The following is a 55,441-nucleotide window of genomic DNA, read 5'->3' on the forward strand; positions in this document are numbered from 1 at the left end:
TTGCAGGGGACTGCCGGGTTCAGCCATCCGCTGCAGCTCGTTGATTTTCTGGATGAAGTACAGCTCCTGGCCAAGTGACAGGTTGCCGGCAAGCTCGTTGCGGCGGTCCAGAATGTCGCTGATAATCATCGGCTCGGTGGAGCGGCGCATGGGATTGAGCTGGATCACCCAGATCTCGTCGGGCTTTTCCGGGATGTCGGTGAACTCGCGAACCGGCGGGTTGGTGCTGAAGAGCCCGTCCCAGTAAAGGTTGCCGTTGGGGTGCGCCACGGCCCGGAACAGTGGAGGGACGGCCGCCGAGGCGATGAGGTCATCGTACCGCAACGTCTCGCCGTGAAACACCGCTCGGGTGCCGTTGAGAACATCGGTGGCGCCGATGAGGAGCTTCGGGTGGGCACGCAGGGCGGGATCGTTCGGCAAGGTGGTCAACGGCAGGTGCTTTGCCAACAACGCGCGGAGCCGTGGCTCGGCTTGCGGCTGGTAGGTGTAGGGGCTGATCTCAGCTGTCACCGGCAGCCGGGCGAGGGCGACGGCCCACCAGTTCACCATCGCATCCAGCAGGTCGCGGGCTTCCAGGTCGTCCCAAAACGCGTCGAGGCGAGCACTGGCGAGGTCGGGCTTTCCGCTGATGAGCCCCGACCAGGCGAGCGCCGCGCACATCGCGCCACCGGAGGTGCCGCTAAGCGCCACCAAGTCGAATTTGTCGCGGTTGGTCTCGCTGAGCAGTTCCGTGAGCACGCCAGCGGTGAACGCAGCGTGGCTACCGCCGCCCTGACACGCAATCGCGACTTTGTTCGCCATCGAGCCGTCCTCGCCTGTTGTGCTCGTTGCATGATTGCTTTGTTTCGGCGAACTGGCGATGTCCTTTTTGCGCGGCGCGTTCCCTACTTCGTTGTCGGGGCATCGGCCCGCGCAAGCGTGGTCGGGAGAACGGTAGCGATGGAGCACCCTGCCGTGCCAGTCCCTCGACAGGCCCTTTGCAGGCCGACGCCTGAAGCGGACGGGATGGGCGGGATGCTCCGTTCCGGAGCTTCCAACCGCCGGGTGTGGCGCGTTCCGCACCGGTCTGCCGTGCTTAAAAATTGAGCAAACCAAGTCATACACAGGCCGGGGCGCTGACCTTACGGGTCAGGACGATTCTGCTCAGCGACGGCCCACAGATCTATCCACAGAAACTGTGGAAAGAACACCGCTGAGCCTGGTTATCCACAATCATTCACACACAATAATCCCCAGAAAAATGATGATCTGTCGTCCGGTGTCCTTGTCAAACGACGGCATTCGCGAATAAGCATGGGTGTGCATGATTGCGTGACTGATGGTGAGGCTCGCATGAACGGGAGCAATGGCCGATCGAGAAAGGCGACCATTACATTGCGGATCGACGATCGGATCAAAAACGCTGCGAAGTATTATGCCCGCCAGCGAGAGATGCCGCTCGCTGAGGTGGTCAGGGACCTGCTGACCGAGTACGTCGAGGCGTGTGCCCACGAGAACGCTCAGGCGTCACCGGACTTGCTCGGCGCCCGGCCGGCGCAGTTCGCCGGCATCCGGTTTCCGCGGGACGGCGAGCCGCGGGCGATGGGCACGACGAGGAGAGTGGATCGGTAGGTTTGGCGCTGTTGCTGCTGAGCAAATCTTTTTGAACGTCCACCTCGTGATCAAAAGGCGGCGGTGTGCCGACCGGGCGTCGGTCATGGTAAAACGCGGTGTGCGTGCCGGACGAGGCAGCCCACACCCGGGATCGTCCGGGCGGCCAGCCCCCCTTGGGTAGTCGAGAGTTTCAGCCAAAGAAAAAGCCGCCTGGAGGCGGCTGAGGTTTCGCTCTTCGTGGATCCGCGATGTATCCGATCACAGGGTTCCAAAGCACTCTTCGTGTGTACAGTCTGATCTGCCGTCAGTGAGATTGGACACCGGACAGCCCATATGGGAGTCCGATGACCGAGTCACATTTGAACCAGACGTTGTCCTCTGAAACCACACCGGCAGTCGCTGACAAGCCGGTGCAGCGGTGGAGTGCCGTGCGTAAACGCGAGGTGGTCCTGCGGCTGCTGCGCGGTGAGTCGCTGGAGGCCGTTTCCCGCGAGATCGGGGTTGAGACCTATCGCCTGGAGCGATGGCGTGAACGCGCCCTGGCGGGCCTGGATGCCAGTCTGAAAGAACGCCCGGAGGGCGATCCCGTGCAGGCCGGGCTGGACGCTGCGTACAAGCGGGTCGGCGAACTCAGCATGGAAGTCGAATTGCTGCGCGAGAAGATCGCCCGCCTGGAGGGCGGCGGGTCTTTTCCAAGGGCGAGGTCGCGTCGATGAGCGCGGCGATCTCGCCCGCCACGGGGCGGCTCTACGGCGTGCAGCGGGTCTGCCGCGTCTGGGCCGTGGCGCGCTCGTCCGTCTCAGCCGCGGCCAACCGGCCCGCCGCGACGGCTCCGCCCGTGCGACGCGGGCCAGTGCCGCCGGTCGCGGAGGCCAGCTTGCTCGCCGCCATCCAAGCTGACCTCGCGGCCTCGCCGTTCCAGGGCGAGGGACACCGTAAGGTGTGGGCCCGCTTGCGTTACGGGCTTGGCCTGCCGGTCGGCCGCAACCGCGTCCTGCGCGTGATGCGGGAGAATCATCTGCTGTCACCCCACCGCCGTCCGCCGCGCCCGGCCAACGATCACGACGGCACCATCCTCACCGACGCTCCCAACGTGCTGTGGGGCACCGATGCCACCATGGTGCAGACGGTCGAGGATGGCCGGGTATGGATCTTCGCCGCGCTCGACCATTTCAACTCCGAGGTGATCGGCCATTACGTCTCGACCGACGGCTCACGCTTCTCCGCCCTGGAGCCGCTCAGCCAGGCGGTGACCGCGCGCTTCGGCGGGGTCGGCGCCGACGCCGCCCGTGGCGTCAGCGTGCGCGCCGACAACGGGCCGCAATACATTGCCCGCCACTTCACCCAGCAGGTCAAGCACTGGGGCCTGACCATGAGCTACGCCTACCCGTACCAGCCGGAGTGCAACGGCATCGCCGAGCGCTGGTTCAGGACCCTCAAGGAGCAGACCATCTTCGGGCGGGTCTTCCGCACCGTCGCCGAAGTGGGCGCCGCGGTGGCGGCGTTCGTGGAGCGCAATAACGCGCTGTGGCCTTTAGAGCGGCTCGGCTACCGAAGCCCTCTCGATGTCCGGGCCCGCTACGAGGCCCAGCCGAGGGCCGCCGCATGAGTGATCCTGTTGTTCGATCAAAAATGACCGATCCTGCCGTCCCGACCAAGCCCCCGCTCAGCCGTCGGGCGCCGGTGCGGTCAAGCACGGCCGAAGGCCGCCGCGCCAGCGGCTGGTGCTTGACGGCACCGAGCCCGATGGCATTCTGGTCCCAATCGGGAGATGCTGCTCTGAGTTGCAGGCCCTAATCACTCCCCGGTGTCCAGACTATTGGCGGCGGTACATCGTGTGTACAGTCGGACGAACGGCCTACGCCAGCCACACTCCCCACACCCAGAGCTGTGCCTCGGCCTTGGACTCATTTCCAAGGGCCTCAGTGCACGGTTCGCTCGATGCTTGATACTCCGGAGAAGGCTGCTCACTCTGGTCCGTTCCAGGGCTGTCCACGATGGCTTCAGATCAGGCCACCTCCAAGCTGGCCGGCATGCCGTCACCAAGGCCGTGCTCCAGCGCCCAGATGGCGGCCTGGGTCCGATTGGAGACGTTGATCTTGCGCAATACGCTCTTGAGGTGAACCTTCACCGTCGCCTCGGTGATGCCAAGGCCGAGGGCGATCTCTTTGTTGCTGCCGCCGTTCAGCAGGCCTTGCAGAATTTGGAGTTCACGCTCGGACAGGGCTTTCCCCAACTTTGGCGCGTCCAGTTTGACGCCGCTCAACACCCGGCCGCCCAACAGAAGCGCGGGGAGATGGCTCGGGAAGACCTTTTCGCCCATCATCACGAGGCGCAAGGACTGGAGCAGAGCGTCGGATGACATGTCCTTTATCAGTATGCCGTCAGCATCCGCCGCGATGGCGCTGGCCATCCCCGGGCAATCGATCTGCGTTGTGAGCAGCACGACCTGCGTGCCCGGACATGTTTCCTTGATTGCGGCAAGGTCCTTTGCGTCAGACGTGTCAATGAGGATCAGCGCTGGTGGCGTCTCCGCCGCGAGGAATAAGCGCGCCTTTTCAACAGACAAGGCCTCGCTTGCAATGTGAAATTCACTGTTCCTCAGCAACGCTTTTATAGCTTCGCGGAACAGCCTACTTTCGTCAATCAATGCTACGCTTACGGTTTTCATTGTTTCCCCCGTTCGATGACGCCTCGCGCAAGGTTACGATGAAAATCGAACCATTTTCATCTGCCCGGTGGCGTATCGAAGAGTAGAAAATGTGATTGATATTTCTGCCCAGCGCAATATGACTTGTCGTGCGCCGCCTGGAGCTTCGCAACGGCGCACGGTTGTGAACGAGGTCATGGCGATGTGATCGGACCGAACATGGCGCTTCTCCCAGTCCGGGTTACGGCAGCTACTCGGGCGGGCGATGTCGATGGACCGCATCGTCCCTCCCCGACAGTAGGGTGTCACTCGCCGCACATCCACATTGTGAGAAATGAAGCTTTGCCGCTGTGCGGCGCCCTGCTCCATGGCGAAAGGCTCGAACTGTGCAGGATCATGGAGTGGTGAGAAGCCGGCTGAGGGCTTCGGCGAGTTGCCGTGGCGTCACCGGCTTGTGGATGAGGCCCAAGCTGTGCGATGTCGCGTCGCGCTGGACCTCCGTCCCGGTCTCGCCGGTCAAAATGATTCCAGGCATCGTGGTGCCGTACACCGCGCGAACCCGAAGGATGGCTTCGATCCCACTCCGCCCCTCCCGCAACCGATAATCCGCCACCACGAGCGCCGGCCGTTGCCCGCGTTCCTTCAGGCCCGCCAACGCCTGATCCGCGGACCCAGCGGCCAGCACTGAGTAGCCCCAGGCCTCAAAGATCGCGTGCAGCCCAAGCAGCACGATCGGGTCGTCATCCACCAGCACCGCGAGCCGCCCGTTGCCCATGATCTCGGTCGCGTTCCGTGGCGTCAGGACCGATGCCGCCTCGCCGCGTGGCACCGCGATGCTGAACACAGAGCCGTCCCCCAGCGTGGAGCGAACCTGGACGGGATGGTCGAGCAAAATGGACAGACGTTGGACGATGGACAAGCCCAACCCCAGCCCCCGGTTCCGATCGCGCTCCGGATTGCCCACTTGGTGGAATTCCTCCCAGATGCGGTCCAGGTGCTCCGGCGGAATGCCGATGCCCGTGTCGTGCACCCCGACACGCAGGTGGTCGTCGGCGTCATGACATTCGATGGTGATCCGCCCAGCCTCGGTGTAGCGCAACGCGTTCTCGATCAGGTTGCGCAGCATGCGGCCCAGCAGCGTGCGGTCGCTGCGCACCACGGCCGGGCAGACGTCCACCTGGAGCTTCAGCCCCTTGGCCGCGGCGATCGGGCCATAGGCGGCACCGGCCTGCTCGATCACTTCACGAATGGGGAAATCCTCAATGGTTGTCTGCACGATGCCAGCATCGAGACGAGAGATGTCGAGCAGGCTGTCCAGCAGATCCCGTAAGGCATCCAGGCCTCGGCCGAGGTGCTTCAGCGCCTCCTGCCCCTTGGGTGCGACATGCGGCTTGAGGACCTCCAGGAACAGCAGAAGCGACTGCATGGGCTGGCGCAGGTCATGCGACGCCGCGGCCAGGAACTTGGACTTCGAGGCGTTGGCCTGCTCCGCCTCCCGCTTGGCGCGGCGCAGCGCTTTCTCGGCGTGCTTGCGCTCGGAGATGTCGCGGAAGTAGACCGACAGCCCGGTTGCGCTCGGGTAAATGCTGATCTCCACCCAATGCCCGAGGACCGGCGACAGCGCCTCGATCTGCATTGGGCGCCGCTCCTGGGCGGCCTGGAGGTACGCCTTGTAGGGTTCGCCTCCGACGGCCTGCGGGAACACCTCCCAGAACACCTTGCCGAGCAGGTCCTCGCGCCGGCGCCCCGCCAGCCGCTCCGCCTGGCGATTGATGTAGGTGAAGCGCCAGTCGTGATCGACGGCGTAGAAGGCGTCGCTGATGCTCTCCAGGATCTCGACCGTGCGCTCGTGCGAGGCTCTCAGCTCATCCTCGGCGCGTTTGCGAGCCGTGATGTCGCGATAGAACACGCCCAGCCCTTCTGGGGTTGGATGGATGTGGAACTCAAGCCAGGCATCCACTCGGTCGTCTTGGTATCGATGCTCCAATTGCACGGAGACGCGATCGTCCATCGCGCGCCGGACGGCCGCCTCGATCGGGGTGCCCACGGAAGTCGGCCACGCTTCCCAGGCCGTTTTCCCGAGAACGGCGTATGTTGGGACGCCCTTGATGCGCTCGGCCTGGCGGTTCTGATGGGTGACCCGGTAGTCGCGGTCGAGGGCAACGAAGGCATCGGTGATGCAGTCCAAAATGTCGGTCGCGCGCCGGTTGGCCAGCTGCACGCCTTCCGTGGCCGCCCGTTCATCCGTGCGATCGCGCAGGATCAGGAGCAAGCCTTGTGGGACGCCGTCGCCGAGCGGCATCACCTCGCCACGCACCCAGCAACGGTTGCCGTTCTTGCGCAGGTGCCAGCGTTCGTCATCGGCCCGGCCCTCGTGCCGCGCGATTGACACCATCCGCTCCCACGCGCGGTGCTCACGATCCTCCGGCGTGAAGAGGATGGTCAGGTCGCGGCCGATGACCTCCTCGTCCGTCCAGCCAAAAATGTTCTGCGCACCAACGCTCCACCCGGAAATTTGGCCCTGCGGATCGGTGGTGATGATGGCGTACTCGGTGGCGCTCTCCAGAATCGTACGCAACCGATCCTCGCTGGCCTGCAGCTTGGCGCGGCTCGCCTCCAATTCCGCGTTGGCCCGCCGGAGATCCTCGTTGAGCAACGCTATGGTTTGTAGGTCGGCGCTGCTTGCCTCCAAGTGCGCATGGCGCGCCGCGTCAACCTGAGTCATTTGTTCCGGCGAAGGCATGTCCTCGGCGACGTGTCGGATTGCCGCATCTTTGAGAGCGACGCGTCCCTCCAGCGTCTTCCCTTGTCCCTTCTGCATGGGTCCGATGCCTTTCCTCAGGTGCCAACCCGATCATGCCGTAACTGCTCCAGTGTGCCTCCGCGCGCGACGGCAGCGCAAGACGTGGCAGATCTGCTTCTCGCCATAAGCCGTAATTCCGGTGTAACGAAACGAAAAACTCCCAACAACGCGGCAGTCTGTCGGACAGAAATGGCGTAAGATGAGAGCGGGGACACAGACGGAGGAACGCCCGGTGTGATTAGGCTCTTCCCTCGCAATGATGCGAGCGGTTCTGGAGGGTCCAATCATGCGTGTTTGGCCGATGGCCTTCAGCGTTGGCATCCTGTTAAGCTCCTTGGTTCCAATTCCGAGCCCCGCTGCGGAGAAGGTCGTGTCCGACCGGGAAAGTGGCTGCCGCATCCGGGACCAAAATCCGGATGCTCGGAAAGCATTCCGGTGGACTGGCCCATGCCGCAATGGATTTGCCCACGGGGCCGGCGTGCTGGAGTGGACCTTGAACGGTCGCCCGGATGGCTGGATCGAGGGCACTTTCGTGGACGGTCGATTGGACGGAAAGGCCCGCGTCGAGTGGGAGGACGGGCGGACGTTCACCGGCACCTACGAACACGGGCGCGCCTCCGGGCATGGGACCATGACCTATCCAAACGGCCATTGCTATGTCGGCTCCTTTGAGCGTGACCGGCCGACCGGGGACGGAGAATTCATCTCCTCAACAGGCATCCGCTACACCGCGCGGATCGACGGCAACGGCAGTGTGTGGCCTGGAGCGATGCTCGGCCCCGACGCGCCGGTGTCGGCTCGGTCCGCGCAAAGGCCGTCAGCGTTGGCTAAGCTCGTACCGCGCGACAAGGTCGCAAGCGTCGTCCAACGCGCTGAAAAGCGCGCGTCGCGAAAGATGGAGCCGGTTCCCAATCCGCGGCTGCCGGAGGCTGTGCAGTCAGAAGAGGATCCGCCCAGGTCCGGAGAAGCGGCGCCGGGGAGCTTGGAGGAATGGCTTCGGCAGCCCCTTCCGGTGGCCAAGCCGGGAGCTGACCTGAGGCCCACCGCTAACTACTGAAGACGAAAGGCCCAGGACCTCGCCCCGGGGCCTTCAACATCCAGTCGAACTGATATCGGTGTGGCGAAAGCGGCCACTTCTGACGCTGCGGAAAGGCACACTGAGCACCTTGTATGATTTGAGCCTCCATTGCTTTCCGACAGGGAATAGGAAATTAGCCGGCCGTGCGGCGGAATGCGCCGTCGCCCGGGTGCTGTTCGTTAGGCGGATCGAGCGTCCAGCGGATCGTTTGCACGGCCGTAATTTTATTGCGCGCCTGCTCTGAGGTCTTTGCGTATCTGGTATTTGGTATACCAGAATATCGTCCCTCCATCGGATCACTGGAGGACACGCCATGACGACCACGACCTTCTCCCACCCCGGTGCCGCTCACACCGCGCCGACCGCCGTGCAGGCCATCCGCGAGTTCCTGGTCTCCTGGTTCAAGGCAACGCCGGTCTACGTCGTTTACAGCGCCCTGACCAAGTAAGTGTACCATTTGGAACGTGCCACCATCGCTTTGACGCTGCCGTCCCGCTGATGGCCTGCCGAGATGGAAAACCGAAAAACGGGCGGCGCTCGGCGCGGCCCGTTTTCGTTTGTGCATAAACTCTCAGCATTATCCGTCATCGACCAGAAGCGAAGAAGCCTGCTGGCTCGTCCTCATCCTCTCTCGTATCCGAGCCTGGGCCTCTTGGGTCCAAAGCCACGTCTCCTGAACGGGGACGGCTCTCCTCCTCGCTCAGGCTTTCGGCCGGCGTCTTGCCGTGATCGTCATCTCTTCCTGAAAGCATAGCGCCCTTTGTCAGATAAACAACGCCAATATCAAACAATTCAGGTACGTGGGGCTACGCGGCCAGCTGTCGTAAAACGCCGGAAAAAGGGTGCGGTGTGTTCGTCATCAATGTCGTGATCCACGTCCAGTGCAATTTGTAAGCTGGGACACCGCTTATCCAGGCCTTGCGGTTGCTTGGCGTTAACGACAAGCGTCTGCTGAATCTACTGGATCTAATACGGGCCGACGACGGAACGGTTGCCGCGACGATGGAGCAGTTTTCGATCCACGTCGATCTCAAAACGCGCAAGGTCGTTCCGTTCGGCCCGGCAACGCCAAAGCGGTTGGCCGCCTTGGCGGATGTCCACGCCAGGTTTCCCTTGCCGCCCGGCCACCAGCGTCGGCACCACTGTGGCGCGTAGCAGGGGCGGGTCGTGGAGTGAAGCGGCAATCGGACCCGTGCCCCCGGTTCGCCAATTTGCCGCAATCGAGTTTTACCCGGACGCTGGTCTCAAGAGGTTCGGTATGGGCGTTGTTAACTTGCCCCTCGTTTCTAAGAATTTGTTTGTAACGGAGGCGTTCCGAGCCGCGCCAGACGGGATGCTACTTTAAGCTGAATAACGGTGTTGCGCCGGGGGCGCGATCTGGTAGGGCTATCGCCCTCGTCAACAGCCATCAGGTCAACATTTTATGGGCACTGCCGTTCATCCCGCAAGCACCACGCCGGCCTCGTGGGATGCGTTCTCGGACGTCGATGCCTTCGTGGAGGAAGTGCTGAGCGAATTGACGGCGATGGCGGCGGACGGCACGCGGGCAACCCGCTCGGGACCGAAGCCGGCGCTGACCGGTGCGCCCTTGCGCAAAGCGATCATGGCCATTTGGTGTGTCGGTTACTGTGGCATGCAGTGGCGGGCCATCGGCCAGCTCTCCGGCATCCCCTTCGGCACGCTCTTTGCGCTGTTCGCCCGCTGGACCCGGCTCGGACTGTGGCGCCGGCTGCTCGACCGGCTGCGGCGGACGTGGCGGCTGGCCTGCGGCGACACGCCGGACCCGAGCACCGTCGTGATCGACAGCCGCACCTGTCGCTCCGCTCCGAGTTGTTTTGCCCGGGGCGTTGATGGCGGCAAGAAGATGCGCGGCGTGAAGGTTCACATCACCGTCGAGAAATACGGCCTCCCGCTGGCGATTGACGCCTCACCAGCCAACGTGCACGACACCAAAGGCATCGTGCCAGTCCTGCACCAGCTCGCTGGGCGCGGCTTCCAAGGGCCTGCCATCGGCGACCTCGGCTATCGCGGCAAGCGTCTGGCCAAGACCGGTGAGGACCTCGGCATCCCCATCCAGCCGATCGCGCGAGGCCGCGACGGGGTGTTCCTCCCCACCGAGATTGCGTGGGTCGTGGAAGTAGTCTTTACGCAATTGACAAAACCGGACGTGCTCGCTTTCCGTGCTGGTGGGCAGCACGTAGCGGATCTCAACATCAGCATCGGTAACGACGACACGGTCGATGAGCAGCAATACGAGTTGCCGACGCTGCTCGAAGGTCGCGGCGGCAAGCCCGTGCTGGACACGCGTGCGGAACGCCTCCAGTGACGCTGCCACGCCGGCCAGATGCTGCTGGCGCGCGGCATCATTGCGCAGCAGCTCCTCCTGGCTAGCCAGGGCCTGTATCTGCTGCTCCCGGTCACGCCGGCGTCGCTCATACTCATCGAGCGGAATGACCGCCCGTAGATAGGCGTCGGTGAGCCGCTCGAGCTGCTGGCCGAGGTGGGCCTGGGCGCGGTGCAGCGTCTCGCGACGCGCGAGCAATTCCTGCGGCAGCCACGCCCCGCCATGGGCGCGTGCCACCGCGGCGGCGAGCGGTTCCGGTTCCCTCAGCAAGGCGCAGAGATCGTTCCAGACCACCTCGTCGAGCTGGTCAGCCGGGATAGAGCGAGCGGGGCAGCATGCCGCGCGGGACGCGCTGCTCCTTCGCCCCTTCCCGGTGCACAAATAGTAGGAGGTCCGGCCATTGGCCACCCGCGCCGTGCAGGCCATGCCGCAGCACCCGCAGCTCACCAGCACGCGCAAGAGGTACGGGTGGGCGGTGTTGTTCCGCCGCGCGAAGGAGCGGTTGGTGGCCAGCTTCGCCTGGACCTCGTCGAAGTGCGCTTGGCTGACCACGGCGGGGACCGGTCCGACCGGGACCCAGGTGTCGGCGGGTTGCGGCACCGCCGTGTCGTGTGACCGGCCGATGGGGTGCGTCGCCGAGCGCCGGTGCGTGGGTGGGCGGCAGCGCGTGCGTTGCGCATAAACCTGCCCGGTGTAAGTCGGGTTGCACAAAATCCCCCGGATCGTCGGGCCGGACCAGCACGGTTTGCCCGAGGGGGTGGGTACGCCGCGCGCATCGAGATGGCGGGCGAGGTCCATCAGCGAGGTGCCCGGCTCGCGGTATAGGGCAAACAGCTCGGCCACGACGGCGGCCTCGGCCGGCTCGAGGGTAACACCACGCGGGTCGCGCGGCCGGTCCGGGTGCAGGCGATAGCCGTAGGGCGGATACGTCCATGGCAGCAGCAGACCGGCGCGCAGCTTGGCCAGCCGGCCGCGGCGCATGCGTTCGGCAATCAGCGTCCGCTCGTACTCCGCCACCGCCCCGCGGATCTGCAGCAGCAGATGGTCATGAGGGTCATCGCTCATCGGCCGGTCCAGAAACTCGGCGATGCAGCCAAACCGGGCCCATTCCTCCAGCAACACCATCTGGTGCACGTCGTTGCGCGCCAGACGGTCCGGCGCGGTGACGAGCACGCGGTCACACTCGCGGCTCTTCACGGCGTCACGCAGGCGGTCGAGCCCCGGGCGCGCCAACGTGGCGCCGCTGTAGCCATCGTCGCGGAAGACATGGCCCGCACCCAGCCTTCGGCCGTGTGTGCGTGCACATGCGCGGTCAGGCGCTCGAATTGCTGCTCAATGGTCTGGTGGTCGACTTGGTGGCTGGTCGAGACGCGACCATAGATCGCTACGCGCATGACACACCTCCGGCCGGATCGGGGGCGCCCACGTCGGGGTTGGCGCCGGTGCGGTCATCGCCCACTGCAGAAGGAGTTGATCGGCCCGGTCCCAACGCTGCTGACTGGTTGGCGTCGACACACCGGTGCGCCGAACGCGCCAAGGACACCGCTTTTGCCGCCGCATCCTTCCCTCCTTGGTGAGTGACCTCACCGCAGAGGTAGGACACAACCGCCTCCCACCCGCCGCCCCGCACGTATGACAAGCTCAGCTGAAGATGCCCTGTGCGCGTCAGGCAGAACTTGTCATTTGTGATTAGACCATTGAGCGCTCCTTCAGCTGGATCACGCGCTACCGTCGATTGAACACTATTGTGGAGCGGACGAAGGAGCACCTCGTCACGTTCGTCGAGATCGTCTTCATCTCGATCCTCTCCAGGCGCCTGAAGCGGCTCGTTCCCCAGGAGGTCAGCGCGTGACTGCTACGAACAGCTTCTGAGTCACGCCAACCCGCAGGCTGTGCCCGGAGAACCGGTGGAGGATGCCGGCCTGAGCGGTGCGGTCGTTCAGGGTCGCTACGGCCGCGACGGTGGAGATGGGCGACACGCCTCGGCGATGGATGCCGACGAACAGCGTGTCGGCTGCTTCGGTGACGACCCGATGGCACTCCGGCTGTGTCGCATGGAGTGAAGTGGGCACGGACGAGCCATTGAATGGGGCTTTCCCTACGCGCGCCTACCTGTCTTTGCCAAGCTTGCGGACGGATCGCTCCGGCTCTGGTAAAAATTGGTTTTGCAATCGCAGCCCCGTGAATGAGGATGGGAAATGCTGAAGACGCTTGTGGTTGCCTTGCTGTTCGGCTTTACGCCGATGGCCGCCCACGCTGCCGCAACCGCCTGCCCGGAGCATTTTCTCGACGGCGAGCCGCCGCGCCTGGTGAACGAGAAGTTGGCCGCCAAGACGCGCGAGCTGTGCAACAGAGGGTTCGCGGAACTGCACTCTGGGATCACGCGCACCGCCCTGTGGTCGGCGGAACACCTGACCAAGGAGCGTCTGGAGCAGCAACGCGGTCTGGAGCGCAAGAACACCTTCCATGCCGACCCGCGCCTGCCGCCGGATGAACGCGCCGAACTGGCCGACTACATCCGCTCCGGCTACGACCGCGGCCACATGGCGCCGTCCGGGGACATGCCGGACGCCCAGTCGCAGGACGAGTCGTTCTCCCTGGCCAACATGGTCCCGCAGAACTCAAACAACAATCGTAACCTCTGGGAGGGCATCGAATCGGCCGTGCGCGACCTGACCCGCAAGGATGGCGAGGTCTATGTCGTCACGGGGCCGATCTTCCAGGGGCAGAACCTGCAGCGCATCGGTGGCCGCGTGCTGGTCCCGACCCACCTCTACAAGGCGATCTACGACAGCAAGCGGCGCCAAGCGGGGGCTTACCTGGTGACCAACGCCGAGGGCAACGAGTACCAGCGCGTCTCCATTGCTGACCTGGAAGAGGTCGCGGGCATCGATCCGTTTCCAAGTCTGCCACGCGCGGTCAAGTCGATGGCGATGGACCTGCCGCAGCCGCGGCCGCATGGCCGCTCCGGCGGCAAGAAGCAGACGGCCGAAGCGGAGCAGCCTTTCCAAGAAAAGGCTGTTCTTGAGTTCCTGAAGAAACTTCTGCATTGAGAGGGCAGCATGGCAAGCATCGATCCTTACCGCAATGACGCCGACGCCCTGGAGATTGGCGACTTGAAGGTTGAGAACGGGACCGACAAGGTCGCGATCTATGGCTCGGTGGACCTGACCCGAGACCGGCAGGGGCTCGCCCAGGCCAAAGCTCTGAAAGCCGTGCTGGACAAGGTCGTGAAGGTCCTGGAAGCTGATAAGAACCTTCCCGAGCGGATCGAGCCACCGAAGGCCCCGGACCAGGTAAAAAACCCGTTTTCCTGATTTTCTCAGGAGGCGCGAGGAAGCCATTGAGGCGTTCACCTTTGGGAATGCATCCGGGGCTACGTGGTGACGCGCTCAACAATCGGCCCTCGCTTGGAGGGCTGGAACTGGCGGCATGTGCGGCCATTCGGACCGCGTCCCCTCAATCGGCACCAGCGCCAACGCGTCCAACGCCAAGCCGCTGGTCGGCGGCCATCTGTCGCCGTCAACGCACGGCCCGTGTCGTGGAGGGGCAAGACTGCCCGATGGACGAGCGACTGCAGCGTGCGGCACACTGTGCGCCCATAGGAAAGCCTGGGAGAGGGTGAATTGGCCGATCGTTTGGATGCCGAGGCCCAGCGGAATGCGAAACGCTTGCTCAAGCCTCTTCTGGTGCAGGCGCAGGTCAAGGTGCGTTCCGGAGAACCTCCGGCGGCGGCTTTCGGTCCGGGTGCGGTTCCGGCTGCGATGTGGCCTTCCTTGAAGCGGTCGAACCTCGCGGGCGTCCACATCTACCACACTGGCACCGGATGGCAGGCGGACATCCTGCTCAAGACCTCGGCGCCCGGGGACGAAGCCATCATCGGCACCGACGCCGTCCAGGGGTGCTCGACGCGGGAGGAAGCCGTCGAGGCCGCGATCGACATGCTCGCCACCGTGATCCTGATCGAGACCGGCCAAGCGGCGCCCACAACCGAAGCTCAATCCGCGGAGGACCATCTCACCTTCGAACTGGAAGGGCTTCCGATTACGCTGGAGCCAAACTTCCATGAGGCGGTGCCGCAGACCGTGCGCGACATCCCGACCAGCGACGTCAAGCAGACCCTGATCCGGTATCTGTCCGCTGATTTTCCGAATGGCGTGACACGGGACGCCTTCGCCGCGCTGCCCTCAGAACGACGAGGCAGCTATGTGGGATTGGCGGCGGCCCTGCTGCAACGCGGCGTACTCGAATTTAGGCGCGAGCATGGCGCAACCGCCAAGTAGCCGGTGTGCTGACTTCACCTTCAACATATGGACCGGAGACCGCGGCCCGCCGTTCCGTTTTAGGCCTCGCTGTGGCTCATCCTGCACGATGTTGCTGGTTATGATCGCTGAACACGCGAGGGCTCGCCGCTCATTTTCCGAGCCCTATGGCAACCAGCAAGGAGGAACCCAAGTGTCCTTTTCCACGTCGGGCAGCATCCCCGTCGATCCCAAGCTGGAGGCCCGCCGCCGCTTGACCGACGCCATCGCCATGTACCTGCAGGTGTGTACGGAGTTGGCCGCCGCGACGGAACGCGCCACCGCAACGAGTGGCAGCATTGACACCGCAGCGCGGCGGAAGGCCTACCAGACGCTCAGCGAACTCGGCGACCAAGTCCGGTTGGCGCAGCGCCGACTGGTGACCGTGTCTCGGCAGGTCCGCCGCATCATGCCGGCCGTCGATATCGAGGATGTGGCGAAGAAGCTCGACAAGAGAGACACCCCCGAGAGTGCCGCTGTTCTCGTGAAGGCCGCCCTCGCCGGCTGATGCGAGCGGTGCTTGAACGAAGACGATTGTCCCAGGCGGCGAGAGGCCGCCCCGAGGTGGCCCATCCGTGAGTGCCGGGTGAACCCGGCACTCGCCGCTTCCCAAGCAAGCCGACCCTGGCCCGGTCGGGACTGGGGCACAGTCCCGTGACGTGGCCTATGGTCTCACCACTGGCGTGGTCCGCACCGGGCGTCCCTCGATGGGGTAGGCAGGGTCGTTGTAGCCTGGAGACGAAGGATGTCCGGGCGTCACCAGCCGGTCGATCAAGGCCTCGTCCTCGGCGGTGAAGGCGTAATCCAGCGCGCCGAGGTAAGCGCGCCATTGCTCGTCCGTGCGCGGCCCGGCGATCGGCGCGGTCACAAGGCGGTTGTTGAGCACCCAGGCAACAGCGAACTGTCCCGCTGTGATGCCGCGCGCGTCGGCATGGCTCTTGATTTCCTGGGCGATCTCCAGACTTTCCGGGCGCCATTCCGTGTTCATCATGCGCTGGTCCTTGCGGCCGGCGCGAGTATCGGGGGGCGGTTCGTCGCTGGGACGATACTTCGCGGTGAGCACGCCGCGGGCAAGGGGACTGTAGGGGACCACGCCCAAACCGAAGTGGCCACAGGCGGGCAGGATCTCGACCTCCGGCATGCGGTTGAGGGCGTTGTAATAGGGCTGGCAGGCCACCGGCCGGTCAACACCCAGACCGTCGCACAGACGGCAGATCTCGGCGATGCGCCAGGACCGGAAGTTGGACACGCCGAAGGCGCGGATCTTGCCGCTGCGGATCAGGTCGCCCAGCGCGGCAACGGTTTCCTCCAGCGGCGTGTCGGGGTCTTCGCGGTGCAGATAGTACAGGTCGATCCAATCCGTGCCAAAGCGCCGAAGGCTCGCGGCGCATGCCACGTTCAGCCGGCGCCGCGAGAGGCCGCGCTGGTTCGGGTCCGGTCCCGTCGGATTGCCGACCTTGGTTGCCACCACCCAGCGTTCACGATCGCCCTTCACGGCGCGGCCGACGATTTCCTCCGACCGGCCGTCGTTGTAGACGTCGGCGGTGTCGATGAAGTTGATGCCGGCCTCCGCGGCCTGCGCGATGATCCGCGCAGCCGTCGGCTCGTCGGTGGGGCCACCGAACATCATGGCGCCGAGGCACAGCGGCGACACCTTCACGCCACTGCGGCCGAGTTTGCGGTAGTCCATCCTTTTCACCCTCCCGTTCCGCTTTTTTGGGCGGCTCAGCCCGTCAGTTTGGCTGTGCGCGTGCGGAGATGATCATGGACATCCCGGACAGCATGTTGAATATGGTTTTCACGCGCGCAACCGGGTGCTGATGGTATCGGCATCGCTATGGACGTGACGGTCGTGCGTTGCTCTGGACCGAGGACCGCCCGGTGGCGCAGCAACCTATTCTCCATTTGCCTATCGGTTCTATCATTGGCCAAAGCAATTTGCTCGGAATGGCATTCTTTCGCCATGGGGTTTGGCGGAAGGGGATTTGTGTGAACGGGGACAGGAACAGCCTGTTGGGCATGGCATGAGCATGGGTGTCTGGGATTTCGGCGCGGCCGATGACGATTCGGTCGGGCGATTGGTGGATGGGCTTGGGCTGGCTTCCGGTGAGCGATCAGGCCAGGAGCGAGTTGTGCTTGAGCGTGTGATGGCTGAAGTCCGGCGACCGGGCGCGGACGGGCTGGTCTGGGCGGCGGTGGCACTGCGCCTGCTCGCCGGTGGCGCCGAGCCTTCGGCGATCGGAGACGTGGTGACCTGGAGGCGGGTGGTGGCGACCCTCGACCGGGCCGCGTGGTTTGCCGCGGCCGGCCCCGATGCGAAAGCGCTCTACGACGCGGTGATCGAACAGGTGTTAGCGGAACACGCCTGCACGGGCCTGCGGCCGACCATGAGCGAGGTCCTGGGCCGGATCGCCGCTCTGCCGGCACCCGTCATCGTCGCGGGGGTGCTGGAATTCACGTCGGGCTTTTTCGACAACGAGGAGAGCGCGGTGCTCGCCCCGGCTTTCGTGGAGGTGGTGGAGGCGCAAGCGGCAGCGCGGATGGGGGTAGGGGGCTCGCTGCGCTGAACTTTACTGTCTCCCGTTTCATCAGGCGTAGGGCGTCGTGCATAAGGACGGCGCGCATGTCTTACGAGAGAAGCCGCACTTTTCCGTGTTGCTGACTTGAGAGAATAATCGGGAACTCGACAACTTTCTCTTCGTTCGGTTAGCAGATCATTTTCCCTTGGAGATCGTTAATGCAAGGCAGTCGCGAGGACCGCATCCGGCATCGCGCCCATGAGATCTGGGAGCGTGAAGGACGTCCGGAGGGGCGGCACGAGGTTCATTGGGCGCAGGCCTGCGCGGAGATCGAGGCCGAGGAGCGCATGGCCGAAGCCGAGGTGGAAACGGTTGCGCTGGTGACCGCACCGGAGGCGCCCCGGCACCGTCGAGCCCGTGCAACCGAACCTGTCACCGGTGCCAAGCGCGGGAGTCGGGCGAAACCGGCGACGCAAGTGGCCGAAGCCGGCCCTGGCGAGGAGGCCTCGGTCAATGCTGTACCCGCGGCGGAAAAGCCAAAGGCCACACGTGTCCGTGCCCCGCAGAGAAAGCCGGTCAGGGAGGCGTCGATGACCGTCACGACTTCCAAGAAGAGGTCGAAAGCCGTCTGGACCCCGGCGGACATCAAGCCGGACAAGGCAGCATCCTCGACCAAGACACGCAAGGCGGCCACCCAGTTTGCCGGGGAGAATGGCGGCGATCAGCGCCAAGCCACCAAGGAAGGTGCCAAGCCCCAACGCACGCCCGCGGTTTGATGACGGTGGGGTAGGGTGATCCACCATCCGGTGGCCATTGAGGGCGCCCCTGGCCCGTGCCCGGTCAGTAGCGGGGTCGCGTTAGATCAGGCGAGTCTGTTCGAGTGGGTCGAGGAGATCGGGGCGGTCATTGCGCACATTGCCGACGTCGCGTGACACCGGCCACATGCGCATCTCCGGTGCCGGGTAGGGGCGCAGCAGAGACCTCAATGTTTCGTCCGATACCGGCTCCTCGCCGAGCCAAGCCGGCCATTGCGCGGATGGGAGGATCACCGGCATGCGGTCGTGCAACTCCGACAGTAGCGCATTGGCCGTGGTTGTGATGATGGTGAAGGTGCGCTCCCAAAGTCCGTCGGGGTTCTTCCAGGCTTCCCACAGCCCGGCCATGGCGAAGGGGCCGTTGTCAGTCGTCGTGATAGCGTATGGCTGCTTAACGTTTCCGGCTTGCTTCCATTCGTAGAAGGCGTCCGCGGGCACCAGGCAACGGCGCTTGTGGAACGCCGTCCGGAACGAAGCCTTTTCCGTCAGCGTCTCGCATCGGGCGTTGATCAGTTTGCTGCCGATCGTCGCGTCCTTGGCCCACACCGGCACCAAGCCCCAGCGCAGCAGATGCAGGTTGCGCTCACCAGTGTCCGGATTGAGGCGCACCACCGGCAAGTCCTGCAGCGGGGCCGCGTTGAAGCGGGCTGTGAGATTCGGCAAAGGACCAGCGACGCCGAAACGTTCGGCGATCAGGGATGGAGGGCTCTTGAGGGCAAAGCGTCCACACATGGGCGCATTGTAACCGCGATCCGTGGCCCGGCAAGAGCTGACGGAACCAACGTTGGGGGACCAGTACGAAGGGGAGCAGTGCCGACGGCGATGGAAAGCGAGCCGGCGACGGTTGGGGAAGGGACAAGCGTGCAGGAGCGTTTTGTGGACGGGCCGGCGCGGTATGGTGCGGGCGGCGGTGGGGCCGCCGCCCACGGGCTCCGCAAGCTGAGAGGGGGATCAACGCAGCTTTTGGTCCGGGTTTCCATATGGCCACCGAAGGAAGAGAAAGACAGCCCCGATCGTTGCCGATCCGCTCCCATCAACGCTGATCACGAGCACAGTGTCATGTCGCTTGCTGGACATGGCCCAGCGCCCAGAGGCTCTTGCGCACAGAGTCGGTGGCAGGTTAACTCGGAGGCTACAGGAACCCCTTTGGGGAACGCTGGGGTTCCGCCACGACTGGGGAAACTGGAAATGACCAAGTCCGATCTCATCGACGCCATCGCTGCCAAGCTGGGCGGCAGCAAGGCGGATGCCGGCAAGGCGCTGGACGCCGTGATCGACAGCCTGCAGGAAGCGCTCGTCAAGGGCGAAACGGTCAAGCTGCCCGGCTTCGGGCAGTTCGAGATTGCTGAGCGCGGTGCGCGCACCGGCCGCAACCCGCAGACTGGCGCCGAGATCAAGATCGCGGCCTCCAAGGCGCCGAAGTTCTCCGCCGGCAAGGCCCTCAAGGACGCCATCAACAACGGCAAGGCCGCGTAAGCCCAAAGCGTTCTGAATTGGCCGTGCCGGAGGAGGCAGAGATGCTCACTTCCGGCATGGTCCGGCGCCCACCCGCGGGGCACGAGGCCACAGGGGCATCGCTCCCTGACCTCCTTGGCGTCGGTCAGGGAGCGAAACGCTCATGCAGCTCCGGCGGCAGCGCTCCAAGGCTGAGCAGACGGCTCACGCGTAGAATGAGCATGGCGCTGACCATGTCCGTCAGCTCCCCCCGATCCACCATGCCGACCACCTCGGCGAAGGACAGGCGGCGCACGGCCAAGTCTTCCTGAGCGTCCGGTTCGGCACCATCATCGCAGTCCAGGCCTCACGCCACAAAGGGCGTCACGCGTTCGTCCGACAGCGCCACCGAGGTTTCCATCGGCGGCAGCGCAAGCCAACGGCGGGCGGCCAGCCGCGTTTCTTCGGCCAGTTCGCGGCGCGCTGCGGCCTCCGGCTCTTCGCCGGGCTCTCCGTTCCCTTTCGGAATTTCCCAAAGATAGCGGCGGAGAGGATAGCGGAACTGGCCGACCAAGCGCGTCCAACCGCGCCGGTCGATGGGCAGCACCGCCACGCCGTGATGCTTGACCCGCACCACGCCGTAGGTGGTCCGTTGCCCACCGGGATCGATGACCTCGTCCTCGACAACGCGCATCCAGCCGTTCTCAAAGGCGGTGCGTGAGCCCAGCGTTCGCCAGGGACTGCGCTCCTCGTGTTCGGACATGGCCTGCTCTCCTGCTGACGGCCGGAAGAATGTAGAGCGGCTGCGGCATGTCCCCACCGGACAGATGGTTCAGGCACGTGGGGCCTTTCGACCACCCCCAGGGTCAAGCCCCTCGCGTTGGAGGAACGACTGGGGCGTCAGAACGTCGAAGCTGAAGACCTCCTTGTGAGCCAGCAGATCGCCATCGCTGCTGACGGCCGGGCATCCGGTTGCCGCCCCCAGGGCCGCAAACTTCCGGTCATTGGGATCCGTATTGTACGCGAATGCGTCCGGCGCCACGGCGCGGGTGAACGCGCCCGCGTCGGCGAAGAGGTCGGACACGTCCGTCCAGTGCAGGCGCGGAATTCGGCCGAGCACGGCTTCTGCTTCGCGCCGCGTGGCCTCGGTCCAGATCAGTCGATACCGACCGTTTCGCACCGCCTCGACCACGCGGCCCGACGCGCTTTGTGGCCGGAAGCCGGCCGCCACAAAGACGTTTGTGTCCAGGATGACACCCTTCATGGCGGCGCCTGTGTCGCGAGACAACCGAACGTCGGAGGCAGCTTCGGCCGGTTCATGCACGGACTCCGTTTCCATCACCTTTGTGCCGTTGCCGTCCACCACCGTTGGGCTCCATTTGACCGGATCATCAGGGATGGTCATTCCTGCGATCACTGGCGTCCATGCGCGCGGCGTCCAGGATCGCCCTGGCCAGCGTGCGGGCGATGCAGTCATAGCCGAAGTCGGTCTGGTGCACACGGTCCGACCCGACCAGGTCGGACATGGAAACCTGCCGCTGCTGAAGCAATTCGTGCATCATGGCAAAGCGGCGAAACAGACCAACACCCTCATCGGCTGCGACCCGCGCGAGGCGCTGTTCCATCTCCTCGTAATGCGCCCTCTCCAGGATCGCCGGGGTGTATTGCAGGTCCATCAGGACGACGTCCATCCCGGCCGCCTTGAGCCTCTGCACGCCGCGGCGAATCACCACCTCGTTGACAGAGAGATCGATGTCGCGCAGCACGGCATTCGCGCCCACCTGCCAGATGACCAGATCGGGTTTCTCATCCAGAACGTCGCGCTGAAAGCGCTCCACCATGTCCGACGCGATCTGCCCGTTGATGCCTTTGTTGAGCACGGCGATGGGCGAAGTCTGCAAGCGTTGGTGCAGGTAGCCGGCGAGACGAGCGGGGTAGGGGTGCGCGAGATCGCTGGCGCCGGCGCCGGCTGTCGAGGAGGAGCCGATGGCCACGATGCGCAGCGGCTCGTCTTTGGCCAGGCGCTGGGCCACATGCGGCAGCCGCGTGCCGAGGGTGACGTCTTGATCCGGAACGTCGCACGCGGGTGAGCCGCCGCTCGGCGCGCTGGCCGCTGCGCGGGCCAGCAGCAGGATGACCAAACATGGAACGAGCGGGCCGGTGATCATGATGGAGCCAGAAGGGCGAACAGGGTGATCTTCGACGTCAACCGCACCATCGGTGCGTCGTTCCGAGGAAGGGTAGGGGCAGGACGCTTCGACAGCGGAGGCACTCATAAGAACGGCGGCCGTATCAGCCGCCGAAGTCAGCGTGGGAAGAAATGAAGCCGGCCCTACGCTGCCTGCCCCAGGCGCGGGGCTGACGCGAACGCCCTGTGACTGGGCGGCCTACTCCACAGGAGGAGTTTGGTTTGCTCGGACTGGCCGCGCACCCGCGTCATGACGACAAAAATGCTACCAACGCACACCGGCGTCAGGCAATCGCGCCATCGGCTGTTTCGATGTCCCAGACCGACGCCCTCCATTGTGACAAGCACGCATCTCGCGACGACGGCCGTCGTGCGGTGTTAACCGGACAAGGGAGAAATGGAGGCGGCCACGCGGGCCGCCGAAATTTTGTCGATCATCACTTGACAGGATGGACGACCAGCCCATCATAACGCTGGGCGCTCCCAAGCAATAGACACAAGGTCCTGCGAAACCATGACCGTTGCACTGCCTGGCACTCAGGAGCCAAGCACGTCGGCGATCATCCTGGCACACCGGCAGTCCGGCCACTGTTTGAGGCAACGGTGCGTGTCCGGACACAGCTCGTTCTCGATCCGCGCCAGCTTCGCCATCAAACGTGCCTTCTGTTCGGCGGAGACGACGTCTGCACCGCGAACCGTCGCAATGGCGTCGCGCATCATCTCCTTGGTGACGGGTGGCACGGGTTCCTCCATGCTCCGAGGATCGCCCAACATACTCCGATATGCCTCCACCATGATGTCCGGGCTGCAACAACAGCTAAAAATGGTCCGACCGAAGGCTGGCGACCACGCAAGAGGAAGCGTGCCCTTGGCGCTCCCGGGGCCTCACACAGCCCGCTGTCGGCGCAGCCTTAAGCATGGTTTTCAGAACTCAACGAGGCGAGCCGCGACGACAAAGATGCAGGCTGCGGTGAGCAGCGCATCGACGATGATGCCCAACTTGTCATGGCGGCGATCCAGGCGTTTGTTGGCGAGCAACCAAACACAGGCGTGCTCGACGATGCAGCGGACTTTCCCGAGCCCAGAGCCATGTGGCTCGCCGATTTTACGGATGATGGGCTGGATGCCCTCGCGCAAGCAGAGCCAACGATTGTCGGCGCTGTCGTACCCGGCGTCACCATACAGCCGAGCGATGCTGGCGCAGACCACCATGGCCAACCGGAGCAGGTCGGGGAAGAGCCGGGTGTCGTGAACGTTGGCCGCGGAGGGCAACGTCGCCAGCGGAAGCCCATCCGTCGAAACGACCACGTGGTACTTGGTGCCCAGCTTGCCGCGGTCGGTGGGGTTCGGGCCGGTCAAGGCGCCGCCCCGTTTCGCGCGCACCGAGCAACTATCCACAACGACATCCCATGCCTGTGCGGCTTCCGGACCCGAGCGCACCATGCGGATCAGCACGGCGTGGACACGGCGCAAGAGGGCCGTTGCGATCGCGTCCCACCGCGTGGTGTCTGAGGCGTGAGGCTGGCCCGCCGGAGCGCTCCCCCATAGCTGGCGCAGGCGGGCCGGCCGTTCGGGAGCGGCGGTCACCGTGTTCTTCGGCTAAGTTGAGGTTGCTTAACGACCATCAACCAAGACGGAGACCACGATGACCGAGGACAGGATCGCTCTTCAGGAGCTGATTGGGAAGAGCGCCGATGCCGACTTTCTGCGCGAGATGGTCGGCTTCGCCGCCCAGCGCCTGATGGAGCTGGAGGTGGAGAGCCTGTGCGGCGCCGGGTATGGCGAACGCAGCGAGGACCGCCAGACCAAGCGCAACGGCTACCGGGAGCGGACCTGGGAGACGCGCGCCGGGGCCATCGACCTGCGCATCCCCAAGCTGCGGCGCGGCTCCTACTTCCCGGCCTTCCTGGAGCCGCGCCGCACCGCGGAGAAGGCGCTAATCGCGGTGATTCAGGAGGCCTACGTGCAGGGCATCTCGACGCGCAACGTCGATGATCTGGTCAAGGCGATGGGCATGACCGGCATCTCCAAGAGCCAGGTCAGCCGCCTGTGCCAGGACATCGACGAGCGCGTGCAGGCGTTCCTGAACCGGCCGCTGGAAGGCGACTGGCCCTTTGTGTGGCTGGATGCGACCTACGTGAAAGTGCGCCAGGACGGCCGCATCGTCTCGCTCGCCGCCATACTGGCCATCGGCGTCAACAGCGATGGCCGGCGCGAGGTGCTGGGGCTCGGCCTCGGGCTGTCGGAAGCCGAGACCTTCTGGACCGATTTCCTGCGCACCCTCACCCGCCGGGGCCTACGCGGCGTAAAGCTGGTGATCGCCGATGCGCATCTCGGGCTGAAGGCCGCCGCTTCCAAGGTGCTGGGCGCCACACTTCAACGCTGTCGTGTTCATTGCATGAGGAATCTCCTCGCCTGCGTCGGCAAGGCGCACCAGACGATGGTCGCGGCCACCATTCGCACCGCCTTTGCCCAGGAGACCGCTGAGGCGGCGCATGAGCAGTGGCGCCGGGTGGCCGACAGCCTGCGGCCGCGCTTTTCCAAGCTGGCGGCGCTGATGGACGAGGCGGAGTTCGACGTGCTGGCCTACATGAAGTACCCCAAGGACCTGCGCACCAAATTGCACAGCACGAATCCTCTGGAGCGGCTGAATGGCGAGATCAAGCGGCGCACCAACGTCGTCGGCATCTTCCCTGGCGAAGGGGCGGTTGTGCGCCTCGTCGGCGCCTTGCTGCTGGAGCAGCATGATGAATGGGCGGTGGCCCGGCGCTACATGACCATGGAAAGCCTGGCCGAGCTGTGCCACCCTCACACCCCTGATCCGCTGTCCATCGCAGCGGAGTAGACCGGCGGCCTCAACCCGCCGAAGAGCACAGAGGCCCCCTCAGACACCACGCCTCGGGGCACGATCGCCGTTGCACTCCATTCCGTCAGACGACGGCGCAACGTTGATCCGGAGGCGCGATCCGGTGAGGCCCGAAGTTCCCGCCACTGCACGCCTTCGCGCAGAAAGAAGCGCAGCGTCTCAAGGATGGCGTTGGTCGGCACCGGAGGCCGACCCGTTCCCGTGACGGCCCATTCCATCTGGTCAACGATGCCTGCCACCAGTTCCACCGCTGTTGGTCCCATCCCAGCCTCCTCATGCCAGAGGCAGGGGAACTGGTGCGAGATCAGGAATGGCGGAAGTTCAAGAGCACGGGAATGTGACCAAGCATGGACCGGCATGTTCCCCTTTTCCTAAACCAGAACGCTGGATTAGCTACTTGGCCCTGTCCTGCTTCCTTCCCTGCACCGAGACCTTGGTTCGCAGTATTGCGTGCAGTTGGGATGGTGAAATCGGCTTGTGGGCCAACGAAATGTCCTCAGCCGCCGCTTCAGCGGTGCTTTCGCGCGTGGTTTCGCCTGTCAGCAGGATGGCCGGGATCGCCGTGCTGAAGTGCGTCCGAATGGCGCGGATCACGTCGATCCCGGTCCTGCCCTCGGGAAGGCGGTAGTCGGAAATGATCAAATCCGGCACCCGCTGACTTCCCTGGAGCGCAGCAAGCGCCTGCGAGCCGGATGCGGCGTCGAGGACGGTGTAGTCCCAGGATCCGATCAACATCTTAAGCCCATGCCGCACCAGGTCCTCGTCGTCAATGACGATCACTAGCTCGCCTTCTCCCTGCGCAATCGGGATGACGTCAGCCTCCACATGCCGGGAGGCCAAGGTAGCTGTCTTCGGCACGGTGATGCAGAACGTCGAGCCTTCGCCGGGCGCCGAACTCACTTCGACCGGGTGCCCCAGCAGTTTGGAAAGACGCCGCACGATCGCCAAGCCCAGCCCAAGCCCCTGGCTGCGATCCCGGTGCGCATTGCCGATCTGGAGGAACTCTTCGAAAATGTCATTCACCTTGTCGGGCGGGATGCCGATCCCAGTGTCCTGGACTTTGATGCGCAGGGCATCGCCGACGGCGCCCCAGGTCAGCAGCACGCTTCCGGCTTCCGTGTAGCGGATCGCGTTCTGGCACAGGTTCCGCAGCATGCGGCCAAGCAGGGCCGGGTCACTCCGCACCGTGGCGTTCGACACTGTGACGTGCCAGTCGAGCCCCTTGGCTTCAGCGATTGGCTTGTACTCGGCGTCGATCTGTTCCAGCAGAGTGGAAATCGGAAAATCACTGATCTCCGGCTCGACCGCACCGGTGTCGAGGCGGGAAATGTCGAGCAGGCCGTCAAGCAGCGACTTCAACGCTGCGACGGCCTCGGTGGCGTGTGCGAGGGTCTTCTCCGCCCCTGGCTTGACGCGGCCTTCCAGCGCCGACAGCAGGAAAAACAGCGACTGGACGGGTTGGCGCAGGTCGTGGCTCGCCGCCGCCAGGAAGTGAGACTTGGTCCGGTTCGCGTCCTCAGCCGCGCGGCGCGCCTGCTCGGCATGGTCGCGCGCCACCCGCAGTTGCTCCTCGGCGCGAGCGCGTTCGATCGCCGACCACAGACGCTCGCCAGTCTCCTCGACGATCGCGACCTCCGTCGGCGTCCAGGCCCGCGGCTCGGGATGGTGGATGAACAGCATGGCCACCATGCGCCCGTCCTTCACCAGAGGCACGTCAAGAATGCTGCGCGTGGAAATGAGTTCGAATGAGGCAACCACCTCAGGCGCGCAGATCCGCGCGTCCTCACGGATATCCGGGATAACAATGGTCTTGCCGCGCTCCATCCCGGCGATGAACGCGGGTCCAAAATTGTCCATGCGCCAGGTGCCCACAACGGACGCGATGCGCCCGTCGTTCCAGTCGCGGTGCACCGTCACGTGGGCCTGGGCCTCGTCGATCTCGCCGTATCCAACCTGCGCCACCTCAAGGAACGCGCCCAGTGTCGCCATGGCCGTGTCGATCATAGCCTGTGGATCGGCCAAGTCGCGCAACGCTTCGTTCAGCTTGAACAGATAGGACTGACGGCGCTCCGCCAGCTTGCGCTCGGAGATCTCAAGGATGAACTCCACCGCCTCGCCTTCTTCGAGCAGGCGTGGGGCGAACAGGCCCCACCAGCGCGAGCCGTCCTTGCGGAAGTATTCCTTCTCATAGGGCGTCGCACGCCCCCTGGTCGTCAGTTCGGTGAACGCGCGCCAACTCGCCGCCATGTGCTCGGGCGGGGTCAGCTCTTGCTAGTTCAGCCGACCGGCCGCCACGTCCTCGCGTGAAAATCCGGAGAAGGTCAGGAAAGCGGTGTTGGCTTCCTTGATCGTCCCAGCCGGGTCAAAGAAGATGACGCCGACCGTTTGGGTTTCCATGGCGCGGCGGAGACGCTGCTCACTCCGGCGCGACGCCTCTTCGGCCAGCTTGCGGTCGTGGATGTCCTCCGTGGTGCCATACCAGCGCAGAATGGTTCCCGTGCCGTCGCGCCGTGGAACGGCGCGGGATCGCATCCAGCGAAAGCTTCCGTCGGTGAGACGGACGCGGTGCGCTGTATCATAAGGGGCTCCGGTTTGGACGGATGCCGTCCATGCCTGAAGCATCGCGGGCAGATCCTCGGGATGGATCACGCGCGCCCATCCATCGCCGAGTGGCTCCTCGGGGCTTTGGCCGGTGAGCGTGAGCCAGCGTTTGCTGAACGTCTCGATCAGGCCCTGCGCATCTGCGGTCCACGGCACCTGTGGGTTCAGTTCAACGGTGTGGCGGTAATGATCCTCGCTCCGGCGCAACGCCGTCTCGGCGGCCCGTCGAGCGGTGATGTCATGCACTTGAATGAGGCAACAGGGGCCGGAGCTGTCCTCGTAACGGCTGACCAGCACGTTGTGGCGAAGCTTCCGGCCGTCGGGGCAGCGCAGGGGAAACACCTCGCCATTGAGGGTCTCGGTGAGCGTGGTCGGCACGCCGAGGGCAAGCGCCTGCTCGATGGCTTCTCTCAGCCGCGTGTTTCCGCAGGGGGGGAACACAGTATCGAACCTTCGGGCGACGACCGTTTCCGGCGGCAGGCCGGACGCTCTGGCCATCCACGCGTTCCAATGCCGGATCTGTCGCTGCTGATCGAGGACGACAACGCCGACGTCGAGCGCGTCGAGCATGCGCGAGGACAGAGGAAACACGCGTGGGCTTGGCATCGGCGGCTTTCAAACAACCAGCGAGGGGAGACCGTGATTTAGTCGTTTCGAGTTGATCAAACCATTGACCATTTGGCCATTGGGTTCGCTGGTAGCCCTGGGAGCCGGAGATAAACCCAGCAGCATTCTGGGTTGGCTCGCGTCTGGCGCTTTCGCAGACTCCGAACAACGCCAACTACAAACGGGTTCATAAAATTCCTTCGAAAACCGCCCAGAGCGACATCGCCGACACCAATCGGTGGTCAGCAGAGTGCAGGCGACGAAGCCATTACCACCATTCCGGAGTTCTGAAAACCGTGCTTAAACCATGAGAGCGGCGGCTCCCGAAGCCGCATCGCGTAACGAGAGCCGCCAAGCTTCTGTTCATTTCGGTTTCGGCACCGTGTTGTTCACCCCGGCGGGAACATTGTCGATCACCAGCAGCCTGAGGGGACCTGATCCCGTGTTGCTGCCGGTATGCCAGACATCGACCGCCTCAACGACAAAGCTGCCCGCTGGATAGGTATGGGGCTGCCCGCCCTCCTCGGTAACCGTGAATGTTCCCTCCAGAACGTAGATGCTACGAGGATAAGGGTGCTTGTGCACTGGGGTCGTGGTGCCGGGTTGAATATCAGTTGTTGCGGCAACAATCTCAACGGTGCCGCCCGGATACTTGATCTCCTGACCTCCCGCATTCTTTGCTGACCGGAAGAACTCTTTGGTTTTGATGGGGCCCTCTTGAGCGAAGACCGATACCGTCCCGGCGCATGCCAAGACTGTCAGGGCGACGATTAGCTTTCGCATTTCGGCCTCCCTTCATTTGATTGGAAAGGTGATTATGCGCCCACCACACGCTTGCAGTGCGGCTATTACGTATAGCTGGCTAAGCCAATCATTTTGATGGGCCCGACGTATGGCCCCTCTAACGCCATCAAGGGGCGGCATCGGCTTTTTCGCGTCTGAGCAGGCTACAGACTGCCCATACTGCGCATGCTGAAATTTCTGCAAAGCGCTGAACGGGAGGCGCGCATCAACCCGTGGTTGGCCACAGGAGAGCGTTGATAGGTTTCTCCTGCACTCCCAAGCGTGCGAGGAGGACGCCTCGGCGCCGTGCCGGGGTTCTGGAAACCGCGCCTTAGAGAAGTTGAACGTCTCCGTTCACAGGAGGGCGTTCAGGGCGGTCGCTAACTGGCGCGACGTCACCGGCTTGTGGATGATGCCGAGGTTGTGCGCCCTCGCATGGTGCTGAACCTCGGCCCCGGTTTCTCCGGTCAGGAGAATGCTCGGCACGGCGGTGCCGCACATCTCCCGCATGCGCAAGATCGCGTCCACGCCACTTTGTCCCTCGCGCAACCGGTAATCCGCTACGACGACACTCGGGCGCCGGCCAGAGACCCGGAGATGGGCAAGGGCCTGGTCAGCGGAGCCCGCCGCCAGCACCTCATACCCCCAGGTTTCGAACATCGCCTTCAAGCCGAGCAGCACGATGGTGTCATCGTCCACCAGAACGGCGAACCGGCCGTTTCCCTTCACCTCGGTGACCGGCGCCGGAGCGCAGCGTGGTTGCGCTTGACCGAATGGCACTTCGACGCTGAACACCGACCCTTGTCCCTCGATCGAGCGGATGTGGACGGGGTGGTCGAGGAGAGCCGACAGGCGCTGCACGATGGCCAACCCCAGGCCGAGACCCTGGTTGCGATCGCGTTCCGGATTGCCGACCTGATGGAACTCCACCCAGATCCGGTCCAGGTGCTCCGGGGGAATGCCGATCCCGGTGTCGGACACCTCGATCCGGAGGCGATCGCCGGTTTCACGGCACTCAATGCTGATCTGTCCCGCTGGGGTGTAGCGCACCGCATTCTCGACCAGGTTCCGCAGCATGCGGCCGAGAAGCGTGCGATCACTGCGCACCACCGCGCGGCATGGCGCGACCTGCAGGTCCAAGCGCTTGGCTGCGGCGATGGGAGCGTAGGCCGCGGCAATTTGGTGGCGAACTGATCGGGGCTGATCTCGGCGGTCCGATGCCGGACGACATCCGTGACATCCGTGACCTGATGGATGACCCAAGCAACCTCGCCATTGGCATCCGGCACCGGCGTGTTGACCGGGCTCCAATACCGGTCCTCGTAGCCGCCCCCCTCGGCGGCCGGTCGGGGCAGGTCGTACCGCTGCACCGGCATGGCATCCGGGCATCGGTTCCGCAGCACACGCTCCAGCGAGGCCCGCAGGTTTCGCGCGCCGGTCGCGTCGGGATCGGCAGGATTGTCGGGAAACACCTCAAACAAGGGGCGGCCAAGAATGTCCTCGCGCCGCGTGCGCGTGGCCCGCAGATACGCATCGGTGACAGCAACGATCGTCAGATCTGGCGTCAACACCAGGCAATTGCCCGGGGCCGCACCGAAAAGCATGCGGAAATCGGGTTCGACGTTGGCCGACGTCTGTCTCACAGGGCGGGGGCCTTCCGGCTGCGGCATTGTTGTCTGGTCCAACATTGTGCCCAACGCGGACGTACCCAGCAAGCCGCGCGGAGAGGGCCACCGTCCAACAGTGGCGTCGGCGTGGGTGCCGGGCCGGCTGCAGAGCATGACTTGGCCAACCTGTGGCCTCGGTCGTTCCGGAACGGGACCTTGGTTGCTTGGTGACGTGTGGAAGCTTGACCGCGGGCGCGAAGCGGACGGCGGGCCCGCGGAGCGGTCATGTTGTCAATCGGATTGAAAGCGGCCCCCCTGCAAGCGAACAAAGTTGACCCCCTGCTTTGCTGACAGCAGATCGTCCCGGTAGTCCCCAGCCCCGCCCCGACGGCCCCCTCATGTGGCAGCGGCGGGGCGGGGCTGTGGACCCACCGGGGCGATCGTCGGGATCGCTGAGACCTTGGAGCACAAGGGCTCCATAGATCAGACGCGGTTCTTAAATCGCTAGCTTTCGTTGCCGGTCTCGATGATGTCGCAGTGGTGCGTCAGGCGATCGAGAAGGGCTGTGGTCATCTTGGCGTCTCCGAAGACACTCGGCCATTCGGCAAAGCTCAAGTTTGTGGTCACCAGGACCGAGGTCCGCTCGTAAAGGCGGCTGATCAGGTGAAACAGCAGCTGACCGCCACTGGAGGCGAAGGGCAGATAGCCCAGTTCATCGAGCACCACGAGGTCCAGGCGGGCCAACTGACCGGCCAACTGCCCCGGTTTGCCGGTGCGGGCTTCCAGGTCGAGCTGATTGACAAGATCGACGACGTTGAAGAAGCGACCACGGGCGCCGTTGCGGATGCAGTTCGCGGCAATGGCAATCGCCAGGTGACTCTTTCCGGTCCCGGTGCCGCCGCAGAACACGGCGTTGCGTTGGGTGTCCAAGAAGCCGCCGTCGTGCAGGCTGCGCACCAGCCCCTCGTTCACGGGGGTGCCGGTGAATTGGAAGTCGGCCAGGGACTTGGCCAGCGGCAACTGGGCGATGCCAAGCCGGTAGCGGATCGAGCGGGCATGCCGCTCGGCGGCCTCGGCCCGCAGCAACTCGCCCACGACCGTCATCGGATCGAGCGTGCGCCTCATCGCGTCCGCCATCACCTCATCGTAGGCCGCCCGCATGCCCGACAGCTTGAGCGTGGTGAGCAATTCCACGATCTCATGCCGCTGCATCATAGACCTCCGGACGCTGCCGCAAGGTGTCGTAGCGGGCGCAGTCGGCCACCGGCTCCTGGCTCAGCGCCAACGTGATCGGCGTGGCGACCGCAGGCGGTGGTGGCCCGTCACGGTGCCGCGCGAGGATGTTGAGCACGGCATCCTTGCTGCACACCCCGGCGGTGACCGCCTCCCGGCAGGCCATCTCCACGGCCTCCAGGCCATCATCGAGGACGGCGGCGAGAATGGCGACGAATTGGCGGTCCCCATCGGTGTGGCCGACCAGCCGCTTGTGAATGGCCCCCAGTCCGGGCGGCAGGACCCAGCCTTTGAAGGGCGCGCCATTGCGCAGTGCGCCCGGCTTGCGCGCCAGCACTGGCAGGTAGTGCCAGGGATCGTAGACGACCCGGTCGCGCCCAAACTGGCGCGGATGATCGGGGACGATCTCACCGTCGCACCACACAACGAGGCGCTCGGCATAGGCGCGGATCTGCACCGGACGGCGGGCCGCCTTGGCGTGGATGCTGTACTTGTTGCGGTCGAAGGTGACCAGGCAGGTCTTGGAGGCCGTGGCCTCGACCTCGTGGAACCCGTCAAAGGGACCGCGATATTCGATCAGCATCGGCTTCTCGGTCTCGAACACCTCCCAGATCGTCTTGTCTTTGAACTCGGGATGGCGGGTGTCGCGGGCATACTGGAGGCACCGGTCCAGCAGCCCAGCGTTCAGCGCCTCCAGCGACGGAACGTGGAGGCGCGGGGTGAAGAAGTTGTCGCGCACCAGCCCGACTTGGTTTTCCACCTGGCCCTTTTCCCAGCCGGACGCCGGGGTGCAGGCCACCGGCTCGACGAGGTAGTGCGAGCACATCTGGGCGAAGCGGCGGTTGAACCGGCGCTCCTTGCCGATGAACACCGTCTCCACCGCCGTCTTCATGTTGTCGTAGATGCCGCGCGCGCAGGCCCCGCCGAAGGTCCGGAAGGCCCGATCATGGGCGTCGAAGACCATCTCCTGGGTCTCCCGCGGATAGGCGATGGCCAGAAAGAAGCGGCTGTGACACAGCCGGATGTGGGCGACCTTGACCGTGGTGGTCACGCCCGCCAGGACGACGATCTCGTGCGACCAGTCGAACTGGTAGGCGTCGGCCGGGCTGAAGGAGAGTGGGATGAAGGTCGGCCCGGTGAGCTGATCGTGCTCGCGGCGCCATCGCCGGACGTAGCGTTGGACGCTGTCGTAGGCCCCCGGGTAGCCGTTCTGGCGCAACTCGCCGTAGAGGCTCTTGGCAGTTCGCCGCCGCCGCCCGTTGTCCTCGGCGTCCTTCTTCAGCAAAGCATCCAGCAGGTCCTTGTGGCTCTCCAACTGCGGCATCGGCTGGTGCTTGCGCGGGGTGTAGCGGAACTCGGTGGCCCCGCTGCGGATGATCTTGCGGACCGTGTTGCGGGACAGTTTCCGGTCGCGGGCGATCTCCTTGATGGCTTTCTTTTTGACGAAGTAGTCCGTGCGGACTTTTCCGATGGTTTCCACGACGAGCATCCTCGATCCGGCCCCGCAATCTGTTCGTTGCGGGCGCCATGCCAGACGGAGGGGGCGGGGTCAAAGTTCGAAGCTGCCTACCCCCAAAGAGGGGGCAACTTTGCTCGCTGAAACACACGCCTTCGGCTCAAACCCGACAGCACATGGCGCAGCCATGTGCGAAAGGGTCATACGGCCGGCCGATCATGGAACTGTTCATGCGCCGGCCGTATCACACAGCTGCCGGTATGAAGGTGGCAATTGAGGTGGGTCGCTCCATACTGCGGAAGCGCGTATTGCGACGAGACGCTCCGGGTTCGAGCCATGGGCGAGAAAACCGCGCCATTCACGGTTTTCCTTGGTGCTCTTCCATAACCCGAAGGAACTCGGCCAGTGCGGCCCGTTGCGCATCCGTCAACCGGCTGATCCGTTCGGCCAACTCATCGGTCGATTGCGACGAAGCCGGGGCGCCGCTCGCCGCGCCGTCTGGTCCGGTGGCGGGCTCCGTGCCTCCTGACATGAGCCAGTCCGGATCGACGTGGAAGGCGTGAGCGTAAAGCTTCGCGCGAATGGCCGTCAGCACCCGTTGCCCACTCTCGTCCAGGGGGTAGTCAGGCCAGCCAAAGGCGTCCGCAGCGGCGCGGGCGCCAGCATACCCGGCGCGCTCGCGTGCGCGCCGAAGGCGCTCGGCCGTGAGAACATCAGCTTGCGACGGCATGTCGGAACATTGCCAGATGTCGGGCGTGCGCACAAAGCCGCGAAAGAGTTACCGGTTCCCGACCATCGGTCGGAAGAGCGCAGGCGCGGCTTTCCGCATCGAGCGGCCTGATCACCATACGTCACCGACCAAGCGCCGCCAGCCACGCGTGAATGGCCAGCCAGACGATGGCGTGGGCCGAGCGACCGACCAGGACGCCGACGTGTTGAAGCGCGACCCCTCGGTCGCCGGTGTAGTGGAGCACGTGCGCGTCGCGACCGGCGAGCACCGCGAGCGCCGAGGCGGGCGGAAGACGGTGCTGCGCGGATCCACCACCACGGTCACACCACGGTCACGTCCGTCAAGGTGGTGGAAATTGGAAGGTGGTCAGGTGCGTCGTCGGTCAGGCCGCCTTTGCTGAGGGGAGCGGTGTGATGGCGGGCTCGTCGGCGGCGATTCCGGCCATGGTTTCGAGCGTCAGGTAACGGTGTTGGAGCTGCCAGTCATCATTTTGCTCCAGCAAGATCGCGCCGACTAGCCTTCGAACACTTTCCTCGTTCGGGAATATCCCAACAACATCGGTGCGGCGTTTGACTTCCTTATTGAGACGTTCGAGGGGATTCGTCGAGTGTAATTTGGTGCGGTGTGCCTCGGGATAGTCCATGTAGGCCAGCACGTCGTGCTCGGCGGCATCGAGCAGCGCCGCCACCTTGGGAAAACGCGCCCGCAGCTGATCGGCGACATGGCGCCAGACCTCACCGGCGCTCTTGCGGTCGGGCTGCACGAAGACTTGGCGCACGGCGGCGGAGACGACGGTCTGCTGGCCCTTGGGCACGTGGCAGAGCAGCGAACGAAGGAAATGCACGATCCGAACGCAATCGACCGAATCCACTTCACGGTCACGCTGGCGTTTGCTTGGCCGCACCTGGCCAAATCGCGACACCGTCGCCAGTGACCACCGGGGCCGACTGTTTGGCGGACACCTCCACTACGGAGATGTCTGCCCATGCCGCATCATCGACAGCCCCCGACGCCAGCGATTTGGACCATCCACTCCGTCTTCGTCCGGACCCGCGACGGGCCGGATCGGTTGGCCGACACCTACCGCCGCCTTCTCGTCCCCGTTGCGGAATCACGGCCAGCGGCGACCGCCGGCTTGACCGAGGGAGAAGCATCATGCGCGCCGCCATCTATGCCCGCGTCTCCACCGAGCGTCAGGAACGCCAGCAGACCATCGACAGCCAGCTCACCGCCCTGCGCGCCTGGGCCGGCGCCAACGATCATGACTTGAGCGACCGCCACGTCTTTCGCGACGAAGGCTACAGCGGCTCTCGCCTCGATCGGCCGGGGCTGGATGCTCTGCGCGATGCGGTGCGCGACGGCGAGGTGGAGATCGTGGCCGTCCTGGCCCCGGATCGTCTGGCCCGGCGCTATGTCTACCAGGCACTGCTTCTGGAAGAGTTCCGCCGGGCGGGCTGCGCGGTGGCCTTTCTCAACCATGCGATCTCCGACGATCCCGGCGATCAGCTCCTCCTGCAGATCCAGGGCGCCGTGGCCGAGTATGAGCGCGCCCTGCTGGGCGAGCGGTTCCGCCGCGGCAAGCTCCAGAAGGCGCGGGCTGGCCAATTCGTCGGGGGCCGTGCCCCCTACGGCTACCGCTACCTGCCGCGGCACGAGGGGGCGCCCGGGCGTCTGGTCATCGATGACGCCGAAGCGGACCTCGTCCGTCTGCTCTATGGCTGGCTGACCGAGGAGCGGATGAGCCTGCGCCAGATCCTCAAGCGCCTGAACTTCGGTCCCTGGTTTCCGCGCTGCGGCCGACGTCCCTGGTCGCCCTCGACCGTTCATCACATCCTGTCCGACCCGGTCTACACGGGCACCGCCTACTCGAACCGCTATGAGTACGTGCCGGCCACGAAACCCCGCACGCGCAAGCCCAGTTACTCAGGCGTCGGGTGCCGCCGGCTCCGGCCAAAGGAGGAGTGGATTCCGATCGCCGTGCCGGCCCTCATCGACCAGGAGACCTGGGACCGGGCGCAAGCCCAGTTGGCGCGCAATGCCACGCTGTCGTTCCGCAACAACACCAAGCACACTTACCTTCTGCGCTGCTTGCTGACGTGTAGCGCCTGCGGCCTCACCATGTTCGGCACCGTCCGCCCCGGCGGGCGCCGCTACTACCGGTGCGCCGGCAAGGACTGGTTGGAAACCGCCCGTGCACAGCCCTGTCCGCGCGCCTGCGTGAACGCCGACGATCTCGAACGCGCGGTCTGGGAGCATGTCCGCGGCCTGCTCGAAGCGCCCGATCAGCTGGTGGCCCAATTCCAGCAGTTTGCTGACGAGGCCGACCACCATGCAGCCCAGGAGCAGCGGGCCGAGCAGCGGATCGCCGGGCGCCTTGGCGGGCTTGCCCGCGCCGACCAACGCCTGCTTGATGCCTATCAGGCGGCGGTGATCAGCTTGGAGGAGTTGACCGAGCGGCGCCAGCAGGTCGCCGACCAACGGCGCGCGCTGGAACACCAACAGCAGCAACAGCGCGTTCTACGTGGCCAACGCGCCAAGGCGCAAGAGGTCGTGGGCGAGCTGACGGCCTTCTGCGCGCGTGTTCGGGAACGGCTGGACGACGCCTCTCTTGCTGACAAGCAGGCCATCTTGCAACTCGTCATCGAGCGCATCATCGTCCATGACGACAGCTTGGAGATCCGCCATGTCATCCCGCTGCACAGCCCGCCACCCGGCCGGGACCCGACAGCTGAGCCGATTGGTGGATTGCGTTCGGATCGTGTGGATGACACGCCGCCGCGATGGTGGCTGACGAACAGCGCGTCGGTTGCGTCCAGTTCGTCGGCGCTGCCCATCTCGGCCGCAGGGCGCGATCGAGGAAAGCGGCACGACCAAGCGTTCGGACGGGAACGGCATTGCGGTGCCCGCGGACTATCCACCGCGAAATCCCGGAGATGAGGCGTCGCCAGGATCTCCACAAACCGGCGAGCAGCTCTGCCCCGATTGTGGCGGTTCGGGTCGGCTTCAAGGCGGGCCCTGTTGGGCGTGCGGCGGCACAGGAAGGATCATCGTCATTGTCGGCGATGCCTGACGATGAGTGCATCCGGGGCTGCGTGGTGACGCGCTCTACAATCGACCCGCGCTTGGAGGGCTGAAACTGGCGGCATGTGCGGCCATTCTGACCGCGTCCCCTCAATCGGCATCAGCATCAATCCGTCCGATGCCCGACGCAGATCGGTGGCCATCCGTCGGTGGCAACGCGTGCCCGTGTCGTGGAGAGGCAAATCTGCCTGATGGACGAGCGACTGCAGCGTGCGGCACACTGCGCGCCCATAGGAAAGCCTGGGAGAGCGTGAATTGGCCGATCGTTTGGATGCTGAGGCCCAGCGGACTGCGAAACGCTTGCTCAAGCCTCTTCTGGTGAAGGCGCAGGTCAAGGTGCGTTCCGGAGAACTTCCGGCGGCGGCTTTCGGTCCGGGGGTGGTTCCGGCTGCGATGTGGCCGTCCTTGAAGCGGTCGAACCTCGCGGGCGTTCACATTTATCGCAGCGGCACCGGATGGCAGGCGGACATCCTGCTCAAGACCTCGGCACCCGGGGGCGGAACCATCATCGGCACCGATGCCGCCCAGGGGTGCTCGACGCGAGAGGAAGCGGTCGAGGCCGCGATCGACATGCTCGCCACCGTGATCCTGATCGAGACCGGCCAAGCAGCGTCCACAGCCGAAGCTCGGCCTGCCGGCGACCATCTCACTTTCGATCTGGAAGGGCTTCCGATTACGTTGGAGCCAAACTTTCGCGAAGCGGTGCCGCAGGCCGTGCGCGACATCCCGACCAGCGACGTCAAGCAGACCCTGGTCCGGTATCTGTCCGCTGATTTTCCCAATGGCGTGACACGGGACGCCTTTGCCGCGCTGCCCTCGGAACGACGAGGCAGCTATGTGGGATTGGCGGCGGCCCTATTGCAACGTGGGGTGCTCGAATTTCGGCGCGAGAATGGCGCAACCGTCAAATAGCCGGTGTGCCGCCTTCACCTTCAACATGTGGATCGAGGACTGCGACCCGCCGTTCCGTTTAGGCTCCACTGTGACGCATCCTGCACGATGCTGCCGATTATGATCTCTGGACACGCGACTCCTCATCGCCATTTTCCGTGCCCCGTCATGGGCACCATTAAGGAGGAACCCAAGTGTCCTTTTCCACGTCGGGTAGCATCCCCGCCGATCCCAAGCTGGAGGCCCGCCGCCGGTTGACCGACGCCATCGTCACGTACCTGCAGGTGTGTACGGATTTGGCAGCCGCGACGGAACGCGCCACGGCGACGAGCGGCAGCATCGACACCGCAGCGCGGCGGAAGGCCTACCAGACGCTGACCGAACTCGGCGACCAGGTCCGGTTGGCGCAGCGCCGACTGGTGACCGTATCTCGGCAGGTCCGCCGCATCATGCCGGCCGTCGATATCGAGGATGTAGCGAAGAAGCTCGACAAGAGAGACACCCCCGAGAGTGCCGCTGTTCTCGTGAAGGCCGCCCTCGCCGGCTGATGCGAGCGGCGCTTGAACGATGATGCTCGTCCCGGGCGACAAGGGGCCGCCCCGAGGTGGCCCATCCGTGAGTGCCGGGTGTACCCGGCACTCGCTGTTTCCCAAGCGGGCCGATCGTGGCTCTTTCGGGAATGGGCACGGTCCCGTGTCGTGGCCTATGGTCTCGCCACCGGTGTGGTCCGCACCGGGCGACCTTCGATGGGGTAGGCAGGGTCATTGTAGCCTGGAGACGAAGGATGTCCGGGCGTCACCAGCCGGTCGATCAAGGCCTCGTCCTCGGCGGTGAAGGCGTAATCCAGCGCGCCGAGGTAAGCGCGCCATTGCTCGTCCGTGCGCGGCCCGGCGATCGGCGCGGTCACAAGGCGGTTGTTGAGCACCCAGGCAACAGCGAACTGTCCCGCTGTGATGCCGCGCGCGTCGGCATGGCTCTTGATTTCCTGGGCGATCTCCAGGCTTTCCGGACGCCATTCCGTGTTCATCATGCGCTGGTCCTTGCGGCCGGCGCGGGTGTCGGGAAGCGGTTCATCCCTAGGGCGATACTTGCCGGTGAGCACGCCGCGGGCGAGGGGACTGTAGGGGACCACGCCCAAACCGTAGTGGCCACAGGCGGGCAGGATCTCAACCTCCGGCATGCGGTTGAGGGCGTTGTAATAGGGCTGGCAGGCCACCGGCCGGTCAATGCCCAGACCGTCGTACAGACGGCAGATCTCGGCGATGCGCCAGGACCGGAAGTTGGACACGCCGAAGGCGCGGATCTTGCCGCTGCGGATCAGGTCGCCCAGCGCGGCAACGGTTTCCTCCAGCGGCGTGTCGGGGTCTTCGCGGTGCAGGTAGTACAGGTCGATCCAATCCGTGCCAAAGCGCCGAAGGCTCGCGGCGCATGCCACGTTCAGCCGGCGCCGCGAGAGGCCGCGCTGGTTCGGGTCCGGTCCCGTGGGATTGCCGACCTTGGTCGCCACCACCCAGCGTTCGCGGTCGCCGCTCACGGCGCGGCCGACGATTTCCTCCGACCGACCGTCGTTGTAGACGTCGGCGGTGTCGATGAAGTTGATGCCGGCCTCCGCGGCCTGCGCAATGATCCGCGCGGCCGTTGCCTCGTCGGTCGGGCCGCCGAACATCATGGCGCCGAGGCACAGCGGCGACACCTTCACGCCACTGCGGCCAAGCTTGCGGTAGTCCATCCTATTCACCCTCCCGTTCCGCTGGTTTGGTCGGCTCAGTCCGTCATCTTGCCCGTGCGCGCATGCGCAGATGATCACGGACATCCAGGACAGTATCTTGAATATGGTTTTCGCGTTCAATCGGGGGCTGACAGCCCGTTTTGAAAGCCGCGCCCACTCCGTTTGAGCGACGGTGACGGCTGGTGGAGTCGGCTGTTCGGAAGGGGACTTTCCCGTCTGGAGGCCGCCGATGTGGACCCCTTCGGATCGCGCTCTGGTTGGAGACTTTGGGTCCGGCCAGGCGCTCAGCGATGACCAGTTCCGTCTTCTTGAACCGTTGATCCCGCCGCCCAAACCCGGTGGTCGGCCGCGCACCACCGACATGCGGAGCATGCTGGACGGCCTGTTCTACGTCGTGCGCACCGGCTGCCAATGGCGCCATCTCCCGCCACCACCAGCCTTTCCGCCGTGGCAGACCGTGTATGGCTACATGCGCGCTTTCCAGAAGGCGGGCGTGTGGGAAGCGATGCGTCACCACCTGCTGGTCATGCTGCGTGAGCAGGAGGGGCGTGAGGCCAGCCCAACAGCGGCGATCTTCGACACCCAAAGCGTCAAGGCGACCGAAAGGGGGGGGCGCGCGGCTGGGATGCGGCCAAGAAGGTCTGGGGCCGCAAACGCCACATCGCCGTCGAGACCGGCGGCTTGCTGCTGAGCGTCCTCGTCCATGCCGCCAACATCCAGGACGCCGACAGCGCCGGGGACCTGCTGAGGCGCATCAAACGCCTGTACTGCTGGCTCCGGGCGGTGTTCGCCGACAGCATCTACAACCGCCTGCCGGTCCTGCTCGCCTGCTTCCTGCTCGGGCTGACGCTCATCATCGTGCGCCGGATCGCCGGGACCGGCTTCATCGTGCTGCCTCGGCGGTGGGTGGTTGAAAGATCGCTCGGGTCGTTCGGCCGGTATCGGCGGCTGTCCAAGGGCTACGAGGATCTGCCGGAGGTCTCCGAGACCATGGTCACCCTCGCCGCCATCCGCCTCATGCTGCACCGCTTGGCTCACCCGAACCGGAAGCGACTGCCTCCTCCCTGACTTTCAAACCGGGCCGGTCACCGAATATGTGTGCCCAATCTGCATTCGCTCACGCTGAATAGTGACCCGATTAAGCGCAAATATAGCCTAGTGCAGCGTTTCTTTTTTTCGAGACGGAAACGCGTGAAAACAAGCAGACGATGCGCTAACCTACCATCCATCCCTTCCGTTGGTGAGATGGATCGAAGAAGGGGACTGTTCAAGGGAGGCATCGCCATGCACGCCATGATCCGCTCCTACTCTGGCAAGGGCGGAAAGGAACTTGCCGATCTTCTGGTTCAGCGCCAAGCGGAGGTGAAAGCCGTTATCGGTGGGGTGCGAGGGCTCGTCAGCTGCGACATTATTCGGACGGGTGAAGGTTGCATGACTATCACCGTATGCAACGACAAGTCGGGCACGGATGAAAGTCTCGCGAAGGCAAAGGCTTGGCTCAAAGAGAACGCCTCCCATATCGAGGGCGCCATGCCGCAAGTATTGGAAGGGAACGTGGAAGTCCACCTCCCGTAAGATCGGGCGCTTAAATAAGGCGGCACTATGCCGACAAGCGTGAAGCCTCGGCATGAGCAAGGGACAAAGTGGCGCCCTCGATTATTTCGCTAATGGAACGACAGCCGCTGTGATGGCTTGCCACGCTAAGTGTCAGGACAGGAAGCATCCGGAGGATATCAACGAGGGAGGATCAGCCATGTCGGCGGAAGATGATATCCGTAGTGCGTCAGAACGCTTCTACTCATCCTTGAACCGCATGCTCAACGGGGATGTGGCCGCAATGGCAGAGGTCTGGTCGCACACCGCGACAGTTACGACCCTGCACCCGGTTGGTGGTCGCGAGGTTGGTTGGGAGAGTGTCGGCAATAGTTGGTCGCAAATCGCCACATTGGCCACTGGCGGACAGATTGGACTCGCTGATCCGCTCATCCAAGTCGTTGGCGACATGGCTTATGAAGTCGGTGTCGAGAAGGGCCAATGCACGCTTGCCGGGAGGCAGGTCCCGATCAACGTCCGGGTCACTAATGTCTATCGCCGAGAGGCAGGGGCCTGGAAGGTGGTCCACCATCACACCGATCTGTCCCCGGCCATGCAAGACATCATTCGCGACCTGCCAGGGAAACCATAGTTGGCCTCACTCCGGTCGTGGTGCGCCGGATCGCGCGCACCACGCAGTTCTTCATCGTTCCGCGCCGGTAGGTGGTTGAAGGAACGTTCGGGTCCGTCGGGCGATGGAGGTGCTTGCCCAACGATCATAAGGAACTGCCGGGGGGCTCCAAGGTGACGGTGATCTCGACGGCCATTCGCCTCATGCTCCACCGTCCCGCTCACCGCATCGGCAAACACCTCTTCCAACTTCCATAACGGGCAGTGAGTGAATTTCGGCATAACCACCGCCCCGACGGTAATGCGTTGCTCTGGACCGAGGACCGCCTGGTGATGCAGCCGCCGGCTTTCCTCCGTTCGTCCATCGGCTCCATCATTGCCCCAAAGCAGTTTGCTCAGAATGGTGTTCTTTCGCTATGAGTTCTGGCGGAAGGACAGCTGTGCGGACGGGGGCAGGAACAGTCTGTTGGGTACGGCATGAGCATGGATGTCTGGGATTTCGGCGCGGCCGATGACGATCCGGTCGGGCGGTTGGTGGATTGGCTTGGGCTGGCTTCCGGTGAGCGATCCGGCCAGGAGCCGGTTGTGCTTGAGCGTGTGATGGCTGAGGCCCGGCGACCGGGTGCGGACGGGCTGGTCTGGGCGGCGGTGGCATTGCGCCTGCTCGCCGGTGGCACCGAGCCGTCGGCGATCGGAGACGTGGCGACCTGGAAACGGGTGGTGGCGAACCTCAACCGGGCCACATGGTTTGCTGCGGCCGGCCCCGACGCGAAAGCGCTCTACGACGCGGTGATCGAACAGGTGTTGGCGGATCATGCCTGCACAGGCCTCCAGCCGACCATGAGCGAGGTCCTGGGCCGGATCGCTGCATTGCCGGCACCAATCGTCGTCGCGGGGGTGCTGGACTTCACGGCGGGCTTCTTCGACAACGAAGAGAGCGCGGCGCTCGCCCCGGCCTTCGTGGAGGTGGTGGAGGCGCAAGCGGCAGCGCGGGGAAGGGCGGTGGACGCGCCGCGCTGAACATTGTACCCGTCCGTCAGCCGTAGGGCGTCGTGTATAAGCACGGAGCGCATGGACTTACGATGAAAGCAGCGCTTTCCCGAGTTCCTGATGTCAGAAATAATTGGGAACACGACGACTTTCGCTTCGTTCGGTTTGCAAATCAGTTTTCCTCGGAGATCGCTTATGCACGACAGTTGCGAGGACCGCGTCCGGCACCGCGCTCGTGAGATTTGGGAGCGCGAAGGACGTCCGGAAGGGCGGCACGAGATCCACTGGGCGCAGGCCTGCGCGGAGATCGAGGCCGCGGAGCGCACGGCCGATGCGGAAGTGGAGACCGTCGCGCTGGTGGCCGAACCGGAGGCCCCCCGCCGCCGTCGAGCCCGTGCAGGCGATCCAGTCACCGCTACCAAGCGCGCGAGCCGGGCGAAACCGGCGACGCACGTGGCCGAAGCCGGCCCTGGGGAGGAGGCCTCGGTCGATGCTGTACCCGCGGCCGAAAAGCCAAAGGCCACACGTGTCCGTGCCCTGAAGGGAAAGCCGGTCAGGGAGGCGTCAATGACCGTCGTGACTTCCAAGAAGAGGTCGAAAGCCGTCTGGAGCCCGGCGGACATCAAGCCGGAAAAGGCAGCATCCTCGACCAAGACACACAAGGCCGCCAAGCAAATTGCCGGTGAGAATGGCGGCGATCCGCGCCAAGCCACCAAGGGTCGCGCCAAGACCCAACGCACGCCCACGGTTTGATGACGGTGGGGCAGGGTGTCCACCATGCGGTGGCCATTGAGGGCGCTCCTGGCCCGTGCCCGGTCGGCGGCGAGGCCGCATCAGATCAGGCGAGTTTGTTCGAGTGGGTCGAGGAGATCGGGGCGGTCATTGCGCACGTTGCCGACGTCGCGCGACACCGGCCACATGCGCATCGCCGATGCCGGATAGGGGCGCAGCAGAGACCTCAATGTATCGTCCGATACGGGCTCCTCGCCGAGCCAAGCCGGCCATTGCGCGGGTGGTAGGATCACCGGCATGCGGTCGTGCAACTCCGACAGAAGCGCATTGGCCGTGGTTGTGATGATGGTGAAGGTGCGCTCCCAAAGTCCGTCAGGGCTTTTCCAGGCTTCCCACAGCCCGGCCATGGCGAAGGGGCTGTCGTCGGTCGTCGTGGATCAGTTTGCTGCCGATCGCCGCGTCCTTGGCCCACACCGGCACCAAGCCCCACCGCAGCTGGTGCAGGTTGCGCTCACCGGTGTCCGGATTGAGGCGCACCACCGGCAATTCCTGCAGCGGGGCCGCGTTGAAGCGGGCTGCGAGATTCGGCAAAGGGCCAGCGACGCCGAAACGTTCGGCGATCAAGGATGGAGGGCTCTTGAGGGCAAAACGTCCACACATGGGCGCATTGTAACCGCAATCCGTGGCCCGGCAAGAGCTGACGGAACCAACGTTGGAGGACGAGTACGGAGGGGGGCAATGCCGTTGGCGATGGAAAGCGAGCCGGTGACGGTTGGGAAGGGGACAAGCGTGCAGGAGCGTTTTGTGGACCGGGCTGGCTCGGCATGGTGCGGGCGGCGGTGGGGCCGCCGCCCACGGGTTCCGCAAGCTGAGAGGGGGATCAACGCAGCTTTTGGTCCGGGTTTCCATATGGCCTCCGAAGGGTGGAAAAGACAGCCCCCATGGCCGCTGATCCATCTCCACCAAGGCCGATCATCGGCACGAAACCGCGTCGCTTGCTGGACATGGCCAAGAGGCTCTTGCGCGCAGAGTCGGTGACAGGTTAACTCAAAGTCCACAGGAAACCCTGGGGGACACTGGGGTTCCGCCACGCATGGGGAAACTGGAAATGACCAAGTCCGATCTCATCGACGCCATCGCTGCCAAGCTGGGCGGCACCAAGGCGGACGCCGGCAAAGCGCTGGATGCCGTGATCGACAGCCTGCAGGACGCACTCGTCAAGGGCGAGACGGTGAAGCTGCCCGGCTTCGGGCAGTTCGAGATTGCCGAGCGCGGTGAGCGCACCGGCCGCAATCCGCAGACCGGCGCCGAGATCAAGATCGCGGCCTCCAAGGCGCCGAAGTTCTCCGCCGGCAAAGCCCTCAAGGACGCCATCAACAACGGCAAGGCCGCGTAATCCCGAAGCGTTCTGAATTGGCCGCGCCGGAGGAGGCAGAGATGCTCACTTCCGGCATGGTCCGGCGCCCACCCGCGGGGCACGAGGCCACAGCGGCATCGCTCCCTGACTTCCTTGGCGATGGTCAGGGAGCGAGACGCTCATGCAGCTCCGGCGGCAGCGTTCCAAGGCCGAGCAGACGGTTCACGCGTAGGATGAGCATGGCGCTGACCAGGTCTGTCAGCTCTCCCCGATCCACCATGCCGACCACCTCGGCGAAGGGCAGGCGACGCACGGCCAAGTCTTCCTGAGCGTCCGGTTCGGCAGCATCGTCGCAGTCCAGGTCCCACGCCACAAAGGGCGTCACGCGTTCGTCCGATAGCCCCACCGAGGTTTCCATAAAGGGCAGCGCAAGCCAACGGCGGGCAACCAGCCGCGTTTCTTCGGCCAACTCGCGGCGCGCTGCGGCCTCCGGCTCTTCGCCGGGCTCACCGTTCCCTTTCGGGATTTCCCAGAGATATCGGTCGAGCGGATAGCGGAACTGTCCGACCAGGCGCGTCCGACCGCGGCGGTCGATGGGCAGCACCGCCACGCCGTGATGCTTCACCCGCACAACGCCGTAGGTGGTCCGTTGCCCACCGGGATCGATTACCTCGTCTTCCACAACGCGCATCCAGTCGTTCTCAAAGGCGGTGCGTGAGCCCAGCGTTCGCCAGGGGTTGTGTTCCTCGTACTCGGCCACTGCTTGGTCTCCTGCTGACGGCCAAAAGAATGTAGAGCGGTTGCGGCGTGTCCCACCGGTCAGGTGGTGCAGGCACGTGGCCCTTCATCGACCACTCCCAAGGTCGAGCCCCTCGCGTTGGAGGAAGGACTGGGGTGTCAGATCATCGAAGCTGAAGACCTCCTTGTGAGCCAGAAGATCACCATCGCTGCTGACGACCGGGCATCCGGTTGCCGCCCCCAGGGCCGCAAACTTCCGATCACTGGGATCCGTAATGTATGCAAAGGTGTCCGGCGCCATGGCGCCCGGTGAACGCGCCCGCGTCGGCGAAGAGGTCGGACACGTCCTTCCAGTGCAGGCGCGGAATTCGGCTGAGCACCACCTCACCTTCGCGCTGCGTGGCCTCGGTCCAGATCAGCCGATAGCGTCCGTTTCGGATTGCCGCGACCAAGCGGCCTGACGCGCTTTGTGGCCGGAAGCCGGCCGCCACAAAGACGTTTGTGTCCAGGATGACACCCTTCATGGCGGCGCCTGTGTCGCGAGACAACCGAACGTCGGAGGCATCTTCGGCCGGTTCATGCACGGACTCCGTTTCCATCACCTTTGTGCCGTTGCCGTCCATTACCGTTGGATGTCGCTTGACCGGATCATCAGGGATGGTCATTCCTGCGATCACTGGCGACCATGTCCGCGGCGTCCAGGATCGCCCTGGCCAGCGTGCGGGCGATGCAGTCATAGCCGAAGTCGGTCTGGTGCACACGGTCCGACCCGACCAGGTCGGACATGGAAACCTGCCGCTGCTGAAGCAATGTGTGCATCATGGCAAAGCGGCGAAACAGACCAACACCCTCATCGGCCGCGATCCGCGCGAGGCGCTGTTCCATCTCCTCGTAATGCGCCCTCTCCAGGATCGCCGGGGTGTATTGCAGGTCCATCAGGACCACATCCAGCCCGGCTGCTTTGAGCCGCTGCGCGCCTCGGCGGATCACCACCTCGTTGACAGTGAGATCGATGTCGCGCAGCACGGCATTCGCGCCCACCTGCCAGATGACCAGGTCGGGTTTCTCATCCAGAACGTCGCGCTGGAAGCGCTCCACCATCTCCGACGCGATCTGCCCGTTGATGCCCTTGTTGAGTACGACGGTGGGCGACCGCGGCAGGCGTTGGTGCAGGTAGCCGGCGAGACGAGCGGGGTAGGTGTGCACGGGATCGCTGGCGCCAGCTCCGGCCGTCGAGGAGGAACCGATGGCCACGATGCGCAGCGGCTCGTCTTTGGCCAAGCGCTGGGCCACATGCGGCAGCGGTGCGCCGAGGGTGACGTCTTGATCCGGAACGTCGCACCCCGGCGATCCGCCGCCTGGCGCGCCGGCCGCTGCGCGGGCCAGCAGCAGGATGACCAGACATGGAACGAGCGGGCCGATGATCATGATGGAGCCAGAAGGGCCAACAGGGTGATCTTCGTCGCCGTCAACCGCGCTGCCAACGCATCGTTCCGAAGTAGGGCGGGGACCCGCCGTCTCCCAGGCTCATAACCGGCCCGCGCGTCGCGCCTCATTCCTGCCCCAGATGGCGGCGAACTGCTCCTTGGTCTGGGAGGCGTCAAGCTGCGGGAACTCGTTGTACCACGCCTCCACGATCAGCGGTTCCTTGCCGGCCAAGTCGCAGCCGCATTTCAACAACAGCCTCCAGTCATCTTCAGGGCGATCCCTCGCTTCTTTGGCAACCCGGCCCTCAGCGCCTTCCAAAGGCGATCCAGCCCATGTTGGCGTCGCGCCGCACATGCCAACGATCGACGACCCGCGCTTTGGGCATCAACTCGCAGATCACCGTCCAGTAAGGACGCCGCATGTCCACAATGATCATCACCTCGTCTCCGCAACTGATAAACTTCCCATCTGCGATGAAGCAAGTCATTGACTTCTTTTATTTCACGAACATTACGCAAATATGCCGAGCGATGTTAAGCGCATCACAGTTTTCGTTATTCTTGCGACCGATACTGTCGAGTCCCGAATGAGGCATCTTGATGAAAACGAAACCACCAAAGCCAGGAGGTCTCATGGGATGTGAAATCTAGGTGCATCAAAGCATGGAGTATCAATCAATGGATGTTCCCATTTACGGCACCAACGGCCCTGACTTGCTCGACGGTAAGGGCGGCGACGACACGCTGTACGGCCGGAACGGCAACGACACGCTGTACGGCGGCACGGGCAACGATACGCTCTACGGAGAGGCCGGCAACGACACGCTCTACGGACAGGACGGCAATGACACGCTCGACGGATGGCGCGGCAGCGACTTTCTGGACGGCGGAAATGGCAATGACACGTTGAACGGCGGAGCCGAAAACGACACGCTGTGGGGAGGCAAAGGCGACGACAAGCTGGAGGGATGGAACGGCGATGACGCGCTCTACGGGCAAGACGGCAACGACACGCTGGACGGCGGGGCCGAGAACGACTGGCTGAAGGGAGGAAACGGCCACGACGAGCTGTACGGCGGTCTGGGCGACGACACGCTCTTCGGAGAGGACGGCAGCGACCGGCTCTACGGAAACGAGGGCAACGACAATCTGGAGGGTGGAAACGGCAGCGACATGCTGGACGGCGGTCTGGATAACGACACGCTGGGCGGCGGGAGCGGCAACGACAGGCTCTACGGACGGGCCGGCGACGACACGCTGTGGGGCGCCACGGGCAACGACGTGCTGGACGGCGCGACCGGCAACGACGCGCTCTACGGACAAGACGGCAACGACACGCTGGATGGCGGTGCCGACAACGACTGGCTGAAGGGAGGAAACGGTCACGACACGCTGTCCGGCGGTCTGGGCAACGACACACTCTACGGAGAGGACGGCAACGATAGGCTCTACGGAGAGGACGGCAACGACAGGCTCTACGGAGAAGACGGCAATGACACGCTGGACGGCGGCTTGGGTAACGACACGCTGTTTGGCTGGAACGGCAACAACACGCTCTACGGACGGGCCGGCGACGACTTTCTGCAAGGGTACAACGGTAACGACACGATCTACGGAGGGGACGGCAACGACTTTCTGGACGGCGTGCAGGGCAACGACTTGCTGAGCGGTGGGAACGGCAATGACTGGCTGCGCGCTTACATGGGCAACGACACGCTCTACGGAGAGGACGGCAACGACACGCTCTACGGAGAGGACGGCAACGACTGGCTGGACGGCGGCTTGGGCAACGACATTCTGGGCGCCGGCTTGGGTAACGACACGCTGGCCGGCGGTATGGGCGACGACACGCTCTTCGGAGCGGACGGCAACGACAGGCTCAACGGACAGGACGGCAACGACGCGCTGAACGGCTGGAACGGCAACGACTGGCTGGACGGTAGTGTCGGTGCCGACACATTGTGGGGCGGCACGGGCAACGACACGCTCTACGGCGGCTGGGGCAAAGACGAGTTGCTCGGCGGCGCCGGTGCGGACGGGTTCTACTTCGATACGGTGGACAGTGGCAACCTTATCGCCGGCCAAGCCGACACCATCACCGACTTCAAGGACGAAGACCAGATCTGGCTGAAGGGCAGCTACTCCTACGCGGGCAATACCAGTGCGCCCGGTGATGGCCAGTACAGCATCGGGCAGCAGAGTGGGGGCTACGTGGTGACCTGGAACGCCTACAACGACAGTGGCTACCACAATGTCTTCGTTAAGGGCGACAACCCGCTGGGCGACATCTCCTTCTACTGACAGCCTGTTTGAGACGTGAGGCGGAGGCGGGCTGAGGGGTGGAATGCGGGTCTTCCGGCGCCTGTTGGAGGGGATCAATCCCGCTCTGGAGGCCCGCCATGTGGACGCCGCAAGATCGTGTCCTGGTCGGTGATTTTGGCGCCGGTCAGGCGCTGTCCGATGAGCAATACCGCTTGCTGGCGCCGCTCATCCCGCCCGCCAAGCCCGGAGGGCGGGCACGCTCGGTGGACATGCGCCGCCTGTTGGATGGGCTCTTTTACGTGGTGCGGACCGGCTGCCAGTGGCGGCACCTGCCACCGCCTCCCGCCTTCCCGAAATGGCAAACGGTCTACTGGTACATGCGCCTGTTCCAGCGTGACGGCGTGTGGGAGGCGATGCGCCATCACCTCCTGACGATGCTGCGCGAACTGGAGGGACGGGAGCCCAGTCCTTCCGCCGCCATCATCGACACGCAAAGCGTGAAGACGACCGAAAAAGGGGCCCGCGTGGCTACGACGCGGCTAAGAAGGTCTGGGGGCGCAAGCGCCACATCGCGGTCGATACCTCGGGTTTGCTGCTCGGTGTCCTCGTCCACGCGGCCGACGTTCAGGATGCCGACAGCGCCGGCGAACTGCTGACACGGATCAAACGCCTGTACTGTTGGCTGCGGGCCGTCTTCGCCGACAGCATCTATAACCGGATGCCGGTCATCCTCGCCTGCTTCCGGCTCGGGCTGACCCTGATCATCGTCCGGCGGATCACCGGCGGCGGTTTCATCCTCGTTCCGCGCCGGTGGGTCGTCGAGCGATCACTCGGGTGGCTTGGGCGGTGGCGGCGCTTATCGAAGGACTACGAGGAACTCCCGGAGGTCTCCGAGACCATGGTCACCCTGGCCATGATCCGCCTCAGGCTCCACCGCCTCGCCCATCCAAACCGCAAGCGCCTGCCCCCGCCATGACCTTCTCAAACGGGCTGTGAGTCACGAGCTGTGCCACACCAGCGGCACACACAAAGGCATGAACCACGGCGACTCGCGAGAATAACGGGAGCGTCTGGTAAGCGGTTGAGAACGGTTCTTGCGGCTTCCAGAAAACGACCCGGTTCCAGTTATTCTCGCATCTGCCCTTTCTGGGCGTCGTCGGCTACAGCCGCGTCCTTGAGAGCTTGTTTGTAGCCTGGCCGCGCCACCCCGTGCTGACCAAAATGCTACTTTAATCTGAACAGAGGATTTGCGCTGGGTGGACGGTCTGGTAGGGCTGTGGCCGTCATCCACCGCCATCAGGGCAGCAGTTTATGGGCACCGCCGTTCGTCCCGCAAGCACCGCTCCGACGTCCTGGGACGCGTTCGCCGATGTCGACGCCTTCGTCGATGAGGTCCTGGCGGAACTGGCCACCGTGACGGCGGATGGCACTCGACCCAACCGCGTCGGGCCGAAGCCGGCGCTGACCGGGCCGGCGTTGCGCAAGGCGATTATGGCGATCTGGTGCGTGTGTTTTTGCGGCATGCCATGGCGCGCCATCGGCCAGCTCTCCGGCTTTCCCTTCGGCACCTTGTACACGCTGTTCGCCCGCTGGACGCGGCTTGGGCTGTGGCGCCGCTTGCTCGACCGGCTGCGCCGGACGTGGCGGCTGGCCTGCGGCGACACGGCGGAGCCGAGCACCGTCGTGATCGACAGCCGGACCTGTCGCTCGGCCCCGAGTTGTTTCGCCCGCGGTGTCGATGGCGGCAAGAAGGTCCGCGGCGTGACGGTCCACATCGCCGTCGAGAAGTACGGCACCCCATTGGCGATCGACGCTTCACCGGCCAATGTGCACGACACCAAGGGCATCGTGCCGGTGCTGCGCCAGTTGGCCGGGCGCGGCTTCCAGGGGCCGGCTCTGGGTGACCTCGGCTACCGCGGCGAGCGCCTGGCCAAGGCCGGGGAGGCGCTCGGGATCACCGTCAAACCGGTCGCCCGCGGTCGGAACGGGACCTTCATTCCGGCCGGAATTTGCTGGGCGGTGGAACGCTCTTTCGGATGGCTCGTCCTCTATCGCCGGTTGAACACGGTCGTCGAGCGGACGAAGGAGCCCCTCGTCGCCTTCATCGAGATCGCCTTCGTCTCGATCCTCTCACGCCGCCTCAAACGGCTCGCTGCCGAGACCGTCAACGCATGACAGCTACGAACAAGCTCTGACTTTCATGCGCTATGGCCAAAAGGAATCGTTTCGCTTCCGCGCTGACGCTCATGGTCCCTCCTCATGCTGGTCATAGTCCGGCCGGTTTGCCTCCGGTTTCTCTGTGTCAACTCAACAGGCGAGGAATGCTGGGCCTTTGGCAGGATACGGAAATTTGCTGCAGAGCAAAACCAATCGCGGGGGATTACCCCCGACGCGTCATTCAGTCAACTATGGTCGCAAAAAAGAACAAGACTCGTTGAATTCAGCATCAGTGCTTCCGCACATATCCGAGATTTCTTGAGCCTGTGGTTGAATGGCAGGAAGGGCCGTAACGACGGCGAGCGGTTTCCTGCTCCGGCGTGTCCCGGACGCCGCCGCCCATGCGGGAGGGTCGCGGTTTGTGCGGAATAGCAGGCATCGTCGCCCGGAACGGTAAGCTCGACCTGAGGGCGCGCATCCGCGCCATGACCGACGCGGTCCGCCATCGCGGCCCCGACGGAGAAGGCCACCACATCGACGGCCGAGTGGCGCTCGGCCACCGCCGGCTGGCCATCCTCGACCTGTCCGCAGCCGGCCATCAGCCGATGGTGTCGACCGACGGACGGCGCCTGATCACCTTCAACGGCGAGATCTACAATTTCCTTGAACTGCGCGCCGAACTGGAAGCGCTTGACCACCGCTTCCGCTCCCGCACGGACACCGAGGTGTTGCTCGCCGCCTATGCGGAGTGGGGAACCGAGTGCCTGTCGCGGCTCAACGGCATGTGGTCCTTCGCCATTCATGACCGCACGCGCGACCTCGTGTTTGCGGCCCGTGACCGCTTCGGCGAGAAGCCCTTCTATTACGTGCGGACCGAAGACGCTTTCGCCTTCGGCTCGGAGATCCGCCAGCTGCTGCCGTTCCTCGGCGCGGTCCGGGCCAACGCGCCCAGCGTTTCGGAGTTCCTGCTGACCGGTACGCTGGTTCAGTCAGCGGACACCTTCTTCGACGGCGTGCACAGCCTGTTGCCGGGGCATTGCCTGACCTATGACCTGAAGACCGACGCGCTGTCGATGCGCGGCTATTATGACCTCGCGCAGCGCGTGGCGGAGCCGACGGACGGCGACCCGGTTGAAGACTACCGCGAGCTGTTCGAGGAGGCGGTCCGGCTGCGCCTGCGGTCCGACGTGCGCGTCGGCACTTGCCTGAGCGGCGGGCTGGACAGCTCCAGCGTGTCGCTGCTGGCCGCGCGGATGCACCACGCGGCCAGCGGGTCACCGTTCGGCGCGATCACCGCCGTCAGCGAGGATGAAACCAACAGCGAAGAGGGGTACGCCGCGGAGGTGGTGCGGGCCGGTGGGCTGGATTGGGTCAAGACCAAGCCGACCTACGAGGATCTCACCGAGCTGCTGCCCCTCGTCGTCCGCCACCAGGAAGAGCCGTTCCCGTCGCCGTCGATCTGCATGCAGGCGGCGGTCATGCAGGCGGCGCGCCGCGCGGGCATGGTGGTGCTGCTGGATGGGCAGGGGGCGGACGAAAGCCTGCTTGGCTATCACCGCTACTACGCGGCCTGCGCCATGGCGCTGTGGCGGCAGCAGGGCACGCTCCAGACGTTCGCCTGGATGAACCAAGTGACCCGCAACAATACGCGTGTCGGGCCGCTTCACTTGGCGGCCCTTGTGGCGCGCGACCTCCTGCCCCAGGCGCGCTACTGCCAGTACCTGCTGCGTGCCCGCCATCTGGCAGCGCGCCCGGCGATGCCCGACTGGATGTGGCGGCTGGCGCGGGGCTGTTTCGACCTGCGCGCGCTGCAGGTGCTGGAAGTCACCACGACGGGGCTGCCGGCGCTGCTGCGCTATGAGGACAAGAACGCGATGGCGTTCGGCATCGAGACCCGCTTGCCGTTTCTCGATCACCGGCTGGTCGAGCGCGGCATCGCGCTTGGCCCCGGGCTCAAGATGCGGGACGGCTGGACCAAGTGGGTGCTGCGCAAGGCCATGGACGACGTCTTGCCCACCGACATCGCTTGGCGGCGCAACAAGATCGCCTTCGCGGCGCCGGAATCCCTCTGGCTGGCACGGCACGCCGACGTGATGACCCGCACGGTGCTGCGCTCGCCGTTGCTGGCCCGCTTCTGCAGCCGCAGGAGCTTGGCGGACCGGTACCGCCGCCTCGACCGTCGCAGCCAGTGGCGCCTCTATAGCCTGGCGCTTTGGGAGGAGGAATTCGGCGTCGTGTGCGACGAGGTCGCGGAGCCCCGCCTGCGCCCCGCGCTGGCGTGTTCAGCCGTCTTGGGGCTTGCTCTGGATGTGCTCCCGGCTGCCGCATGGACGGCGACAACCGCTTTGTAGCGTTCGCGCCGACGAGGGATGAGCTGTCGCAGGACGGTGCCTTGCGCAAGAGGGCTCCCGTGTTGGACGCCAATCGGCGTACTCTTACGCTGACGCTTTGGGCGTTGAGCAGGCGGAGCGCCGCGCCGGTCCAACAGAATGTCGAGCGGCGTCCACAGGGAGCGCCGCCCTTGACACGACTTCCGATTGGGCGGCCGCTCTCTATTAGAGGTTGCCGCCGAGTGGATCGTCGCCGCATGACCACTGGTCCAATCGGATGTTTCCCGATACGCTATGAACGCCCCAAGGATTGAGGCCTTGGTAGCAGAATCACCTTGGCCCGCCGTCGTCTCAGTCACGGCGGGCTTTTCGTGTGAGCCTCCCAGTCACGTCCCGTTGAATCGCGCGAGCAGACTGCGACGTCGTCGCCGGCCCCTGGACCGTACCCGACAACGTGTTTCCTTTTCTCCCGTAACGCCGACCGCGGCCATCGACGAGATAGGAAACAGCCGACTGCGGCACAGGCCTCGCGCCAGGTGTATCTTCGCCGTCCAACGTTGTTCACCGGCATTGGGCGAGAAGGGCCGGTCGCCACCGGCCGTGACACGCCTCACAGGCAGATGATGGACCAACGGCCGATATCAGGGCCGGGCTCGCTCCATTGCCATGTCGTCGCGGGCTCCCTCGGCTGTGGCGTTCTCCGGCACCGGTGATTCCAGGATCTGCTTAAGGCGGCGCACGGCCGATTGCGCTTCCCGGCGCATCCGCCGGCGCATCAGGACGACGTCGAGCACGGCGAGCCAGGGTGTCGCCACCGTGTAGGCCAGGTCGCGCACGAACACCGTCTCCTCGCCGCGTTCGGCCAGTCGGTACGTGATGCTGGCCTGGCCCTCGGCATTGGCCGCCTCGATGCTCCAGAGGGTGGGGGCATCACACCCGGTGACGCGCCAAATGGCGCGGCCGGGCCGGCCGGCCACGACGAAGTCCTCCACGACCTCCTCGCCGGAACGGAGCGAATGCCCGGCCTCACCGGACACCGACCGCGAGGCGGGATGCCACGCCGGCCAGTTCGCCGGCGTGGTGACGTAGTCGAACACCAAGGCGATCGGGCGACGGATGGTGACCGTGGTGACGATCCGGGTCATGCAGCACCCAATCAACGCGTGTGAAGCCGTTTCGCCGGCCGGGCTCAGTATGGCGGCGGAGGTCCGTCCCGGTCCGACCGCCGGGAGATCGGTGTTGCGGATGCCCGCGGCGACGCGCCAGCCCTCACCGGTGCGCGTCCGGACCACAAGGGACTTGCCGCGGTCCGTCAGTCGTCCGACGTCCTGGTTGGACTTCCTTCTCCACGGCCATATCGGCCTCCCCCGCCACACCGATGCGGGCAGGACCGAACGTCGGGAACAGGTTGGGGCAGGGCGAAGAGCGGCGTCCAGGCCGCCACGATCACATCGCGCCCGACCCAGGCCTCGGCGTTGGGCAGCATGAAGGAGGCGTCGGGCGTGTCGAGGGCGGCGATGCCGGCCCCATCGTGGGCGCGGACTTCGGTCAACCAATTCTCGACGATGGCACGGATTTGCCGATCGGCTTCGGCGGTCATGGCTGCCTCCCCTTGGTCGGGCTTGGATGATCCTTCGGCCGCAACGGGGACGTAAGCAGCGGACCCGCGGCATCGGATCGCTGCATACCAGTTCCTCCCCAGCGGTTGCGGCCTTCGTGCACCGCGTGTTGGCGATCATTACGTCAGCCAAACTTTGCCGGATCAATACGGAACTCAGTGCAATCGGGGTACATCTCACCGATCTCCAGTCCCTCGACCATGCAGGCGGCAGATCCGCTTCAAAGCCCACTGTGCTTTTCGCGCCAGCCGAGGCCGTGTCCCGGTACGTGGTGTCCGAGGCGTGCGGCTGGCCGGCCGGGGCTGTGATGCCGACCGCTTTGGTGCGAACGTCACCGCCTTTCGAGGCGATCGACCAA

At 64.7% G+C, this 55,441-nt stretch carries 62 protein-coding genes and 4 pseudogenes (1 of these 66 only partly in view); 28 read left to right on the plus strand and 38 right to left on the minus strand.

Annotated elements, in window-relative coordinates; translation table 11 throughout:
* Both M2351_RS20795 and M2351_RS20800 read right to left on the minus strand, forming a co-directional pair.
* Positions 1-801, minus strand: the 5' portion of a protein-coding gene (locus tag M2351_RS20795) for a patatin-like phospholipase family protein (protein WP_264657962.1). Its footprint begins 201 nt before the window's first position; only the first 801 of its 1,002 coding nucleotides appear in the window; it begins with the start codon at positions 799-801; its stop codon lies off the left edge, out of view.
* Positions 802-1,212: 411 nt separating this feature from the next.
* Complete coding sequence (locus M2351_RS20800; protein ID WP_264657963.1) at positions 1,213-1,491, minus strand: hypothetical protein; 279 nt, start codon at positions 1,489-1,491, stop codon at positions 1,213-1,215.
* 446 nt (positions 1,492-1,937) lie between these two features.
* Between M2351_RS20800 and M2351_RS20805 the strand changes: the two genes are divergently transcribed.
* Positions 1,938-2,309, plus strand: a complete 372-nt coding sequence (locus tag M2351_RS20805) for a hypothetical protein (RefSeq protein WP_264657964.1) — start codon at positions 1,938-1,940, stop codon at positions 2,307-2,309.
* A gap of 31 nt (positions 2,310-2,340) precedes the next feature.
* Here the strand turns inward: M2351_RS20805 and M2351_RS20810 are convergent, their stop codons facing one another.
* Positions 2,341-2,484, minus strand: coding sequence for a hypothetical protein (locus tag M2351_RS20810; RefSeq protein WP_264657965.1), 144 nt, complete (start codon positions 2,482-2,484; stop codon positions 2,341-2,343).
* Between M2351_RS20810 and M2351_RS20815 the strand changes: the two genes are divergently transcribed.
* Positions 2,471-3,202 (plus strand): DDE-type integrase/transposase/recombinase, encoded by a 732-nt coding sequence (locus tag M2351_RS20815; protein WP_264657966.1) that lies wholly within the window; start codon positions 2,471-2,473, stop codon positions 3,200-3,202. The two genes, M2351_RS20810 and M2351_RS20815, sit on opposite strands and share 14 nt — an antisense overlap.
* A gap of 399 nt (positions 3,203-3,601) precedes the next feature.
* On the opposite strand, the gene M2351_RS20820 is transcribed toward M2351_RS20815, so the two are convergent.
* Both M2351_RS20820 and M2351_RS20825 read right to left on the minus strand, forming a co-directional pair.
* Entirely contained in the window at positions 3,602-4,264 is a 663-nt protein-coding gene (locus M2351_RS20820) for a LuxR C-terminal-related transcriptional regulator (RefSeq protein ID WP_264657967.1), read from the minus strand.
* 373 nt (positions 4,265-4,637) lie between these two features.
* Positions 4,638-6,968, minus strand: a complete 2,331-nt coding sequence (locus M2351_RS20825) for a PAS domain-containing hybrid sensor histidine kinase/response regulator (protein WP_264657968.1) — start codon at positions 6,966-6,968, stop codon at positions 4,638-4,640.
* Between the two features lie 364 nt (positions 6,969-7,332).
* On the opposite strand from M2351_RS20825, the gene M2351_RS20830 reads away from it, so the two are divergent.
* The 3 genes from M2351_RS20830 to M2351_RS45185 all read left to right on the plus strand — a co-directional run bounded on the left by M2351_RS20830 (position 7,333) and on the right by M2351_RS45185 (position 9,279).
* Positions 7,333-8,103 carry an MORN repeat-containing protein gene (locus tag M2351_RS20830; protein WP_264657969.1) on the plus strand — a complete coding sequence of 257 codons (771 nt, stop codon included), beginning with the start codon at positions 7,333-7,335 and terminating at the stop codon, positions 8,101-8,103.
* 334 nt (positions 8,104-8,437) lie between these two features.
* Complete coding sequence (locus tag M2351_RS20835) at positions 8,438-8,572, plus strand: hypothetical protein (RefSeq protein WP_264657970.1); 135 nt, start codon at positions 8,438-8,440, stop codon at positions 8,570-8,572.
* A 476-nt stretch (positions 8,573-9,048) separates the two neighbouring features.
* On the plus strand, positions 9,049-9,279 hold the full coding sequence (locus M2351_RS45185) for a hypothetical protein (RefSeq protein WP_406567417.1): 231 nt from the start codon (positions 9,049-9,051) through the stop codon (positions 9,277-9,279).
* 282 nt (positions 9,280-9,561) lie between these two features.
* On the opposite strand, the gene M2351_RS20840 is transcribed toward M2351_RS45185, so the two are convergent.
* On the minus strand, positions 9,562-9,735 hold the full coding sequence (locus tag M2351_RS20840) for a hypothetical protein (RefSeq protein ID WP_264657971.1): 174 nt from the start codon (positions 9,733-9,735) through the stop codon (positions 9,562-9,564).
* A 12-nt stretch (positions 9,736-9,747) separates the two neighbouring features.
* A complete protein-coding gene (locus M2351_RS20845) occupies positions 9,748-9,936 on the minus strand; it encodes a hypothetical protein (RefSeq protein ID WP_264657972.1) in 189 nt (62 codons plus the stop codon).
* Here M2351_RS20845 and M2351_RS45190 point away from each other — a divergent pair.
* Positions 9,920-10,450 (plus strand): transposase, encoded by a 531-nt coding sequence (locus M2351_RS45190; RefSeq protein ID WP_406567424.1) that lies wholly within the window; start codon positions 9,920-9,922, stop codon positions 10,448-10,450. The genes M2351_RS20845 and M2351_RS45190 overlap by 17 nt on opposite strands.
* Positions 10,451-10,756: 306 nt before the next feature.
* Here M2351_RS45190 and M2351_RS45195 read toward each other — a convergent pair.
* From M2351_RS45195 to M2351_RS20860, 3 genes and pseudogenes are all read right to left on the minus strand, one after another.
* A pseudogene (locus M2351_RS45195) lies at positions 10,757-11,701 on the minus strand (recombinase family protein); the annotation flags it as partial.
* Entirely contained in the window at positions 11,662-11,862 is a 201-nt protein-coding gene (locus M2351_RS20855) for a hypothetical protein (RefSeq protein WP_264657535.1), read from the minus strand. The pseudogene M2351_RS45195 and the gene M2351_RS20855, both read right to left, overlap by 40 nt.
* Positions 11,863-12,309: 447 nt before the next feature.
* Complete coding sequence (locus M2351_RS20860; RefSeq protein WP_264657974.1) at positions 12,310-12,540, minus strand: site-specific integrase; 231 nt, start codon at positions 12,538-12,540, stop codon at positions 12,310-12,312.
* Positions 12,541-12,666: 126 nt separating this feature from the next.
* Between M2351_RS20860 and M2351_RS20865 the strand changes: the two genes are divergently transcribed.
* The 4 genes from M2351_RS20865 to M2351_RS20880 all read left to right on the plus strand — a co-directional run bounded on the left by M2351_RS20865 (position 12,667) and on the right by M2351_RS20880 (position 15,277).
* Positions 12,667-13,521 carry a DNA/RNA non-specific endonuclease gene (locus tag M2351_RS20865; protein WP_264657975.1) on the plus strand — a complete coding sequence of 285 codons (855 nt, stop codon included), beginning with the start codon at positions 12,667-12,669 and terminating at the stop codon, positions 13,519-13,521.
* A gap of 9 nt (positions 13,522-13,530) precedes the next feature.
* The gene (locus tag M2351_RS20870; protein WP_264657976.1) at positions 13,531-13,785 is read left to right on the plus strand and encodes a hypothetical protein; all 255 of its coding nucleotides are present in this window, start codon (positions 13,531-13,533) and stop codon (positions 13,783-13,785) included.
* Between the two features lie 309 nt (positions 13,786-14,094).
* Positions 14,095-14,751 carry a hypothetical protein gene (locus tag M2351_RS20875; RefSeq protein ID WP_264657977.1) on the plus strand — a complete coding sequence of 219 codons (657 nt, stop codon included), beginning with the start codon at positions 14,095-14,097 and terminating at the stop codon, positions 14,749-14,751.
* A 172-nt stretch (positions 14,752-14,923) separates the two neighbouring features.
* The gene (locus M2351_RS20880) at positions 14,924-15,277 is read left to right on the plus strand and encodes a hypothetical protein (RefSeq protein ID WP_264657978.1); all 354 of its coding nucleotides are present in this window, start codon (positions 14,924-14,926) and stop codon (positions 15,275-15,277) included.
* Positions 15,278-15,433: 156 nt separating this feature from the next.
* Here M2351_RS20880 and M2351_RS20885 read toward each other — a convergent pair whose 3' ends face one another.
* Complete coding sequence (locus tag M2351_RS20885; protein WP_264657979.1) at positions 15,434-16,459, minus strand: aldo/keto reductase; 1,026 nt, start codon at positions 16,457-16,459, stop codon at positions 15,434-15,436.
* A 334-nt stretch (positions 16,460-16,793) separates the two neighbouring features.
* On the opposite strand from M2351_RS20885, the gene M2351_RS20890 reads away from it, so the two are divergent.
* The 3 genes and pseudogenes from M2351_RS20890 to M2351_RS20895 all read left to right on the plus strand — a co-directional run bounded on the left by M2351_RS20890 (position 16,794) and on the right by M2351_RS20895 (position 18,064).
* A complete protein-coding gene (locus M2351_RS20890) occupies positions 16,794-17,336 on the plus strand; it encodes a hypothetical protein (protein WP_264657980.1) in 543 nt (180 codons plus the stop codon).
* Between the two features lie 170 nt (positions 17,337-17,506).
* A pseudogene (locus M2351_RS45200) lies at positions 17,507-17,614 on the plus strand (DUF2934 domain-containing protein); the annotation flags it as partial.
* A 21-nt stretch (positions 17,615-17,635) separates the two neighbouring features.
* On the plus strand, positions 17,636-18,064 hold the full coding sequence (locus M2351_RS20895; protein ID WP_406567425.1) for a hypothetical protein: 429 nt from the start codon (positions 17,636-17,638) through the stop codon (positions 18,062-18,064).
* Positions 18,065-18,145: 81 nt separating this feature from the next.
* On the opposite strand, the gene M2351_RS20900 is transcribed toward M2351_RS20895, so the two are convergent.
* A complete protein-coding gene (locus M2351_RS20900) occupies positions 18,146-18,835 on the minus strand; it encodes an SOS response-associated peptidase (RefSeq protein WP_264657982.1) in 690 nt (229 codons plus the stop codon).
* 456 nt (positions 18,836-19,291) lie between these two features.
* Between M2351_RS20900 and M2351_RS20905 the strand changes: the two genes are divergently transcribed.
* Positions 19,292-19,579, plus strand: coding sequence for an HU family DNA-binding protein (locus M2351_RS20905; RefSeq protein WP_264657983.1), 288 nt, complete (start codon positions 19,292-19,294; stop codon positions 19,577-19,579).
* Between the two features lie 124 nt (positions 19,580-19,703).
* Here the strand turns inward: M2351_RS20905 and M2351_RS20910 are convergent, their stop codons facing one another.
* The 6 genes from M2351_RS20910 to M2351_RS20935 all read right to left on the minus strand — a co-directional run bounded on the left by M2351_RS20910 (position 19,704) and on the right by M2351_RS20935 (position 23,312).
* A complete protein-coding gene (locus M2351_RS20910; RefSeq protein WP_264657984.1) occupies positions 19,704-19,853 on the minus strand; it encodes an NUDIX hydrolase in 150 nt (49 codons plus the stop codon).
* 51 nt (positions 19,854-19,904) lie between these two features.
* Complete coding sequence (locus tag M2351_RS20915) at positions 19,905-20,300, minus strand: NUDIX domain-containing protein (RefSeq protein ID WP_264657985.1); 396 nt, start codon at positions 20,298-20,300, stop codon at positions 19,905-19,907.
* A gap of 69 nt (positions 20,301-20,369) precedes the next feature.
* Entirely contained in the window at positions 20,370-20,942 is a 573-nt protein-coding gene (locus tag M2351_RS20920) for a PIN domain-containing protein (RefSeq protein ID WP_264657986.1), read from the minus strand.
* On the minus strand, positions 20,929-21,705 hold the full coding sequence (locus tag M2351_RS20925; RefSeq protein ID WP_264657987.1) for an SGNH/GDSL hydrolase family protein: 777 nt from the start codon (positions 21,703-21,705) through the stop codon (positions 20,929-20,931). The genes M2351_RS20920 and M2351_RS20925 overlap by 14 nt, the downstream gene beginning before the upstream one ends.
* A 557-nt stretch (positions 21,706-22,262) precedes the next feature.
* Complete coding sequence (locus M2351_RS20930) at positions 22,263-22,466, minus strand: hypothetical protein (RefSeq protein ID WP_264657988.1); 204 nt, start codon at positions 22,464-22,466, stop codon at positions 22,263-22,265.
* Between the two features lie 183 nt (positions 22,467-22,649).
* Entirely contained in the window at positions 22,650-23,312 is a 663-nt protein-coding gene (locus M2351_RS20935) for a transposase (RefSeq protein WP_406567418.1), read from the minus strand.
* 58 nt (positions 23,313-23,370) lie between these two features.
* On the opposite strand from M2351_RS20935, the gene M2351_RS20940 reads away from it, so the two are divergent.
* A complete protein-coding gene (locus tag M2351_RS20940) occupies positions 23,371-24,570 on the plus strand; it encodes an IS256 family transposase (RefSeq protein ID WP_264654291.1) in 1,200 nt (399 codons plus the stop codon).
* Between the two features lie 414 nt (positions 24,571-24,984).
* Here M2351_RS20940 and M2351_RS20945 read toward each other — a convergent pair whose 3' ends face one another.
* From M2351_RS20945 to M2351_RS20985, 10 genes and pseudogenes are all read right to left on the minus strand, one after another.
* Positions 24,985-26,838 (minus strand): PAS domain-containing hybrid sensor histidine kinase/response regulator, encoded by a 1,854-nt coding sequence (locus M2351_RS20945; RefSeq protein WP_264657989.1) that lies wholly within the window; start codon positions 26,836-26,838, stop codon positions 24,985-24,987.
* A 24-nt stretch (positions 26,839-26,862) separates the two neighbouring features.
* Positions 26,863-27,762 carry a PAS domain-containing protein gene (locus M2351_RS20950; protein ID WP_264657990.1) on the minus strand — a complete coding sequence of 300 codons (900 nt, stop codon included), beginning with the start codon at positions 27,760-27,762 and terminating at the stop codon, positions 26,863-26,865.
* A gap of 399 nt (positions 27,763-28,161) precedes the next feature.
* Entirely contained in the window at positions 28,162-28,581 is a 420-nt protein-coding gene (locus M2351_RS20955) for a cupin domain-containing protein (RefSeq protein ID WP_264657991.1), read from the minus strand.
* A 354-nt stretch (positions 28,582-28,935) separates the two neighbouring features.
* Entirely contained in the window at positions 28,936-29,721 is a 786-nt protein-coding gene (locus M2351_RS20960; RefSeq protein WP_264657992.1) for an ATP-binding protein, read from the minus strand.
* A gap of 143 nt (positions 29,722-29,864) precedes the next feature.
* Positions 29,865-30,362 (minus strand): annotated as a pseudogene (locus tag M2351_RS45205) (PAS domain-containing protein); the annotation flags it as partial.
* 330 nt (positions 30,363-30,692) lie between these two features.
* Positions 30,693-31,403, minus strand: coding sequence for an IS21-like element helper ATPase IstB (istB, locus tag M2351_RS20965; protein WP_319801906.1), 711 nt, complete (start codon positions 31,401-31,403; stop codon positions 30,693-30,695).
* Positions 31,387-32,910: an IS21 family transposase gene (istA, locus tag M2351_RS20970; protein ID WP_264657993.1), complete on the minus strand. Its 1,524-nt coding sequence runs from the start codon at positions 32,908-32,910 to the stop codon at positions 31,387-31,389. Before istA ends, istB begins: the two co-directional genes overlap by 17 nt.
* Before the next feature lie 325 nt (positions 32,911-33,235).
* A complete protein-coding gene (locus M2351_RS20975) occupies positions 33,236-33,640 on the minus strand; it encodes a hypothetical protein (protein ID WP_264657994.1) in 405 nt (134 codons plus the stop codon).
* A gap of 88 nt (positions 33,641-33,728) precedes the next feature.
* Positions 33,729-33,851, minus strand: coding sequence for a hypothetical protein (locus M2351_RS20980; protein WP_264657995.1), 123 nt, complete (start codon positions 33,849-33,851; stop codon positions 33,729-33,731).
* Positions 33,852-33,989: 138 nt separating this feature from the next.
* Positions 33,990-34,451, minus strand: a pseudogene (locus M2351_RS20985) (transposase); the annotation flags it as partial.
* 311 nt (positions 34,452-34,762) lie between these two features.
* Between M2351_RS20985 and M2351_RS20990 the strand changes: the two are divergent.
* From M2351_RS20990 to M2351_RS21000, 3 genes are all read left to right on the plus strand, one after another.
* On the plus strand, positions 34,763-36,544 hold the full coding sequence (locus tag M2351_RS20990) for a recombinase family protein (protein WP_264657996.1): 1,782 nt from the start codon (positions 34,763-34,765) through the stop codon (positions 36,542-36,544).
* Positions 36,545-36,943: 399 nt separating this feature from the next.
* On the plus strand, positions 36,944-37,600 hold the full coding sequence (locus M2351_RS20995; protein ID WP_264657997.1) for a hypothetical protein: 657 nt from the start codon (positions 36,944-36,946) through the stop codon (positions 37,598-37,600).
* Positions 37,601-37,773: 173 nt separating this feature from the next.
* Positions 37,774-38,127: a hypothetical protein gene (locus M2351_RS21000; protein ID WP_264657998.1), complete on the plus strand. Its 354-nt coding sequence runs from the start codon at positions 37,774-37,776 to the stop codon at positions 38,125-38,127.
* A gap of 155 nt (positions 38,128-38,282) precedes the next feature.
* Here the strand turns inward: M2351_RS21000 and M2351_RS21005 are convergent, their stop codons facing one another.
* Complete coding sequence (locus tag M2351_RS21005) at positions 38,283-39,308, minus strand: aldo/keto reductase (protein ID WP_264657999.1); 1,026 nt, start codon at positions 39,306-39,308, stop codon at positions 38,283-38,285.
* A 229-nt stretch (positions 39,309-39,537) separates the two neighbouring features.
* Between M2351_RS21005 and M2351_RS21010 the strand changes: the two genes are divergently transcribed.
* The 5 genes from M2351_RS21010 (at position 39,538) to M2351_RS21030 (ending at position 43,214) form a co-directional block, all read left to right on the plus strand.
* Positions 39,538-40,376 (plus strand): IS5 family transposase gene (locus M2351_RS21010; protein WP_264658000.1). Its coding sequence is split into 2 segments (ribosomal slippage): positions 39,538-39,916 and positions 39,916-40,376, totalling 840 coding nucleotides; the frame shifts between segments, so codons are not numbered across the junction.
* Between the two features lie 216 nt (positions 40,377-40,592).
* Positions 40,593-40,883, plus strand: coding sequence for a hypothetical protein (locus M2351_RS21015; protein ID WP_264658001.1), 291 nt, complete (start codon positions 40,593-40,595; stop codon positions 40,881-40,883).
* 52 nt (positions 40,884-40,935) lie between these two features.
* Positions 40,936-41,493, plus strand: a complete 558-nt coding sequence (locus M2351_RS21020; protein ID WP_264658002.1) for a YybH family protein — start codon at positions 40,936-40,938, stop codon at positions 41,491-41,493.
* 455 nt (positions 41,494-41,948) lie between these two features.
* Positions 41,949-42,491 carry a hypothetical protein gene (locus M2351_RS21025; RefSeq protein WP_264658003.1) on the plus strand — a complete coding sequence of 181 codons (543 nt, stop codon included), beginning with the start codon at positions 41,949-41,951 and terminating at the stop codon, positions 42,489-42,491.
* A gap of 90 nt (positions 42,492-42,581) precedes the next feature.
* Entirely contained in the window at positions 42,582-43,214 is a 633-nt protein-coding gene (locus M2351_RS21030) for a DUF2934 domain-containing protein (protein ID WP_264658004.1), read from the plus strand.
* Between the two features lie 80 nt (positions 43,215-43,294).
* Here M2351_RS21030 and M2351_RS21035 read toward each other — a convergent pair whose 3' ends face one another.
* Positions 43,295-43,600: an SOS response-associated peptidase gene (locus tag M2351_RS21035; protein ID WP_264658005.1), complete on the minus strand. Its 306-nt coding sequence runs from the start codon at positions 43,598-43,600 to the stop codon at positions 43,295-43,297.
* Positions 43,566-44,150 (minus strand): SOS response-associated peptidase family protein, encoded by a 585-nt coding sequence (locus tag M2351_RS45485; RefSeq protein ID WP_319801910.1) that lies wholly within the window; start codon positions 44,148-44,150, stop codon positions 43,566-43,568. The genes M2351_RS21035 and M2351_RS45485 overlap by 35 nt, the downstream gene beginning before the upstream one ends.
* Before the next feature lie 151 nt (positions 44,151-44,301).
* Between M2351_RS45485 and M2351_RS21045 the strand changes: the two genes are divergently transcribed.
* Positions 44,302-44,589: an HU family DNA-binding protein gene (locus M2351_RS21045; protein ID WP_264658007.1), complete on the plus strand. Its 288-nt coding sequence runs from the start codon at positions 44,302-44,304 to the stop codon at positions 44,587-44,589.
* Positions 44,590-44,713: 124 nt separating this feature from the next.
* On the opposite strand, the gene M2351_RS21050 is transcribed toward M2351_RS21045, so the two are convergent.
* From M2351_RS21050 to M2351_RS21070, 5 genes are all read right to left on the minus strand, one after another.
* Positions 44,714-45,310, minus strand: a complete 597-nt coding sequence (locus tag M2351_RS21050; protein WP_264658008.1) for an NUDIX domain-containing protein — start codon at positions 45,308-45,310, stop codon at positions 44,714-44,716.
* Between the two features lie 238 nt (positions 45,311-45,548).
* Positions 45,549-45,953, minus strand: coding sequence for a PIN domain-containing protein (locus M2351_RS21055; RefSeq protein ID WP_264658009.1), 405 nt, complete (start codon positions 45,951-45,953; stop codon positions 45,549-45,551).
* Entirely contained in the window at positions 45,940-46,716 is a 777-nt protein-coding gene (locus M2351_RS21060) for an SGNH/GDSL hydrolase family protein (protein ID WP_264658010.1), read from the minus strand. Before M2351_RS21060 ends, M2351_RS21055 begins: the two co-directional genes overlap by 14 nt.
* 99 nt (positions 46,717-46,815) lie before the next feature.
* Entirely contained in the window at positions 46,816-46,965 is a 150-nt protein-coding gene (locus M2351_RS21065; protein WP_264658011.1) for a hypothetical protein, read from the minus strand.
* A gap of 55 nt (positions 46,966-47,020) precedes the next feature.
* Positions 47,021-47,152 (minus strand): transposase, encoded by a 132-nt coding sequence (locus M2351_RS21070; protein WP_264658012.1) that lies wholly within the window; start codon positions 47,150-47,152, stop codon positions 47,021-47,023.
* 241 nt (positions 47,153-47,393) lie between these two features.
* On the opposite strand from M2351_RS21070, the gene M2351_RS21075 reads away from it, so the two are divergent.
* The 4 genes from M2351_RS21075 (at position 47,394) to asnB (ending at position 53,485) form a co-directional block, all read left to right on the plus strand.
* Positions 47,394-49,016 carry a calcium-binding protein gene (locus M2351_RS21075; RefSeq protein WP_264658013.1) on the plus strand — a complete coding sequence of 541 codons (1,623 nt, stop codon included), beginning with the start codon at positions 47,394-47,396 and terminating at the stop codon, positions 49,014-49,016.
* A gap of 98 nt (positions 49,017-49,114) precedes the next feature.
* Positions 49,115-49,953 (plus strand): IS5 family transposase gene (locus tag M2351_RS21080; RefSeq protein WP_264658014.1). Its coding sequence is split into 2 segments (ribosomal slippage): positions 49,115-49,490 and positions 49,490-49,953, totalling 840 coding nucleotides; the frame shifts between segments, so codons are not numbered across the junction.
* Between the two features lie 335 nt (positions 49,954-50,288).
* Entirely contained in the window at positions 50,289-51,152 is an 864-nt protein-coding gene (locus M2351_RS21085; protein ID WP_264658015.1) for an IS5 family transposase, read from the plus strand.
* A gap of 401 nt (positions 51,153-51,553) precedes the next feature.
* On the plus strand, positions 51,554-53,485 hold the full coding sequence (gene asnB / locus M2351_RS21090) for an asparagine synthase (glutamine-hydrolyzing) (protein WP_264658016.1): 1,932 nt from the start codon (positions 51,554-51,556) through the stop codon (positions 53,483-53,485).
* A 620-nt stretch (positions 53,486-54,105) separates the two neighbouring features.
* On the opposite strand, the gene M2351_RS21095 is transcribed toward asnB, so the two are convergent.
* Positions 54,106-54,756, minus strand: a complete 651-nt coding sequence (locus M2351_RS21095) for an SRPBCC family protein (protein WP_264658017.1) — start codon at positions 54,754-54,756, stop codon at positions 54,106-54,108.
* A 20-nt stretch (positions 54,757-54,776) separates the two neighbouring features.
* The gene (locus M2351_RS21100; protein WP_264658018.1) at positions 54,777-55,064 is read right to left on the minus strand and encodes a YybH family protein; all 288 of its coding nucleotides are present in this window, start codon (positions 55,062-55,064) and stop codon (positions 54,777-54,779) included.
* Between the last annotated feature and the right edge of the window lie 377 nt (positions 55,065-55,441).

It is taken from the genome of Azospirillum canadense (assembly GCF_025961225.1).
Classification (GTDB): Bacteria; Pseudomonadota; Alphaproteobacteria; order Azospirillales; family Azospirillaceae; genus Azospirillum; species Azospirillum canadense.

Bases quoted from the DNA above. Each gene is read 5' to 3' on its own strand.
- M2351_RS20805 (WP_264657964.1), top strand. From the start codon at position 1,938: ATGACCGAGTCACATTTGAACCAGACGTTGTCCTCTGAAACCACACCG.
- M2351_RS20810 (WP_264657965.1), bottom strand. From the start codon at position 2,484: ATGGCGGCGAGCAAGCTGGCCTCCGCGACCGGCGGCACTGGCCCGCGT.
- M2351_RS20820 (WP_264657967.1), bottom strand. From the start codon at position 4,264: ATGAAAACCGTAAGCGTAGCATTGATTGACGAAAGTAGGCTGTTCCGC.
- M2351_RS20825 (WP_264657968.1), bottom strand. From the start codon at position 6,968: ATGACTCAGGTTGACGCGGCGCGCCATGCGCACTTGGAGGCAAGCAGC.
- M2351_RS20830 (WP_264657969.1), top strand. From the start codon at position 7,333: ATGCGTGTTTGGCCGATGGCCTTCAGCGTTGGCATCCTGTTAAGCTCC.
- M2351_RS20835 (WP_264657970.1), top strand. From the start codon at position 8,438: ATGACGACCACGACCTTCTCCCACCCCGGTGCCGCTCACACCGCGCCG.
- M2351_RS20840 (WP_264657971.1), bottom strand. From the start codon at position 9,735: ATGGCCATGATCGCTTTGCGCAAGGGCGCACCGGTCAGCGCCGGCTTC.
- M2351_RS20855 (WP_264657535.1), bottom strand. From the start codon at position 11,862: ATGCGCGTAGCGATCTATGGTCGCGTCTCGACCAGCCACCAAGTCGAC.
- M2351_RS20865 (WP_264657975.1), top strand. From the start codon at position 12,667: ATGCTGAAGACGCTTGTGGTTGCCTTGCTGTTCGGCTTTACGCCGATG.
- M2351_RS20870 (WP_264657976.1), top strand. From the start codon at position 13,531: ATGGCAAGCATCGATCCTTACCGCAATGACGCCGACGCCCTGGAGATT.
- M2351_RS20885 (WP_264657979.1), bottom strand. From the start codon at position 16,459: ATGGACTACCGCAAACTCGGCCGCAGTGGCGTGAAGGTGTCGCCGCTG.
- M2351_RS20890 (WP_264657980.1), top strand. From the start codon at position 16,794: ATGAGCATGGGTGTCTGGGATTTCGGCGCGGCCGATGACGATTCGGTC.
- M2351_RS20895 (WP_406567425.1), top strand. From the start codon at position 17,636: ATGGCCGAAGCCGAGGTGGAAACGGTTGCGCTGGTGACCGCACCGGAG.
- M2351_RS20900 (WP_264657982.1), bottom strand. From the start codon at position 18,835: ATGTGTGGACGCTTTGCCCTCAAGAGCCCTCCATCCCTGATCGCCGAA.
- M2351_RS20905 (WP_264657983.1), top strand. From the start codon at position 19,292: ATGACCAAGTCCGATCTCATCGACGCCATCGCTGCCAAGCTGGGCGGC.
- M2351_RS20915 (WP_264657985.1), bottom strand. From the start codon at position 20,300: ATGTCCGAACACGAGGAGCGCAGTCCCTGGCGAACGCTGGGCTCACGC.
- M2351_RS20920 (WP_264657986.1), bottom strand. From the start codon at position 20,942: ATGACCATCCCTGATGATCCGGTCAAATGGAGCCCAACGGTGGTGGAC.
- M2351_RS20925 (WP_264657987.1), bottom strand. From the start codon at position 21,705: ATGATCACCGGCCCGCTCGTTCCATGTTTGGTCATCCTGCTGCTGGCC.
- M2351_RS20940 (WP_264654291.1), top strand. From the start codon at position 23,371: ATGACCGAGGACAGGATCGCTCTTCAGGAGCTGATTGGGAAGAGCGCC.
- M2351_RS20945 (WP_264657989.1), bottom strand. From the start codon at position 26,838: ATGGCGGCGAGTTGGCGCGCGTTCACCGAACTGACGACCAGGGGGCGT.
- M2351_RS20950 (WP_264657990.1), bottom strand. From the start codon at position 27,762: ATGCTCGACGCGCTCGACGTCGGCGTTGTCGTCCTCGATCAGCAGCGA.
- M2351_RS20955 (WP_264657991.1), bottom strand. From the start codon at position 28,581: ATGCGAAAGCTAATCGTCGCCCTGACAGTCTTGGCATGCGCCGGGACG.
- istB (WP_319801906.1), bottom strand. From the start codon at position 31,403: ATGATGCAGCGGCATGAGATCGTGGAATTGCTCACCACGCTCAAGCTG.
- istA (WP_264657993.1), bottom strand. From the start codon at position 32,910: ATGCTCGTCGTGGAAACCATCGGAAAAGTCCGCACGGACTACTTCGTC.
- M2351_RS20990 (WP_264657996.1), top strand. From the start codon at position 34,763: ATGCGCGCCGCCATCTATGCCCGCGTCTCCACCGAGCGTCAGGAACGC.
- M2351_RS21005 (WP_264657999.1), bottom strand. From the start codon at position 39,308: ATGGACTACCGCAAGCTTGGCCGCAGTGGCGTGAAGGTGTCGCCGCTG.
- M2351_RS21015 (WP_264658001.1), top strand. From the start codon at position 40,593: ATGCACGCCATGATCCGCTCCTACTCTGGCAAGGGCGGAAAGGAACTT.
- M2351_RS21020 (WP_264658002.1), top strand. From the start codon at position 40,936: ATGAGCAAGGGACAAAGTGGCGCCCTCGATTATTTCGCTAATGGAACG.
- M2351_RS21025 (WP_264658003.1), top strand. From the start codon at position 41,949: ATGAGCATGGATGTCTGGGATTTCGGCGCGGCCGATGACGATCCGGTC.
- M2351_RS21030 (WP_264658004.1), top strand. From the start codon at position 42,582: ATGTCAGAAATAATTGGGAACACGACGACTTTCGCTTCGTTCGGTTTG.
- M2351_RS21035 (WP_264658005.1), bottom strand. From the start codon at position 43,600: ATGGCCGGGCTGTGGGAAGCCTGGAAAAGCCCTGACGGACTTTGGGAG.
- M2351_RS45485 (WP_319801910.1), bottom strand. From the start codon at position 44,150: ATGGATCAGCGGCCATGGGGGCTGTCTTTTCCACCCTTCGGAGGCCAT.
- M2351_RS21045 (WP_264658007.1), top strand. From the start codon at position 44,302: ATGACCAAGTCCGATCTCATCGACGCCATCGCTGCCAAGCTGGGCGGC.
- M2351_RS21055 (WP_264658009.1), bottom strand. From the start codon at position 45,953: ATGACCATCCCTGATGATCCGGTCAAGCGACATCCAACGGTAATGGAC.
- M2351_RS21060 (WP_264658010.1), bottom strand. From the start codon at position 46,716: ATGATCATCGGCCCGCTCGTTCCATGTCTGGTCATCCTGCTGCTGGCC.
- M2351_RS21070 (WP_264658012.1), bottom strand. From the start codon at position 47,152: ATGATCATTGTGGACATGCGGCGTCCTTACTGGACGGTGATCTGCGAG.
- M2351_RS21075 (WP_264658013.1), top strand. From the start codon at position 47,394: ATGGATGTTCCCATTTACGGCACCAACGGCCCTGACTTGCTCGACGGT.
- M2351_RS21085 (WP_264658015.1), top strand. From the start codon at position 50,289: ATGGGCACCGCCGTTCGTCCCGCAAGCACCGCTCCGACGTCCTGGGAC.
- M2351_RS21100 (WP_264658018.1), bottom strand. From the start codon at position 55,064: ATGACCGCCGAAGCCGATCGGCAAATCCGTGCCATCGTCGAGAATTGG.